General features: G+C 70.8%; 40 protein-coding genes and 1 riboswitch (1 of these 41 running past the window's edge). Of the genes, 18 read left to right on the forward strand and 22 right to left on the reverse strand.

Annotated elements, in window-relative coordinates:
• Positions 1-54 precede the first annotated feature (54 nt).
• Both HV826_RS10850 and HV826_RS10855 read left to right on the forward strand, forming a co-directional pair.
• Positions 55-780 (forward strand): 1-acyl-sn-glycerol-3-phosphate acyltransferase, encoded by a 726-nt coding sequence (locus HV826_RS10850; protein WP_176416931.1) that lies wholly within the window; start codon positions 55-57, stop codon positions 778-780.
• 112 nt (positions 781-892) lie between these two features.
• Positions 893-3613, forward strand: coding sequence for a PQQ-dependent sugar dehydrogenase (locus HV826_RS10855; RefSeq protein ID WP_176417010.1), 2721 nt, complete (start codon positions 893-895; stop codon positions 3611-3613).
• A gap of 7 nt (positions 3614-3620) precedes the next feature.
• On the opposite strand, the gene HV826_RS10860 is transcribed toward HV826_RS10855, so the two are convergent.
• Together HV826_RS10860 and HV826_RS10865 are read right to left on the reverse strand one after the other, a co-directional pair.
• Complete coding sequence (locus HV826_RS10860) at positions 3621-4247, reverse strand: hypothetical protein (protein WP_176416932.1); 627 nt, start codon at positions 4245-4247, stop codon at positions 3621-3623.
• Positions 4244-4915, reverse strand: a complete 672-nt coding sequence (locus tag HV826_RS10865; protein WP_255207653.1) for a hypothetical protein — start codon at positions 4913-4915, stop codon at positions 4244-4246. Before HV826_RS10865 ends, HV826_RS10860 begins: the two co-directional genes overlap by 4 nt.
• Before the next feature lie 235 nt (positions 4916-5150).
• Here HV826_RS10865 and HV826_RS10870 point away from each other — a divergent pair, with 235 nt between their 5' ends.
• Both HV826_RS10870 and HV826_RS10875 read left to right on the forward strand, forming a co-directional pair.
• Positions 5151-6395: an exonuclease SbcCD subunit D C-terminal domain-containing protein gene (locus tag HV826_RS10870; protein ID WP_176416934.1), complete on the forward strand. Its 1245-nt coding sequence runs from the start codon at positions 5151-5153 to the stop codon at positions 6393-6395.
• The gene (locus HV826_RS10875) at positions 6392-10300 is read left to right on the forward strand and encodes an AAA family ATPase (RefSeq protein ID WP_176416935.1); all 3909 of its coding nucleotides are present in this window, start codon (positions 6392-6394) and stop codon (positions 10298-10300) included. The genes HV826_RS10870 and HV826_RS10875 overlap by 4 nt, the downstream gene beginning before the upstream one ends.
• Positions 10301-10315: 15 nt before the next feature.
• On the opposite strand, the gene HV826_RS10880 is transcribed toward HV826_RS10875, so the two are convergent.
• Both HV826_RS10880 and HV826_RS10885 read right to left on the reverse strand, forming a co-directional pair.
• Positions 10316-11242 (reverse strand): serine/threonine-protein kinase, encoded by a 927-nt coding sequence (locus HV826_RS10880; RefSeq protein ID WP_176416936.1) that lies wholly within the window; start codon positions 11240-11242, stop codon positions 10316-10318.
• A 2-nt stretch (positions 11243-11244) separates the two neighbouring features.
• On the reverse strand, positions 11245-12072 hold the full coding sequence (locus HV826_RS10885; RefSeq protein ID WP_176416937.1) for a TIGR02266 family protein: 828 nt from the start codon (positions 12070-12072) through the stop codon (positions 11245-11247).
• 217 nt (positions 12073-12289) lie between these two features.
• Between HV826_RS10885 and cglD the strand changes: the two genes are divergently transcribed.
• Positions 12290-15679, forward strand: coding sequence for an adventurous gliding motility lipoprotein CglD (gene cglD / locus HV826_RS10890; protein ID WP_176416938.1), 3390 nt, complete (start codon positions 12290-12292; stop codon positions 15677-15679).
• 116 nt (positions 15680-15795) lie between these two features.
• On the opposite strand, the gene HV826_RS10895 is transcribed toward cglD, so the two are convergent.
• The 5 genes from HV826_RS10895 to thrA all read right to left on the reverse strand — a co-directional run bounded on the left by HV826_RS10895 (position 15796) and on the right by thrA (position 23316).
• Complete coding sequence (locus tag HV826_RS10895) at positions 15796-17571, reverse strand: M14 family metallopeptidase (protein ID WP_176416939.1); 1776 nt, start codon at positions 17569-17571, stop codon at positions 15796-15798.
• A gap of 31 nt (positions 17572-17602) precedes the next feature.
• Entirely contained in the window at positions 17603-18538 is a 936-nt protein-coding gene (locus HV826_RS10900; protein ID WP_176416940.1) for an MBL fold metallo-hydrolase, read from the reverse strand.
• Positions 18539-18646: 108 nt separating this feature from the next.
• Complete coding sequence (locus HV826_RS10905; protein WP_176416941.1) at positions 18647-19777, reverse strand: PLP-dependent aspartate aminotransferase family protein; 1131 nt, start codon at positions 19775-19777, stop codon at positions 18647-18649.
• Positions 19716-20816: a PLP-dependent transferase gene (locus HV826_RS10910; RefSeq protein ID WP_176416942.1), complete on the reverse strand. Its 1101-nt coding sequence runs from the start codon at positions 20814-20816 to the stop codon at positions 19716-19718. Before HV826_RS10910 ends, HV826_RS10905 begins: the two co-directional genes overlap by 62 nt.
• 13 nt (positions 20817-20829) lie before the next feature.
• Positions 20830-23316 (reverse strand): bifunctional aspartate kinase/homoserine dehydrogenase I, encoded by a 2487-nt coding sequence (thrA, locus tag HV826_RS10915; RefSeq protein ID WP_176416943.1) that lies wholly within the window; start codon positions 23314-23316, stop codon positions 20830-20832.
• Positions 23317-23626: 310 nt separating this feature from the next.
• Positions 23627-23734: riboswitch (SAM-I-IV-variant riboswitch) on the reverse strand.
• Between the two features lie 181 nt (positions 23735-23915).
• On the opposite strand from thrA, the gene HV826_RS10920 reads away from it, so the two are divergent.
• From HV826_RS10920 to HV826_RS10935, 4 genes are all read left to right on the forward strand, one after another.
• Positions 23916-24512, forward strand: coding sequence for an RNA polymerase sigma factor (locus HV826_RS10920; RefSeq protein ID WP_368670890.1), 597 nt, complete (start codon positions 23916-23918; stop codon positions 24510-24512).
• A gap of 167 nt (positions 24513-24679) precedes the next feature.
• A complete protein-coding gene (locus HV826_RS10925; protein ID WP_176416945.1) occupies positions 24680-25603 on the forward strand; it encodes a GIY-YIG nuclease family protein in 924 nt (307 codons plus the stop codon).
• Between the two features lie 145 nt (positions 25604-25748).
• The gene (locus HV826_RS10930; RefSeq protein WP_255207654.1) at positions 25749-26579 is read left to right on the forward strand and encodes an MbnP family copper-binding protein; all 831 of its coding nucleotides are present in this window, start codon (positions 25749-25751) and stop codon (positions 26577-26579) included.
• 11 nt (positions 26580-26590) lie between these two features.
• The gene (locus HV826_RS10935; protein WP_176416947.1) at positions 26591-27730 is read left to right on the forward strand and encodes a methanobactin export MATE transporter MbnM; all 1140 of its coding nucleotides are present in this window, start codon (positions 26591-26593) and stop codon (positions 27728-27730) included.
• 12 nt (positions 27731-27742) lie between these two features.
• Here the strand turns inward: HV826_RS10935 and HV826_RS10940 are convergent, their stop codons facing one another.
• From HV826_RS10940 to HV826_RS10950, 3 genes are all read right to left on the reverse strand, one after another.
• Positions 27743-28819 (reverse strand): cytochrome-c peroxidase, encoded by a 1077-nt coding sequence (locus HV826_RS10940; RefSeq protein ID WP_176416948.1) that lies wholly within the window; start codon positions 28817-28819, stop codon positions 27743-27745.
• Positions 28816-29907 carry an MbnP family protein gene (locus HV826_RS10945; RefSeq protein WP_255207655.1) on the reverse strand — a complete coding sequence of 364 codons (1092 nt, stop codon included), beginning with the start codon at positions 29905-29907 and terminating at the stop codon, positions 28816-28818. Before HV826_RS10945 ends, HV826_RS10940 begins: the two co-directional genes overlap by 4 nt.
• Before the next feature lie 99 nt (positions 29908-30006).
• Complete coding sequence (locus HV826_RS10950; RefSeq protein ID WP_176416949.1) at positions 30007-31401, reverse strand: chloride channel protein; 1395 nt, start codon at positions 31399-31401, stop codon at positions 30007-30009.
• A 130-nt stretch (positions 31402-31531) separates the two neighbouring features.
• Here HV826_RS10950 and HV826_RS10955 point away from each other — a divergent pair, with 130 nt between their 5' ends.
• The 8 genes from HV826_RS10955 (at position 31532) to HV826_RS10990 (ending at position 41210) form a co-directional block, all read left to right on the forward strand.
• Positions 31532-33985 carry a heavy metal translocating P-type ATPase gene (locus HV826_RS10955; protein WP_255217147.1) on the forward strand — a complete coding sequence of 818 codons (2454 nt, stop codon included), beginning with the start codon at positions 31532-31534 and terminating at the stop codon, positions 33983-33985.
• Positions 33986-34105: 120 nt separating this feature from the next.
• The gene (locus HV826_RS10960; protein ID WP_176416951.1) at positions 34106-34519 is read left to right on the forward strand and encodes a four-helix bundle copper-binding protein; all 414 of its coding nucleotides are present in this window, start codon (positions 34106-34108) and stop codon (positions 34517-34519) included.
• Between the two features lie 88 nt (positions 34520-34607).
• The gene (locus tag HV826_RS10965) at positions 34608-35699 is read left to right on the forward strand and encodes an aromatic ring-hydroxylating dioxygenase subunit alpha (protein WP_176416952.1); all 1092 of its coding nucleotides are present in this window, start codon (positions 34608-34610) and stop codon (positions 35697-35699) included.
• 152 nt (positions 35700-35851) lie between these two features.
• On the forward strand, positions 35852-36733 hold the full coding sequence (locus HV826_RS10970; protein WP_176416953.1) for a hypothetical protein: 882 nt from the start codon (positions 35852-35854) through the stop codon (positions 36731-36733).
• 358 nt (positions 36734-37091) lie between these two features.
• Entirely contained in the window at positions 37092-37625 is a 534-nt protein-coding gene (locus HV826_RS10975; RefSeq protein WP_176416954.1) for a hypothetical protein, read from the forward strand.
• A 9-nt stretch (positions 37626-37634) separates the two neighbouring features.
• Complete coding sequence (locus HV826_RS10980; protein WP_176416955.1) at positions 37635-38651, forward strand: hypothetical protein; 1017 nt, start codon at positions 37635-37637, stop codon at positions 38649-38651.
• Between the two features lies 1 nt (position 38652).
• A complete protein-coding gene (locus tag HV826_RS10985; protein WP_176416956.1) occupies positions 38653-39966 on the forward strand; it encodes a Dyp-type peroxidase in 1314 nt (437 codons plus the stop codon).
• Entirely contained in the window at positions 39963-41210 is a 1248-nt protein-coding gene (locus tag HV826_RS10990; RefSeq protein ID WP_176416957.1) for an NAD(P)/FAD-dependent oxidoreductase, read from the forward strand. The genes HV826_RS10985 and HV826_RS10990 overlap by 4 nt, the downstream gene beginning before the upstream one ends.
• 34 nt (positions 41211-41244) lie before the next feature.
• On the opposite strand, the gene HV826_RS10995 is transcribed toward HV826_RS10990, so the two are convergent.
• From HV826_RS10995 to HV826_RS11040, 10 genes are all read right to left on the reverse strand, one after another.
• Positions 41245-44394 carry an efflux RND transporter permease subunit gene (locus HV826_RS10995; protein WP_255207657.1) on the reverse strand — a complete coding sequence of 1050 codons (3150 nt, stop codon included), beginning with the start codon at positions 44392-44394 and terminating at the stop codon, positions 41245-41247.
• Entirely contained in the window at positions 44384-45583 is a 1200-nt protein-coding gene (locus tag HV826_RS11000; protein WP_176416958.1) for an efflux RND transporter periplasmic adaptor subunit, read from the reverse strand. The genes HV826_RS10995 and HV826_RS11000 overlap by 11 nt, the downstream gene beginning before the upstream one ends.
• Positions 45580-46842: a TolC family protein gene (locus HV826_RS11005; RefSeq protein WP_176416959.1), complete on the reverse strand. Its 1263-nt coding sequence runs from the start codon at positions 46840-46842 to the stop codon at positions 45580-45582. The genes HV826_RS11000 and HV826_RS11005 overlap by 4 nt, the downstream gene beginning before the upstream one ends.
• 109 nt (positions 46843-46951) lie before the next feature.
• Entirely contained in the window at positions 46952-47266 is a 315-nt protein-coding gene (locus HV826_RS11010) for a hypothetical protein (protein WP_176416960.1), read from the reverse strand.
• 89 nt (positions 47267-47355) lie between these two features.
• Positions 47356-48195, reverse strand: coding sequence for an N-acetylmuramoyl-L-alanine amidase (locus HV826_RS11015; protein WP_176416961.1), 840 nt, complete (start codon positions 48193-48195; stop codon positions 47356-47358).
• Between the two features lie 119 nt (positions 48196-48314).
• On the reverse strand, positions 48315-51515 hold the full coding sequence (locus HV826_RS11020; RefSeq protein ID WP_176416962.1) for an efflux RND transporter permease subunit: 3201 nt from the start codon (positions 51513-51515) through the stop codon (positions 48315-48317).
• The gene (locus HV826_RS11025; protein WP_176416963.1) at positions 51502-53235 is read right to left on the reverse strand and encodes an efflux RND transporter periplasmic adaptor subunit; all 1734 of its coding nucleotides are present in this window, start codon (positions 53233-53235) and stop codon (positions 51502-51504) included. Before HV826_RS11025 ends, HV826_RS11020 begins: the two co-directional genes overlap by 14 nt.
• Positions 53232-54602 carry a TolC family protein gene (locus HV826_RS11030; protein ID WP_176416964.1) on the reverse strand — a complete coding sequence of 457 codons (1371 nt, stop codon included), beginning with the start codon at positions 54600-54602 and terminating at the stop codon, positions 53232-53234. The genes HV826_RS11025 and HV826_RS11030 overlap by 4 nt, the downstream gene beginning before the upstream one ends.
• 127 nt (positions 54603-54729) lie before the next feature.
• Complete coding sequence (locus HV826_RS11035; protein ID WP_176416965.1) at positions 54730-55137, reverse strand: hypothetical protein; 408 nt, start codon at positions 55135-55137, stop codon at positions 54730-54732.
• Positions 55138-55215: 78 nt separating this feature from the next.
• On the reverse strand, positions 55216-56181 hold the full coding sequence (locus tag HV826_RS11040) for a PLP-dependent cysteine synthase family protein (RefSeq protein ID WP_176416966.1): 966 nt from the start codon (positions 56179-56181) through the stop codon (positions 55216-55218).
• A 175-nt stretch (positions 56182-56356) separates the two neighbouring features.
• Here HV826_RS11040 and HV826_RS11045 point away from each other — a divergent pair, with 175 nt between their 5' ends.
• On the forward strand, positions 56357-57671 hold the 5' portion of the coding sequence (locus tag HV826_RS11045) for an ATP-binding protein (RefSeq protein WP_176416967.1). It continues 146 nt past the right edge of the window; only the first 1315 of its 1461 coding nucleotides appear in the window; the start codon lies at positions 56357-56359; its stop codon lies off the right edge, out of view.

Below are 57671 nucleotides of genomic sequence, written 5' to 3' on the forward strand. Positions count from 1 at the left end.
TGTCAGGAGAGGGGCGTGGGATGGGCCCGAAGGTGGTATGCCTGGGGCCTCGCCATGAAGTACGCCGTCACGCTCTGGTTCTGGGTCGTCTTCCTGCTCACCGCTCCGGTGCTGTTCACCCTGGGCGCGTTGCTGCTCGTCGTCACGTACCCGTTCGACCGGGACCGGCGGCTCTTGCACGCATTGGTCTGCCGTTGGTGCTACGGCCTGTGGCTGCACGCATCCCCGGGCTGGCGTACGCGAATCGAAGGCCGTGAGCTCATTCCGCCCGGGCCCTGTGTGATGGTGGTCAACCACCAGTCCGCGGCGGACATCCTCGCCGTCATGGGCCTGTTCCATCCCTACAAGTTCGTGGCGAAGGCGTCGCTGTTCTCGCTGCCGCTGGTGGGGTGGATGATGACGCTGCTGGCCTATGTGCCCATCGTCCGCGGCTCGTCCACCGCCATGCACCAGCTCCTGGACCCGTGCCGGCGCTGGCTCCGTCGTGGCATGCCGGTGCTCATCTTCCCGGAGGGGACGTACTCCAAGGGCGGACAGCTGCTGCCCTTCAAGCGGGGCGCCTTCCAGCTCGCGCTGGAGGAGCACGTTCCAGTGGTGCCCGTGGTGGTGGAGGGCACGCCGGGGCTGCTGGACGGAGACGGCCCCTGGATGAGCCCCACCGCCTCCATCCGCGTGCGCGTGCTCCCTGCGCTGCCGCCGGAGTCCTTCGGTCCGGACTCGCAGGAGCTGGCCACGCAGGTGCGCACGTTGTTCGAGCAGACGTTGGCCAAGACGGGCTGAGCGTCTCCGCGCACGCGCTTGTCCACGCTCAAGCCCGCCCCGGCGTAGCGCAACGCGGGCGAGGGAGGGTGTCGCAAGTGCGTTATCCTCAACGGATATGCGCTCTATCTTGATGTTACTCGGGTTGTTGGGGGTGTCTTCGCCCGCCTGGGCCGCGGTGCCCGCCGGCTTCGTGGAGACGCCCTTCACCTCCAGCGCCCTCACGCAGGCCACGGGGATGGCATGGGCGCCGGATGGCTCGGGCCGCCTGTTCATCATCCGCAAGACGGGCGAAGTCCGGGTGGTGTCGCTGAAGGATGGCCAGCCCGAAACACAGCCAGGAAGCAGCACGCTGGTGACGCAGGTGTTCGCGATGGAGCCCTCCGTCCACACCAACAGCGAGTGTGGCCTCATCGGCATCGCGTTCGACCCGAACTACGTGGTCAACCGCTACGTCTATTTCTTCGTCACCGTCTCCGCATCCGAGCAGCAGGTTGTCCGTTACACGGACGCGAACGGGACGGGCACGGCGCGCACCGTCGTCGTCAGCCGGCTGCCCACCGCGGGCGCGAACCATGACGGCGGCGCCATTGGCTTCGGGCCGGACGGGAAGCTGTACTGGGCCATTGGTGACCTTGGCAACGGCACGGGCGTGAACGCGGACCTGACGTCGATGGCGTCCAAGGTGAGCCGCGCGAACCTGGATGGGACGCCCGCCAACGACAACCCCTTCAACGACGGCGTGGGGCCCAACAACGAGTACATCTGGGCGCGCGGCTTGCGCAATCCCTTCACCTTCACCTTCCAGCCCACCACGGGCCAGTTGTGGGTGAACAGCGTGGGCACCAGCTACGAGCAGGTCTTTGTCGTCCCCCGCAGAGGCCATGCCGGCTACAGCGACTACGAGAACAATCAGCCCAGCGGAAACGACTTCATCACCCCCGCCGTCAAGTACCGCACCAACGGCACCGATACCCGCAACCTCACCGCGGGCGGCGCCGTGCGCAGCGGCGGGGTGGCCACCTTCACCACCACGGGGAACCATGGCTTCCGCAAGGGGGAGCGGCTCACGCTCAGCGGGGTGGGGGACGCGAGCTTCAACGGTTTGATGTACGTGGCCAGCGTCACCGATTCCACGACCTTCACCGTGGCGCAGCCGTCGCAGCCGGACGCCGCGAGCGGTGGAGGCACGGCCACGACGCAGCAACTCGGCGGCTCCATCACCGGCGGCGTCTTCTACGACGCGACGCTCTTCGCGGAGGAGTACCAGGACGACTTCTTCTTCGGTGACTACAACTCTGGCCAGGTGACGCGCGTCACCTTGGAAGTGGACAACTCGGTGGCCACCGTGGATGCGTGGGCCACCGGCTTCTCCTCGCAGGTGGACCTGGCGGTGGGCCCGGACGGCGCGCTCTACGCCATTGGCGTGACGGGCGGCACCCTGCGGCGCATCACGCCCGAGACGCCGGGGCAGAAGTTGGTGGTGTCCGGGCTCCAGCCGCGCGTCGAGGAGGGTGGACGCGCGGCCTTCACCGTGCGCCTGGCCGACGCGCCGGCCTCCGAGGTCGCCGTGCAGGTGGCCCGCGCGCTGGGCGGCTCCGAGGACCTGAGCATCGTCAGCGGCGCGGCGCTCACGTTCACCGCGTCCAACTGGAGCGTGCCCCAGGTGGTGACGCTCACCGCGGCGGTGGACGAAGACTCGACGCCGGATGTCGCCACCTTCATGGTCATGGCGGACAGGCTTCCGGAGGTGGCGGTGGTGGCCACCACCATCGACAACAACTCGCCGCGCCTGGAGTTGACCGCGGCGCAGGTGACGATTGTCGAGGACGGCACGGCGACCTTCGGCGTGTCGCTGTCGCAGCGGCCGTCGCGCAACGTCACGGTGAACGTGACGCGCACCCGCGGGGACGAGGACCTCACCGTCCAGTCCGGGGCGACGCTGACCTTCAACACGTCCGACTGGAGCACGCCCAAGGAGGTCACCCTGGCCGCCGCGCAGGACGCGGACAACGAGGACGGCACGGCCCTCATCACCGTGGCCGCGCCTGGACTGGACGCGCGCGAGGTCGAGGCCCGCGAGCAGGACACGGACCCCCTGCCTCCCGTCATCCTCTCCGAGCCGGTGACCACCGCCGTGGTGGGCAATCCGTACCGGTACGAGGTGCGGGTGACGGCGCGGCCCACGCACGCCTATGCGCTGGTGAACCCCGTGGCGGGCATGAGCATTGATGCGCTCACGGGCGTCATCACCTGGGAGCCCACCGAGGTGGGCGCGGTGGAGGTCACCGTGCTCGTGAGCAATGGCGTGGCGCCAGATGCGACGCAGACCTTCACCATCACCGTCAGCCCGGACTCGCCGCCCACCGCCATCCTCACACGCCCCGAGGACGGTGAGCGCGTGTCGGGCGCCACGGCGGAGTTCTATGGAGACTGCGTGGATGACGTGGGCTGCACGCACGCGGAGTTCTACGTGGACGACGTGCTCCGCTACACCGACGTGCAGACCGGAAACCACTTCCACTTCGGCGGCGAGCACAACCGCTGGGACACCACGGACCTGATGCCGGGCTGGCACCGCGTCCGCTTCGTCGTGGTGGACTCGACGGGGCAGCAGGGCTCCGCCGAGGCGACGGTGTGCGTGGGGGAGGCCCCCTGTGAGCCGCAGCCGTCGGATGCGGGCACGGACGCCGGAACCGATGCCGGGACGGACGCGGGCACGGACGGAGGCACCCAGCCTCCGCCTCCCAACGAGCCGGGCGGCTGCGGCTGCAACGCGATGCCGCTGGCGCCGTTGGCCTGGGGCTCGCTCGCCTGGCTCGCGCTCCAGCGGCGGCGGTCGCGCCGCTCCTGAGCGCGGCTCAGCCGCGCTTGCGCGCCCGGCCCTGCTCGGCCGCCTCGTGCAGGGCCTCACTCAGCAGAAGCGCTGGAGACACCAGGGCCTCCAGCGCTTCCTCGCTGTCGGGCATGCCGAGCCGCTCTGCCTTGAGTTGCGCGTCCTCGATGGTGAAGCTCGGGAACTGGCGGCGCAGCCTCTGGAATTGATGTCGCACGCGCGGGGCTCGCAGGATGTCGCGGGCTTCGTCGGAGAGGTTCTTCAAGTTGAGCATGGCGTCCACCTCCGCGTCGCCGACCTCCTCGTCCCGTCTGCCAACCGCCTTGAGGAGCTTGTCGCCGAGGCCTTCGGGGCGGATGAGGAGGTCCGGGGGCAGCACCTGGCCGAGCTCCAGCGTCACCACCGTGCAGAGGCGCGTCTTGTCCCCGCTCCGGCGGTACTCCGAGCGGATGCGGAGTTGCCGCCCCAGGTGGAGACCTCCAATCTCCCAGGTCCCGAGGGAGTGGGTGTAGCCCCAGTCGCGAAGGGCCGCGAACTGTCTCCAGGACTGGTCGCGGCGCTGGAGGCTCTTCCAGAAGGCGAGGCCACCCCTCATCACCGCCGCCGCGACGAGGAGATACAGGAGGAACGAGAACCAGGACCCGAGGCTCATGGGGTGGCGCCTTCCTGGCCTTCTCGCTTCGCCCGCTCGACGGTATGGCCGCTCGCGCCCCGGATGGCTTCGGCCAGCTCTCGCACGGGCGTCAGCAGGCCGTACAGCTCAATGGTGGTGCGTGGGACGTGCGGCACCTCCGCCGTCAGGACGCCGTCCTCGATGGTGAAGGTCTCGAAGGTGCGGGCCACGTTCAGCAGGGGCCGCCGCAGGTCCGCGCCGAGGAGGACGGCGCGGGCTTGAGGGGTGACGTTCTTCAAGTCCAACACGGCGTCGAGGCTGGCATCGCCCAGTTCCTCGTCCTTCACGCCGAACAGCTTGAGGACCTTGTCGCCCGCCGTCTCCGGCCGGATGGTCACCTCGCGCGGAAAGCCGTCACCCAGCGCGTGCCGGACAATGGTGACGAAGTGGAACGCCTGGCCTCGGCCCCGGTCCTCGGTCTCCACGCTGAACGGCCGCCCGGCGTGGCTGCCCTTCAGCTCCATGGTCCCCGTGGCGTACATGAACCCCGGCGTCGCCATGAAGTACCAGCCGCGCGAGGCCGCGAAGCCCTGCCAGACGAGGAGCTGCCGCTGCCAGCGCCGCCAGCGGACGTAGCCGACGATGCTCGCCGCCCCCAGGCCGACCCCAATGAAGCTGGCGAAGATGCCGATTTGTAGCCCGGTCATTCCCGCGAGCATCCCCGCTCCGGGCGTATCGGCCAACCCTCTCCGTGCGTGAGGGCCTCCGGACGGGACGTGGCGGGGCGTCCTCTTCCAAACGGCCTGGAGTTACAGGAACTTGCGCGCATGTCAGACGGAGGGAGTAAGGGAGCAGGCGCCCGCCGCTTGGAGCGAGCAGCCCCTCTGTTGGAGGCTGCCCGCCGGCCAGAGCGCCACGGGAAAGAGGGAAGGTGAACGCCTGATGCGCCTGCTGCATACGTCGGACTGGCACCTGGGACACACGCTGTACGACGTCTCGCGGGACGCGGAGCACGCCGCCTTCCTGGACTGGCTGCTGGAGACCCTGGAGGCGCGGGCGGTGGATGCGCTGCTGGTGGCCGGGGACATCTTCGACACGGCGAACCCCAGCGCGGAGGCGCAGGCGGCCTGGTACCAGTTCGTCGCGAAGGCGCGGCGGCGCATGCCTCGGCTGGACGTGGTGGTGATTGGCGGCAACCACGACTCGGCGGCGCGGCTGGACGCGCCGGACCCGCTGTTCGCGGCGCTGGGCGTCCACGTGGTGGGCGGACTGCCGCGAGCCCGGGGCGCCATGGACCAGGAGCGGCTGCTGGTGCCGCTGCACGACGCGAAGGGGCGGGTGGGCGCGTGGGTGGCGGCGGTGCCGTACCTGCGGCCCGCGGACCTGCCGCCCGTTCCTGGGGACCTGGGAGACCGGCTGGTGGAGGGCGTGCGCGCGGTGTACGCGGAGGCGCTGGCCGCGGCGCGGCGCAGGCGTCAGGCGGGACAGGCGCTGGTGGCCATGGGGCACTGCTACATGACGGGCACGGAGCTGTCCGCGTTGAGCGAGCGGAAGATTCTGGGCGGCAACCAGCACGCGCTGCCCGGGGACCTGTTCCCGGAGGACGTGGCCTACGCGGCGCTGGGGCATCTGCACAAGGCCCAGCGAGTGGGCGGGCGCGAAGGGGTGCGCTACAGCGGCTCGCCGTTGCCCCTGTCGCTGTCGGAGGCGGGCTACCGGCATCAGGTGCTGCTGGTGGAGCTGGAAGGCGACGCGCTGGGCCAGGTGGAAGCCCTGCCCGTGCCCCGGACCACGGACATGGTGCGCGTGCCTTCGCGGGACGCGGCGCCTCTGGACGCAGTGCTGACGCAACTGGAGGGCTTGCCGGCGCACGACGCGGACGCGCTGGAGTGGCGGCGGCCCTACCTGGAGGTGTGTGTGTCGTTGCCCCGGCCGGAGCCCGCGCTGCGGCAGAAGGTGGAGAAGGTGCTGGAGGGGAAGGCGGCGCGGCTGGTGAAGCTGACGCCCGCCTATACCGGGACGGGCGGCGCGCTGGCGGAGGTGCAGCCGGGCCTCTCCCTGAAGGAGCGCACGCCCGAGGACGTCTTCCGCGCGCGTTACGCCCGTGACTTCGAGGAGCCACCCGCGCCGGCGCTGCTGGAGGCCTTCCATACGTTGTTGACCGACGTGCAGGAGGAGTCGCCGTGAAGGTGCTCGCGATTCGCGGCGCCAACCTGACGAGCTTCGCGGGGGACTTCGCGCTGGAGCTGGACCAGCCGCCGTTGGACCGGCTGGGCCTGTTCGCGATTACCGGCGCCACGGGCGCGGGCAAGAGCACGCTGCTGGATGCCCTGTGCCTGGCGCTGTTCGACCGCACGCCCCGGCTGGGGGGACGCGGCGGCGCGCCGGTGGGGCGCGCGGACGAGGACGAGGACGCGCGGCTGTCCGCCTACGACGTGCGCGGCATGCTGCGCCGGGGCGCGGGCGAGGGCTACGCGGAGGTGGACTTCCTGGGCAAGGACGGGCGGCGCTACCGGGCGCGCTGGTCCGTGTGGCGCGCGCGCAACCGCGCCGAGGGGCGCTTCCGACCCCAGGAGATGCAGTTGATGGACGTCGTCTCCGGGCAGCTCACGGGCCGCACCAAGGGCGAGGTGCTGGCCGCCATCCAGGAGCGGCTGGGGCTGTCGTTCGACCAGTTCCGCCGCTCGGCGCTGTTGGCGCAGGGCGAGTTCGCGGCCTTCCTCAAGGCGGATGCCAGCGAGCGCGCGGAGCTGCTGGAGCGGATGACGGGCACGGAGGTGTACAGCCGGCTGTCCATGGCCGCGCATGAGAAGAACAAGGCGGAGCAGGAGTCGCTGGCGAAGCGGGCGCAGGGCCTGGCGGCGATTGCCCTGATGCCGGAGGTGGAGCGCGCGGCGGCGGCGGCGGCGCTCGCTGAGGAGTCCCGGGCGCGTCAGTCGGTGGAGGCGCTGCTCGAGGCCGCGCAAGCCGCGGCGGCGTGGCATGTCGCGCGGGCGGGGCTGCGGGAGGCGGAGCACGCGGCGGAGGCGAAGGCGCAGGCGGCCAGGGCGGCCCTGGAGGAGGCGGCGCCGCGCGCGGCCCGGCTGGAGGAGGTCCGCCAGGCGGAGTCCTTCCGGGGGCCTGTGGCGGCGGTCGAGGCCGCGGAGCGCCGGTGGGCGGAGGCGGAGGCGGCGCAGGTGGAGCGGGCGTCGGAGGTGGAGCGGGCGCTGGCGGAGGCCTCGGCGCGGCGGGTGGGGCAACTGGAGGCGGAGACCGCGCGCGCCACGGCGCAGGAGCGGGAGGTGGCGACGCGCCCCGCGCTGGAGGAGGCGGCGCGCCTGGATGCGCGGCTGGAAGGTGTCTCCCATGAGGCGGGTGAGGCGCGGGCGCGAGCGGAGACGTCCCAGGCGGCGCTGGTGGAGGCGAAGGCGGCGCTGGACGCCGTGCTCGCGCGCGAGGCCGAGGCTCGGGACAAGGGAGAGGCCGCGAGGCACTGGCTGACGGAGAAGGCGCACTGGGTCGCGCTCACCAGCGAGTGGCCGCGCTGGCAGCGCGAGCTGGAGCGTTACGAGGTCGCGCAGGGCGAGCAGCGCAAGGCCCGTGAGGAATCCGGACGGCTGCTCGGTGAGGTGGAGGGGCTGCGCGAGACGGTAGGGCTTCGGCGGGGTGAGCGGGATGCCGCGGCCCGCGCGGAGGAGATGGCCCTGGCCGCGGCGACGCACGCCGAGGCGGCCGTGGGGACGGAGACGGGCGCGCGGCGGCGAGCGCAGCGTGAGCGCCTGTTGGCGCGGCAGGAGGCCGTGCGGGGCCTGAAGACCGCTCACGAGGGGCTCGCCGCGGACGAGGCCGAGGCTCGCGAAGCGGGCACGGAGGTGGGAGCGGCGAAGGCGGAGGTCGAGGCCGCGGCGGCGGAAGCGCGCGCGGCGGAGACTCGGCGGATGCAGGGGGAGGCCGCGCTCAAGGAGGCACAGCGCTCGCTGTCGCTGGCGCAGGCGACGCAGGGTTATGCGTCCCACCGCGCATTGCTGAAGGACGGTGAGGCGTGCCCGTTGTGCGGCGCGGAGGAGCACCCCTACGCGCGCGAGGTGTCCGCACTGGATGGGCTGGTCGCGGAAGCGGCTTCGCGTGTGGAGGCGCTGGAGGCGGCGCGGACCGCGGCCACCCAGGCGGAGGTGGTGGCGAGCGCGCGGCGCGCGGCGGCGGAGGCGCGCGCTGGACAGGCGGAGGCGCGCAGGCAGTCCGCGGTGGTCCGCGCCGAGGCGCACGGCGAGGCCTGGCGGAAGGGGTGTGCCTCGTGGCTGGAGTCCACGCGGGAAGAGGGCGCGGAAGTGTCCTCGCGTGCCACCTCTGTGACGGAGACTGAAGGCAGCGCTCGAAGGTCCAGCGCGGCAGGGGTGTCCGGGACTGTGCCACCGTCGGTGCAAGCCGGAGAGGCTGACGCGTCGCCACCGGCCGCGGGTGGCTCGCCCGAGGCGGGAGCGTGGCTCGACGCGGCGCGCGCCGAGCTCACGGAGCGGCTGGCGGCGCTGAAGGCCGACGAGCAGGCCGCCGAGTCACTGGCCCGCACGGCGCGCGAGGCCCGCGCGGCGCTGGAGACGCAGCGCACGCGGCGCGAGGTGGCGGCGGAGTCGCTGCGCGGGGCGGAGGAGGCCCTGTCGCGCGCGGAGTCGGTGCTCAAGGACGTCCATGCCCGGCTCGAGGCCGCCGAGCAGACGCTGCGGCAGGTGCTCGCGGAGGTGTCACCCGTCTTCACCGCGGACGCGGGCTGGGAGCGGAAGCTGGAGGAGGACCCGGCCACCTTCCGCCGCAAGTGTGGAGAGCGGGTGGTGATGTGGAAGGGGAAGGAGGAGGCCCGCCTGAAGGCGGAGGAGCGCGAGGCCGAGGAGCAGCGTCATCGCGCCCGGGCGCAGGGCCTGGTGGAGGTGAGCACCCGCCACGCCGAGGAGCATCAAGCCTTCGCCGCGCGCAAGGAGCAGGAGCGCGGCGAGCTGACCCGCGCACGCGCCGCGCTGCTGCACGGCCGGCCCACCGCGGAGGTCCGCGCCGAGCTGCAGGCACGGCTGGAGGCCACGGAGTCGGCCTTCGAGCACGCCCGTGAGCGCGCCGAGGCCGCGCATCAGGCGGCGCGGGTCGCCACCGCGCGTGCCGAGGATGCCGTGCGCGTCAGGACGGAGGCGCTGGCCCTGCGCGAGTCGGAAGGCGCCGCGCTGACGACGCTGCTCGCCACGCGAGGGACGACGCTGGAGGCCGTGCGGACGCTGCTGGCCTTCGACGCGGCCTGGCGCGAGGCGGAGGCCCGCGCGCTGTCGGCCCTGCGCGAGGCGCTCGCCCAGGCCACCGCGGTGCTGGCGGAGCGGAGCGAGCGTCGCGCGCGGCACGAGGACTCCGGCCCTCCGGCGCTCTCCGAGCAGGACGCGGGCGCCGAAGGTGAGCGGCTGCGCGCGGAGGCCGAGGCCCGTCGTCATGCCGAGGCCACGCTGCACGCGCGCCTGGAGGCCGACGACACGGCGCGGGCGCGGCACGGCGCCGAGGCCGCGGCCCTGGAGGAGGACCGCCGCGCGGCGGAGGTGTGGAAGGTGCTGGGCGACCTCATCGGCTCGCACGACGGCAAGCGCTTCAAGGTCTTCGCGCAGAGCCTCACGCTGGACGCCTTGCTGCTGCACGCCAACGCGCACCTGCGGGAGCTCGCGCGGCGCTACCGGCTGATGCGCGTGCCCGGCCACGACCTGGACCTCCAAATCGTGGACGGGGACATGGGTGACGAGGTCCGCAGCGTGGCCAGCCTGTCCGGCGGTGAGAGCTTCCTGGTGTCGCTGGCGCTCGCGTTGGGGCTGGCGTCCCTGTCGTCGGAGACGACGCAGGTGGAGACGCTCTTCATCGACGAGGGCTTCGGCACGCTGGACCCGGAGACGCTGGAGGTGGCCCTGGCCACGCTGGACGCGCTCCAGGCCACGGGCCGCCAGGTGGGCATCATCTCGCACGTCAGCGGCATGGCGGAGCGCATCGGCGTGCAGGTGCGCGTGGTGAAGCAGGGCGGCGGGCGCAGCCGGCTGGTTGTGGAGGGCGACCCGGGAATGGTGCCTCCTTCCATGGGACAGCAGGAGGTGGCGTAGCGGACCCTCGCGGGCTCAGGTCTCCATCAGCCCGCGCACCACCGCGGCCACGGCCAGGGGCGTGGCCACGCGGTCATCACTCAGCGGCGCCAGGGCCCGGGCGAACTGCTCCGCGGAGCTGAAGCGCTGCGAAGGGACGGGCGCCAGCGCGCGGTCCAGCACCAGCGCCAGCGCGTCGGGGACGCCGGGCACCCGCATGCGCACGGGCGTCACCCGGCCACCGCGGATGGAGGACTCCACCTGCTCCTCCGGGCCGGAAGGGAAGGGCGACTCCAGCGCCAGCAGCTCGTAGAGCAGCACCGCCGTCGCCCACAGGTCCACCGCCACGGACACGTCGCCCGCGAGCAGCTCCGGCGAGCGGTAGTGCTGCTTGCCCAGCCGCCGGACGTCCTGCACCGCGCCCGCGCGGGAGCGCGCCACGCCGAAGTCCGCCAGCTTCACCTCACCCGTGCGGGACAGCAGCACGTTGTGCGGGGACACGTCGCAGTGCACCACGCCCAGGGGGCGCCCCGTGGTGCTGACGGCGTGGTGCGCGTGTGACAGGGCCTCCAGCACCTGCCGGACGATGAGCACGGAGATGTCGATGGGCAGCTCGATGCGGCGGCGGCGGCACCGCGCCAGCACGCGGCCCAGGTCCGGGCCCTCCACCAGCTCCAGCGCCAGGTAGCCACCGTCCGGCAGCTCGCCGTACTCCACGAAGCCGACGATGTACGGGTGGCGCAGGCAGCGGGCGAGTTCGGCTTCATGCAGGAGCTGCTCGTGGGCCTCCGCGTCCCGCACGCGCTCGGGACGCACGCGCTTGAGGGCCACCTGCGCTCCGGCGTGCGGGCCCAGCTGCATCCGCGCGAGAAACACCTCCGCCATGCCGCCGCGTCCCAGCCGGGACAGCAGCCGGAAGCGGCCATGGTCGCGAGGCCAGATTTCCCGCACGTTCTCCATCATGTTCAGCCCACGCCACCCGCGAGGCTCGCCAGGTAGTCGTCCAGCGTCTGGGAGAAGGTGGCGTCGTCGTTGAGGAACGCCAGGCCCACGCCGCCCGTGTACGGGTCGTCCACCACGTGGACCACCACCGCGTCACCCTGCAGGCGCTCGCCGTTGGGCAGCTTCACGTCCACGGTGACGACGCTGTCGGGCAGGGGCCGGTGCGCGGTGCGCACGAAGAGGCCGCCGTTGGAGATGTTGAGGGCGTGCTCACGCACGAAGTCCAACTCGGTTCGGAACTCCATTTCCAGCTTCACGGCGAAGCGGCGACCGCGACGCTGAGGCCCATCCGGCGGGCGGACGAGCACCTGGTGAGGCTGGCTGCTCGGGGAGGGAGCAGGCGCCTCCACGGGCTTCGGGCTCGCCTGAGGCACGGCGGCCGCGGCGCCACCCACCGGGGGGGCCGCGGGCCGCGCGTTGCTGACGGGCAGCGTGGCCAGGTGCTGTTGAAGCACCCGCGCCGCGGCGGAGCGCTCGTCTCCCCGGTAGGTGGTGCCGCCCTCGAAGGCCGCCGCGCGAAAGGCATCTCGCTCCGCCTTGGGCAGACGCCACAGCTCCACGAACGTGCCGCCGCTGCGCTTCGCGTCCTCCGCGAGCCGCTCCACGGCGGAGCGTGGATAGCCTGGAGCCTCCACCTTCAATTCAATACCCGCTTCCTCCGGGCGCAGGGCCACCACCAGCTGGAGTGACTGCGCGGAGGTGAGCACCTCGCCAATCCCTTCCACCCAGGCCGCCACGCGCTCCGGGGGAGCCGAGCCATTCCACAATGCCGCAAGACCGAAGACGGGCACGGGCGCGACGATAGCCGAGCCCTTCCCACCCGCGAACCTTGTTTGCCGACAGCCTGGGCGCAATCCAGCCACGTCACTGGACTGGGAGCATCCAGACCCCGACTCAGAGTTGCCCCAGGGGGAACAGGTACTCGGAAACTCCGTCGTAGTTCTCTACAATGGAAGTCTGCTTCGACTCACCCCCCACCTGGAGTCGGAGCCATTGGAGTCAAAGACGATGCGCACTCCCCTGATGAAGTTCTTCACCTGCGCGTTGCTGGCAGCGTCGTTGCTGACTGCCTGCGGCGGTGGGAACGACCCTGACCCCAATCCACAACCGAACACCGATGCGGGCCCCGGCGGCAACGAGGACGGCGGTACGGATGGTGGCCCGCTTGAAGAAGACGCGGGCGTGATTCCGGATCCGGACCCCGACCCGGGCGAGGTGCCCACGGACATCGATGACCCGGACAATGCGACGAAGGACTCCGACTGTGATGGCCTGACGGACGCGGAGGAGTTCGCCACCGTCTACCCGGGTGGACTGAAGACGAACCCCGGCCTGCGCGACACGGACGGCGACGGCATCCGCGACGGCGTGGAGGTGGGCCGCACGACGAGCCCCGATTCCAGCTGCAACTTCCCCGGTGACCAGGACACGGCCACGCGCACCTCGCCGGTGCTGGCGGACACGGACGGCGACGGCATCCCGGACGGCCTGGAGGACCTCAACCGCAACGGCCGCAGGGACCCGGGTGAGACGGACCCGAACGCCATCGACTCGGATGGTGACAGCCTGGCGGACGGCGAAGAGGACGCCAACCGCAACGGCGTGGTGAGCCCCGGAGAGACGGACCCGCGCAAGCGCGACACGGACGGTGATGGCCTGGATGACGGCCTGGAGTCGCGCACTGGCACCAACCCGCTCAACCCGGATTCGGACGGCGACACCTGCAGCGACGGTGACGAGGACGTCAACCGCAACGGCATCGTGGACGGCAGCGAGACGGACCCGCGCGTGGCGGACTGCGCCGCGTCGATTCCGGACGCCGACTTCGACGGCATCCCGGACTCGGTGGAGATTGCGACGGGCACGGACCCGAACAACGCGGACACGGATGGCGACGGTCTCCCCGACGGTGTCGAGGACCCGAACCGCAACGGCCGCGTGGACGCCGGTGAGACGGACCCCCGTCACGCGGACACCGACTGCGACGGTCTGCAGGACGGCCCGGGCCGCGATGGCTTCCGCGGCGAGGACACCAACGGCAACGGCCGCGTGGACGCCGGTGAGACGGACCCGACCAACCCCGACACGGATGGCGACGGCCTGCTGGACGGTCTGGAGCTGGGTGTGACGACGGCGCAGGCGCCGCGTCAGGACTGCGGCTACGTGGGCGACGCGGACCCGACCACCACCTCGTCCCCGACGAACCCCGACAGCGACGGTGACGGCATCCAGGACGGCGCGGAGGACGCCAACCAGAATGGCCGCGTGGACGAGGGCGAGCTGAACCCGAACGACCCCGCCGACGGCGCTGCCAACACGCCCGCGGGCCAGGCCTGCCGCACGTCCAACCTGCGCACCGTCACCTTCAAGGAGGAGAACGGCGCGGACCTGCGGCTGGCGCTGCCCTCCACCTTCACGGACGCCAACCTGCGCACCATCCGCGATGGCAACAACGCGGTGGGCATCATCGGCTGGGACGCCACCAAGCAGGTGACGCTGATTGCGTACAAGCGCGGCCGCGTGGGCTCGTCGTCCAGTCCCACGAACGACGAGGCGGGCATCCGCTCCGGGTCGTTCAACTCCGCCACGCGCGACTTCCAGCAGACCTTCAACACCTGGGATGGCTACGCCGCGCTGTCGGCGCGTTACGCCCTGTCGGGCGGCGCGGACCTGAAGGCGTTCACCAACACCTTGACCCGCTCACTGGTGCCGGGGAGCACGGGGGAGCTGACGGGCACGGCCGGAATCACGGGGCCGTTCACCATGCAGGCGCAGTACGTGCACCGCTCCGACGACAGCGTGGTGGTGGTGATGGCCATCACCCCGACGTCCCGTTACAACGAGGCGGGCAGCCTCTTCACGACGGCGGACACGGCGGGCGGCTCGGCGCTGGCGCAGTTCGGCGACACGGACGCGGTGCAGTGCGAGAAGTTCACCGTGCGGCAGGCGGTGGTGGACTTCCTCTTCGTGGTGGATGACAGCGGCTCCATGGCCTCGTCGCAGCAGTCGCTGGCCAACGCGGCCTCGGCCGTGGCGGCCAAGCTGGCCAACGCGACGCTGGACTATCGGCTGGCGATGGTGAGCACCACCTATACCTATGGCAGCGGTTCGAACTCGGGGGTGCTGCGTGGCTTCACGCAGAACATCAACCAGTTCCGGGCGTGGCTGACGCAGAACAGCACCTGCAGCAGCGGCCAGTGCACCACCGTCACCATCCCCAATGGGACCCAGCCCACCACCTGTTCGTCCAACTCGCAGTGCTGGGTGGGGCAGAGCGGCAACGGCACCGAGCGCCCGCTGGAGGCCGCGCGTGCCGTCATCAACCTGCTGGCCTCGTCCGGTGGCTCGACGGAGACGCGCTTCCGCGCGGGCGCCAAGGTCGTGGTCGTCATCCTGACGGACACGCGGGACCAGTCCTCCGGCTCCGTCGACACGTACGCCCAGTACTTCCTGGGCACGGGCAATGACCCGGGGACGAACCGCAACCCGCTGAACCAGCCCATCGACGTGCACGGCATCCTCTGCCCGCACGAGAACGCCACCAGTGACACCAGCACCTGGTGCCAGAACCAGGAAGACCCCCGGAACCCGCGGCACCTGGACATCATCCAGGCCACCGGCGGCGTGTACGGCAGCATCCGGGACTCGAACGCCATCACCACCACCATCAACGCCATCATCGACAGCGTCATCGCCTCGGTGGGCTATCGGACGCAGAAGCCGCCCATCGGCGCCTCGCTGAAGGTGGCCATGGAAGGGGTGGCGAACGCGTCGCAGTGCCCCACGCCGGGAGACCTGCCGCGCAGCCGCACCCACGGCTTCGACGTGGACGGCATCAGCCGCGCGGTGTCCTTCTACGGCGGGTGCCGCCCGCAGACGCCGGGCACCACCCAGGCGGCGCTGTCCTACCGCTACTGGACGGACCGCACGTCCAACCCGAACGGCATCCCCGCGCCCTGCGCGGCGGACCCGTACCACGACCCGAACGACCCGGACTTCTGTGAAGGCAAGCTGACGTGCAACCGCACCACGGACCAGTGCGAGTGCCCGTCGGACTGCGGCGGCGGCGGTGACCCGGGCCAGGTGTGCAACACGGACCCCGCGGTGTGCGCCTTCACCTGCGCGCCGGACTGCGGCGGCACGTGCGGCACCTACGAGACATGCAACACGGACACCTGCTCGTGCTCGTGCGCCCAGTCGGCCACCTGCGCGCCGGGCTTCATGTTCGACTCGAACGTGTGCGGCTGCGTGTGTGACACCGGGGCGCTGAACTGTGGTGACCGGTACCAGGCGGACCCCAACACGTGCGCCTGTGCCTGCAAGTCGGACTGCGGCGGCTGCGGCCCGAACGCGACCTGCAACCAGAGCTACTGCGCCTGCGAAGGCATCATCGGCTGATGATGCGCGAGCGCTCCGGCCTTCGTTGAAGCAGGAGGCCGGAGTCTGCAGGGCTGAAAGAAAGACGCCCCGGGGCCTGCTGGCTCCGGGGCGTCTTCATTTCACGGCCAGGCCGCCTACGGCGTGGCGGGCCTCGCCACCGCCAGCCCCTGGGGCGCGGCCTGGATGCGCAGCACCGGGTAGACGCGGAGCTGGACGTCGCGGGCCGGGTGGCGCTCATAGAAGAAGCGCAGGCGGGCGCGTGCGTCCTTGGCGAAGGCCGGGTCCTTCAGCTTCGCCTCCCACTCCGCCTTCACCGCGGCGTCCTTCGCGAGCAGCTCCCGCGCGAAGGGCTCCAGCACGTAGTCCTCCACGTACTCCTTCTGCTCGAAGTGGGCGTTGAAGAAGCCCCAGGACACCAGCGAGTCCGGCGCCATGGGCTCCAGCAGGTGCGCCACCAGCTCCACGCCCTCCTGCGCCACTGGCACGTACAGCGTGCCCGCGGGCAGGGCCTGCGTCTGGGGCTCCCACGCCCCCTTCACGTTGAGCGTCTGCCGGTTCTCCACGGATTGGGTGCTCCACTTCGTCTCGGTGGCGCGGAAGCGCTCCACCGCCGCGCTGGCCACGGGCTTGGAGAGGCGCTTCGAGCGCAGGCCGTGCGCGGCCAGCTTCGCCTCCACCCAGGCGGCGTGCGCGGGCGGGACCAGGTAGCCGCCGGCGGGCAGCGAGGCGGTGAGCGCGGGCTGAATCGCCTCGAAGTAGGGCACCTTCCAGACCTGGGGCTTCGTGTCGTCATAGCGAATCCACGTCTGGCCGGACACGTCGGAGGCGCCTCGTTCGTAGGCATAGCCCCGGAAGTCGATGGTCCGCTGCTGCTCGGTGTTCTTCCACGCGAGCACCACCTCGCGCGTCTTGCCGGCCGCGTCCGCCGCGTCCGCCGCCTTCACCGCCGCGCGCAGGGTGGCGCCGTCGCGGGCCACCAGCCGCAGCAGGCTCGCCACGACATTCCGCGTGGCCTTCACGCGCTGCGCATAGGGCTTCCACGAGTGCGTCTCCACCAACACGCCGAAGCGGCGATTCGAGGCCCAGTAGGCGTGGCTGAAGCGCGGCGGCGGCACGCCGTAGGCGAAGCCGGAGCGGGGGTCATCGTCCTCGATGAAGGACGGGTAGAAGGGCACGGGCAGGTGCTGCTGGGACTCCAGTTCGGTGAAGAGCGCCTCGCGCAGCTTCACGCCCAGCGCGCGCAGCGGGGCCGGCCCGGACTTCTGCGGTTCGATGCCCACGGACACGTCATGCTCGAACTTGGCGCCGTTGGTCGCGTGCAGGTCGGCGTAGACGAGCGGGTCCCACGCGTGGAGGTACTTCAGCAGGGCCACCATCTCCGGGGCCTCCGCCTTGGCGTAGTCGCGGTTGAGGTTGAGGTTCTGCGCGGTGGCGCGCCAGCCCATCTCCTCGGGGCCATTTTGATTGGGCCGGTGGTTGGGGCCGAAGCGCTCGTGGCCGTCCACGTTGAGGACGGGGACGAAGACGGCGGTGACGCGCTTGAGGACGCCGGGCTGCTCCTTCCCGGCGAGCAAGTCACGCAGCAGCCAGAAGCCGGCGTCCTTGCCGTCAATCTCACCGGAGTGGATGCCGCCCTGGAAGAAGACGACGGGGCGCTGCTTGCGCGCCGCGGCGGCGGGCGTGAGGGTGCCATCCGCGCTGGCGACGAGCGCGAGCAGCGGCCGGCCCTCCGGCGTGGTGCCGAGCGTGTTGCAGCGGACCTTGCCGGGGAACGCCTTGGGGAAGGCGCGGCAGAGGGACTCCACTTCCGGGTAGCGGCCCGTGCGCTTCCAGCCGCTCTGTTCGGAGACGGTGGTGAGGGACGACGGCGCCTGATGCAGCGTCAGGGCGAGGAGGGTGGGCAGGAGCATGCCCTTCCCACAACATAGCCCCTGGTGGGTTTCAACCGTGGCGCACGGTGAGTGTTCCACCTACCGGCAGCACTTCGACGCGCTCACGCGCCAGGCCCCGCCGGGTCCACTCCGCGTCCAGGCGTCGGGGCGGCTCGTCGAGCGGCTCGTCGGTGAGCTTGAACGTCCCCCAGTGCATGGCCAGGAAGCGCGCGGCGCCCAAATCCTCGAAGGCCTGCACGGCTTCCTCGGGGTTCATGTGCTGGCGGCGCATGAACCAGGCCGGGTCATACGCGCCAATGGGCAGCATGGCCGCGTCGATGCCCGGGTAGCGCTGGCCAATCTCCTTGAAGCCCTCGAAGTAGGCGGTGTCGCCGGAGTGGAAGACGCGGGCGCTGGAGCCTTCGATGACGAAGCCGCCCCAGAGCATCTCGTTGACGTCGTTGAGGCCGCGGCGGCTCCAGTGCTGCGAGGGCACGAAGTGCACCGTGACGGCGCCCACCTGCGTGGAGCGCCACCAGTCCAGCTCCGTGACGTTCAGGCCCGAGCCCCGGAACACCGGCGCATGGCCCAGGCCGGTGACGATGGGCGCCCCCACCTGCTCCAGCGTGGGCAGGTCCAGGTGGTCATAGTGGTTGTGGGAGACGAGGCTGGCGGTGATGGGCGGCAGCTTCTCCACCGGGACGCCTGGCGGGACGTTGCGCCGGATGACGCCGTTGATGGCGTCGCGCAGCACCGGGTCGATGAGCAGGGACAGCCCGTCCAACTGCACGAGCCAGCTCGCATGTCCCAGCCACGTCAGCCGGGCGCCCTCTCCCGGCGCGGGCGGCGTGGCGAGCAGCGCGAGGTCGGGCGCCACGCGGGGGACCTCGGCGCGGGCGGGGGACTTGCGGCGGCGGCCGGCGAGCTTGTCGGCCACGGCCCACTTGAAGACGCTGCTGAACGGCTGCGGCCCGCTGCCATCGAGGTTCTTGAACCGCAAGGCCATGTGCGCACTCCCTCGGCTGGCGGGGCAGGGAGGGCCCCGCGCGCGTGCCCCTGTCATGCTCGGACCGGGCACGGCGCGCAAGGAGCACGTCAGGAATCGCCGGGTGGCCTACGCCGCAGCGCGGCCTGCCTGCGTGAAGGCCCGCCCGAAGTCCTCTTGCAGGTCCTCCAGGTCCTCCAGTCCCACGGAGAAGCGGATGAGCCCGTCGGTGATGCCCCGGCGCTCCCGCTCGGCGGCGGGGACGGCGGCGTGGGAGTGCCGCGCCGGGACGGTGACGATGCTCTCCACCGCGCCCAGCGAAACGCCCAGCAGGGGGAGCTGGAGCGACTCCACGAAGGGCGCCGCCAGCGTGTCCTGGGCCAGCCGGAACGACACCACCGCGCCCGTGCCCGGATAGAAGACCTGCCGCACCTCCGGCCGCGCGGTGAGCCACCTCGCCAGGGCCCCCGCCGTGCGCACCTGCCGCTCCAGGCGGACCTGCAGCGTCTTGATGCCTCGCTGGAGGAGGAAGCAGTCCTGGGGGCCCAGCACCGCGCCCACCGCGTTCTGGAGGAAGCCGAGCTCCCGCGCGAGCGCGGGCGTCTTCACCACCGCGGCCCCGGCGACGACGTCACTGTGGCCGCCCAGGTACTTGGTGGCGGAGTGGATGACGATGTCCGCGCCCTCGGTCAGCGGGCGCGAGAGGGCCGGGGACAGGAACGTGTTGTCCACGATGAGCAGCGCCCCGTGCGCCTGGGCCACCTGTGCCATCGCGGGGATGTCGGTGCGCTTGAGGAAGGGATTGCTCACGCTCTCCACCAGCAGCGCCCGCGTGTTGGGGCGGAGGGCGCCGCGCACGGCGTCCGGGTCGCTGGTGTCCACGAAGGTGGCTTGCAGACCGAAGCGGCTGAAGACGCGGGTGAGCACCCGGTAGGTGCCGCCGTAACAGTCGTCCGTCACCACGACGTGGTCGCCCGCGTTGAAGAGCATCAGCACGCTGGACACGGCGGCCATGCCGGAGCCGAAGGCGAACGCCGCGTGACCTTCATCCAGCGCCGCGAGCACGCCTTCCAGGGCCTTGCGCGTGGGGTTGCCGGAGCGCGCGTAGTCGAACTCGCCGGGCGTCTCCAGGCCCGGCTGGTCGAACATGGACACCTGGTAGATGGGGACGGCGGCGGCGCCCGTGGCGGGGTCCTGCTCATGCCCCGTGTGCAGCAGCCGGGTCGCGAAGCGCGTGGGCCAGGTCGGCGACGATGTCATGGGAGTCCTCGATTCCTACGGAGAGCCGGAGCAGCCGGTCGGAGATGCCCAGCGCCTCCCGGCGCTCGGCGGGGATGTCAGCGTGGGTCTGCGTGGTGGGGTAGGTGATGAGCGTCTCCACGCCGCCGAGCGACTCGGCGAAGAGACACAGCCGCACGGACGCGAGCACCTGGGGCACCAGGGCCGCGTGGGCGACGGTGAAGGACAGCATCCCGCCCACGCCGGGATAGAAGACGCGCTCCACGCCCGGGTGGGCACGCAGCCAAGCGGCCACCTCCCGCGCGTTGGCCTGGTGCCGCTCCATGCGCAGGGCCAGCGTCTTCAGGCCGCGAATCACCAGGTACGCGTCCTGCGGACCCAGAATCGCGCCGATGCCGTTCTGGAGGTACGCGAGCCGCTCGCCCAGCGCCGCGTCCTTGACCACCAGCGCGCCCGCGACGACGTCGTTGTGCCCGGCCAGATACTTCGTCGCGCTGTGCACGACGAGGTCCGCGCCCAGCTCCAGCGGGCGCTGGAGCCACGGCGTGAGGAAGGTGTTGTCGACGATGAGCAGCGCCCCGGCCTTGTGGGCGATGGCCGCCAGCTCTGCGAGGTCGGCGGTGCGCATCATCGGGTTGGTGGGCGTCTCCACGACGATGGCGCGGGTGTTGGGGCGCAGCGCGTCCCGCACGGCGCCAGGCCGCGAGGTGTCCACGAAGGTGCGGGGGACGTGGAGGATGCGGTCCACCAGCCGGTAGGTGCCGCCGTAGAGGTCCTCGGTGAGGAGGACGTGGTCCTCCGGCCCGAAGAGCTGGAGGGCGCAGTGCAGCGCCGCCATGCCGGAGCTGAAGGCCAGGCCCCGGCTGCCGCCCTCCAGTTGCGCCAGCGCGTCCTCCAGCGCGGAGCGGGTGGGGTTGCGCGTGCGCGAGTAGTCGTAGCCGGTGGACTGCCCGAGCGCGGGGTGCTGGAAGGTGGCGGATTGGTAGATGGGGACGGCGACCGCGCCGGTGGTGGGGTCGCGGCGCACGCCGGCGTGGACGAGGGCAGTGGCGAGTTTCATGGCAGGAGCCCTTTCATCGTCCGCGCAGCGTCTGGGAGATTTTGAGGATGTCCGCCAGCACGCCGGACGCGGTGACGGCGCCGCCCGCGCCCGCGCCTCGGACGGTGAGCGGGAAGTCGCTGTGGCGGGTGGTGGTGAAGGAGACGAAGGACTCGGAGCCGCGGAGGTCCGCCGCGGGGTGGCCTGCTTCGACGCCCACGGGGCCCACGCGGATGACAGGGCTGCCCGTGCCCGCCTTTGACGGGTCGATGCGCGCCAGGTAGCGCAGGACGGTGCCGGCGTGACGGCAGCGGGCCACGCGCTCCGCGTAGGCCGCGTCCTTCGTGGCGAGCACCTGGAAGAGCGATTCCACGCTGGCGCACGCATCCGTGGCGACGAAGGGCTCCAGCGCCACGTCCGACAGGGAGAGCGGCAGGCCCAGCTCCCGGGCGAGGATGAGCGCCTTGCGCGCGACGTCCGTGCCGCCCAGGTCCTCGCGAGGGTCCGGCTCCGTGAAGCCGCGCTCCCGGGCGGTGCGGACGGCCCGGGACAGGGGCACGCCGGCCGTCAGCTCGTTGCAGATGAAGCCCAGGCTGCCGGACAGGGACGCGGTGATGAGGCGCACGGTGTCACCGGTGCGCACCAGGTTCGCCAGCGTGTCGATGACGGGCAGGCTGGACGCCACCGTCGTCTCGTAGTGGTACGCGACGTGGTTGCGGCGCGCCGTGTCCACCAGCGCTTCGCGGGCCTCCCACGGCAGCGCCAGGGGCTTCTTGTTGGCCGCCACCACGTGGATGCCGCGCTGGAAGGCCTCCGTGTAGAGCGCCTCCAGTCCGCCCGCGGCGGTGCAGTCGACCAGGATGGGGACGGGCAGGCGCCGGAGCGCGTCCAGCAAGGGGACCCGGGTGGGCGCCTGGGGCGCCTCGCCTTCCAGCCGCGTCTCCACGCCGTCGAGCGCGAGCCCCGCCGCGTCGAAGAGCGCGCGCCGGCTGTCCGCGAGCCCCACGACGCGCAGCGCGATGCCGTGCTTGTCCCGGAGCAGCGCCTGCTGTGCGCGCAGCTGGGCCAGCAGTTGTCCGCCCACCGTGCCCCGGCCGAGGACGAAGAGGCTGACCTGCTGATGGGCCAGGTTGAAGGCCGCGTGGGTGGTGCGCGCGGCGATGGCGGTGTCCGCCGCGTCGACGACGCACGAGAGGGAGCGGGAGCTGGCACCCTGGGCGCTGGCGCGCACGTTGACGCCCACCGCGCCCAGGGCGCTGAAGAAGCGCCCGGCCACGTTGACGCCGTGGCCCATGGTCTCCGCCACCAGCGTCAGCAGCGTCACCGGCTGGCGGACCTCCAGCGGCTCCACCTCGCGGCGTGACAGCTCCTGCGCCAGCTCGGCGGCGAGCACGGACCGCGCGTGCTCCGCGTCTGGACGGGGAACGACGACGGCCAGCGACTGGCCATTGGCGGACTGCGCGGTCATCCACACCGTGACGCGCGCCTCGCGCAGCGCGGCCAGCACGCGCTCGCCCAGTTGGAACTGGTCGGACAGCTTGCGCACCTCGATGCCCAGCAGCGCCAGGTCCTCGCGCGTCGCGATGCAGGCGGGGCGCTGGCCGTCGCGCGAGCCGATGGCGTCGATGAGCGTGCCCGGGTGCTCTGGCTCCATGGTGTTGCGGATGCGCAGCGAGATTCCGGACTCGATGAGCGGAATCATCGTGCGCGGATGCAGCATGCGAGCGCCCACCGCGGCCAGCTCCAGGCCCTCGCCGTGGGTGAGGTGCGCCACGGGGTACGCATCCGTGACCAGGTCCGGGTCGGCGGTGTGCAGGCCGAGCACGTCCGTCCACACCGTGACTTCCGACGCGCCCAGGCCCTGGGCCACCAGCGCGGCGGTGTAGTCGGAGCCGTTGCGGCCCAGCGTGGTGGTGCGTCCATCCGGCGTGGCGGCGATGAAGCCAGGGAGGACGGACACCTCGGGGCCCCACGTCTCCCGCGCGGCCTGGAGCCGCTCCCGCGTCCGGACGAGGTCCACGCGCGCCGCGCCGAAGCGGTCATCCGTCACCAGGAGCTGGCGCGCGTCGCGGAAGGTGGCGGGCGTGCGGTGGGCCGTGAGCAGCTCCGCCAGCAGCGTGGCGGACACCACCTCACCGAACGACAGCACCCGGTCTCTCGTGGGGGCGGAGCACTCTCGCGTGAGGCAGACGCCCTGGAGCAGCTGCCGCAGCGGCGCGAGGAGCCCGTCGACACGCTCCGCCAGCGCGGTGGCCTGTCCGGGCGCCAGCGCCGCGGCGTTGGCCTTCGCCAGGTCGGCGATGCGCGTGGCCACCGCGAGCGCGCCTTCCAGGTCACCCTCGCTGGCGAGGCGGGCCGCGTCCAGCAGCCAGTCGGTGGTGTCCCCCATCGCGGAGACGACCACCGCCAGCGGGCCTTGCCGCGCGTGCTTGCCAATCAGCTCCACCACCTGGTGGAGCCGCGCGGGCGAGCCCACGGACGTGCCACCGAACTTCATCACCTGCAGGGACGTGCTGCTCATTGAAGAACCTCGAAGGGGCCGGCGGGCCTTGATGCGAAAGGGAAGGGCAGACGCGGCGCCCTGTGCCGGACACACGCCGGCCAGACGCGGCGCGCGAGCGCCCACGGAGGGAAGGAAGACGGGGAGGGGAGTCGGAGCCCTGGCGGACTAGCGCGCGCCGCCGGGCCAGCGCATTCGATGCGTGGCGACGACGCGGCAGAACACGGGGCGCGCGGTGGTCAACGGTGCGGGGGCGGAGCAGGTGGATGGAACCACGGAGGTCCTCTCTCACCGAAGCGGGAGGGAGCCCTCCGGCCTCGGACGCTTGGATTGCTCGGGGAGCCCTTGCTCCTCGAACCGCATCGTTTGGACACCTTGGAGGTCCGTCTCCAGGTTGTCGGGCCACCGCGCGAGGCGGAGGCCGCTCTTGATGCTGCGGACGAAATAAGCGTGGACCCCGGTGTCTGTCAATGCCTCGCGTGGTTTCACCTCCGTCACGGCAGCTTCCGCTCACGTCAGGATTTAGTGGGAATGCCCGGTGCCCGGGGCGGAGGCCGGCGTCAACGCGTTGAAAACACGGAGCCGGAATGTGCAGATGATGGGTGGGAAAGGAGCGCGGCGTGACGGAGACCGGAGCACTGAGTGACGAGGTGGCGCGTGCGCTGGTGGACAACCACCGCCAGTTCCTCGCCTTCCTGGAGCGGCGCGTGGGCAGCCGCGCCACCGCGGAGGAGCTCCTCCAGGCGGCCTTCGTGAGGACACTAGAGAAGGGCGGCGCGCTGAAGGAGGGCGAGGGCGCGGTGGCGTGGTTCTACCGGCTGCTGCGCAACGCGCTGGTGGACCACTACCGGCGCCAGGCGGCGGAGGGGCGCGCGCTGGAGCGGGAGGCCCAGGAGGCGGCGGAGGCCACGGTGGACACGGCGCTGAAGCAGGCCATCTGCGCGTGCGTGGGTGAGCTGGTGCCCACGCTCAAGCCGGAGTACGCCGACATCCTGCGGCAGGTGGACCTGGAGGAGCGCGGTGTCCCGGACGTGGCGCGCGCGGCGGGCATCACCGCGAACAACGCGGGCGTGCGGCTCCACCGGGCCCGCCAGGCGCTGAAGAAGCAACTGGAGCGAAGCTGCGGCAGCTGCGCCGCGCACGGGTGTCTGGACTGCTCGTGCAAGCCGTCCCACCGGGCAGGCGGGGCCTCGGTGCCCGGCTCGGCGGACGTCTGAAAGCGCTTGCGCGGGGACGGTTCGCTTCGTTAACTCCCGCCCAGGTGCCGAGGGGCGCCTGCCCGAAAAGACGACGTCACCCTCGCTTCGCTCCGCCGCTCGACAGTTCCAGATGAGTTCCTTCCACGGCCCACGAACGGGTGAGGGCCGACGCCAAGGGACTTTTCATGCGAACCGTCGTCTCCCTCCACGAATGCAAGGTCCGCGCGTCACTCCTGCTCAAGGAGCTGGCCTCGACGGAGGCGTCGCGCGCGGCCCAGGCAGCGGAGCGACTGCGCGTCCTGCCCGGCTTCGCGGGGCTGACCCTGGGCGAGGTGCTCGCGCGGAAGGCATCGGTTCAGCGCAAGCATGCGCTGGCTGTCATCGCGCGTGAGCAGGGGTACGCCACCTGGGTCGAGCTGAAGCAGGTGCGCGAGGTCGACTTCGAGCCCCTGCTCGCCCTCGTGGGCGGCGCCCACCTCAACCGCTGGTTCTCTTCCTATGCGGAGGCCGCCGACTCCCTGCGGATGCAGGGCGGCTTCCTGTTTCCGTTCCGCGAGCAGTTCTTCGTCTGCGAGGCCAGCCTCGTCCAGGCGCTGGGTGCCGACCCCTCGGATGCGGACTGGGCGCGCACGGGCCGCGATTGGATGGCGCCAAGGGACGGGGCCGCGCAGGCCCGGCTCGCCCAGCGGTTCACCCGGCATTCGCCCTCCCACGCTTCAACTTTTCCAGACACGAGGTCTCCCATGTCCGCTGACTCCCGCCGCTCCGAGCTGAAGCGTTCCTATAAGGAAGCACCGCCGCCCATGGGCGTGTACGCCGTGCGCTGCCTCGCCAACGGCAAGGTGCTGGTGGGCGCGAGCGCCAACGTCCAGGGCATGCTCAACCGCATCCGCTTCGAGCTGTCCACGGGCATGGACCGCCTGCCCACACTGCTGGAGGACTGGAGGCGCTACGGGGCGGAGCAGTTCGCCTTCGAGGTGCTCGACGTGCTGAAGCCCTCTGACGAGCCCAGGGTGGCGCCGCAGGAGGAGCTGAAGGTGCTGGAGGCGCTCTGGCTGGACCGGCTCAAGCCCTACGGCGACGCGGGCTACAACGTGCAAGGCGACTGAGGCTGGCCGCCTGCTGCCCTCCATGGGGCAAGTACTTTGGCCTGTGGCAACTTGCCACGTTCTCCACCCGGCGGGATTGCGTTACGCCGAAGACTCCATTCCAAGGGAGTCCGCCATGGTGTCCGCTCATCGTCGTGCCGTCCGTATGCTTCCCTTCGCGCTGCTGGGCGCCGTGGGCTGTGGTGGTGGCGAAGCGGAGTTCGCCATCCCCTTCGAGGCCCGGGTGGGCAGCGAGCCCTTCGCATGTGGCCGCACCTACACCGGGGTGGGGACAACGGGGACGACGTACGAGCCCATGGACCTGCGCGTGTACCTGCACGACGTCCGGCTCGTCACGGACGAGGGGACCGAGGTGCCGCTGGCGCTCGATGAGGACCGGCGGTGGCAGACCCAGGGCACGGCGCTGCTCGACTTCGCGGACAAGTCGGGGCAGTGCACCCAGGGGACGGAGGCGATGAACCTTCGAATCACCGGCACCGCGCCCGAGGGCAACTACACGGGCCTGCGCTTCAAGCTGGGCGTGCCGGAGACGCAGAACCACCTCGACGTGTCCACGGCGCCTTCGCCGCTGAACGACACGAGCCTCTACTGGAGCTGGCGCTCGGGCTACCTCTTCACGCGCATCGAAGGCCGGACGACGGGGCTGCCCGAGGGGCACGTCATGCACCTGGGGAGCACGGACTGTGCACCGCCGCCGGAGGGGCAGACGCACGGCACCGCGGGTTGTACGTTCGGCAACCGTCCGGAGGTGGCGCTGGACTCGTTCAACCTGGCGTCTGGCAAGGTGGTGCTGGACGTGGGGGCGCTCTTCGCTGGCTCGAACCTGGATGAGAACGCGGCGGTGCCCAACACCTCCGTGGGGTGCATGTCGCAGCAGACGGACCCGGACTGCGCGCCCGTGTTCAGCCGGATGGGGCTGACGCACCGGAGCCAGGAGGGGGCACCGGGGCCTCAGGCGTTCATCAAGGCGGAGTAGGAGAGGACGTCATGGCGTGGCGCGTGGGAAGACGAGCAGGGGGGCTGGCGGTGGTGGCCTGGCTGGCGGCGGGCTGTGGCGACAAGGCTGGCGAGGTGGAGACCTACGAGTGGAAGCTGCCCGCGGGATTTCCCACGCCGCGAGTGCCCGCGGACAACCCGATGACGGAGGAGAAGGTGCAGTTGGGGCGGAGGCTCTTCTTCGACGTGCGCCTGTCACGGAACGAGACGCAGTCCTGCGCGTCCTGCCATGACCCGGCGCGCGCCTTCACCGAGCCCCTGGTGACATCGCAGGGCAGCACGGGTGAGACGCACCGCCGCAACTCCCAGGGGCTGGCCAACGTGGCCTATGCCACGAGCCTCACCTGGGCGAACCCCTCGCTCACGACGCTGGAGGCGCAGGCGTTGGTGCCCTTGTTCGGCAAGGAGCCGGTGGAGCTGGGCTTCGGGGACAGGGAAGAGGAGCTGCTCGGCCGGCTGCGCGCGGTCCCGGAGTTGGAGGCGGAGTTCCAGCGCGCGTTTCCGGAGGCCGTGCAGCCCGTGTCCGTGGCCACGCTGACGCGGGCGCTGGCGTCGTTCCAGCGCAGCCTCATCTCCGGCAACTCCGCGTATGACCGCTATGTGTATGGCGATGAAGTGGAGGCCATGACGCGGCAGCAGAAGCGGGGCATGGAGTTGTTCTTCTCGGAGCGGCTGGAGTGTGACCACTGCCACTCCGGCTTCAACTTCCAGGACGCCACGGTGCACGAGGCGACGTTCGAGCCCATCCTGCCCTTTCACAACACGGGCCTCTACAACGAGGACGGTCAGGGAACGTATCCGGCCGAGGACCCGGGCCTCATCGAGCTGACGGGCCGTCCGGAGGACATGGGGCGCTTCCGCGCGCCGTCGCTGCGCAACGTGGCCGTCACCGCGCCGTACATGCATGACGGTAGCCTGGCCACGCTGTCGGACGTGCTGGACCACTACGCCGCGGGCGGGCACGCGCGGCTGGTGAGCGGCGGCGAGGCCAGTCCGCTGCAGAGTGGCTTCGTGCGTGGCTTCACCTTGACGGCGCAGGAGAAGGAAGACGTGCTGGCGTTCCTCGAGTCGCTCACCGACACGGAGTTCCTGACGGACCCGCGGTTCTCGGACCCGGCGACCGTGCCGTGAGTGCCGAGGTGCTCACGGTGGGGGTGCCAGGTCCCTCGTGGTGAGGAACGGTTCGTCTGTCAGGGCGTGGAGGAAGGCGAGGATGGCGTCTTTCTCCGCGTCATCCAGCGACAGCCCAGGAGACGGGCCTTCGCGCTGGAACGCGGCGTCGAGCGTGGTGGAGGCCACCATGCCGCCGCGGTAGTGCTCCAGGACGTCCTCCAGGGTCGCGAGCCGTCCGTCATGCATGTAGGGCGCGGTGACGGCCACGTTGCGAAGGGTGGGCGTCTTGAAGCGCCCCGCGTCCTCGGGGCGCTGCGTGACGCGTCCCCTGCCTCGCGACTCCGCCTCGCCTTCACCAAAGGCAGCATCCGGGTCCAACCCGTTGTTGTGGTAGGCGTTGTCGGTGAAGAGCTCCGTGGCGTGGCACGTCGCGCAGTGCCGTTGGACGAGCGCCAGCCCGTGCTGCTCCTGGGGCCTCAGGTCCGCTCCCGGTTCGCCCCGGCGCCACCTGTCATAGCGGGAGTCCGCGGAGACGAGCGTCCGTTGGAATTGCGCCAGGGCGCGCAGCAGGTTGCTCAGGGTGAGGCTGTCTGGGCCGAAGGCGCGCTCGAAGCGCTCGACAACCTCCGGCTCCGCGGCCAGCCGCGCCATCATGGACGGGAGCTGGTCGTTGCCCATCTCATCTGGGTGCGTGAGCGGCGCCAGCGACAGGGACTCCAGGTTCTTCGCGCCACCATCCCAGAAGAGTCCCTCCATCCACGCCAGGTTGATGAGCGCGGGGGCGTGTCGCACCAAGGGACGCCCGCTGACGCCGCGCCGGGTGAGCGCCGCGTCGTCCGCGAAGGCCCTCACCTGGGCATGGCAGGTGGCGCAGGACACCTGGCCATTGGAGGACAGCCGCGGCGAGTGGAACAACCAACGGCCCAGGGCGATGCCCTCGGGCATGAGCGGGTTGTCCGGGGGAGAGGGGATGACGGTCATCCCCACGGGGAGGTGCCGCGGGAAGGGGCCCTCCTCGACTGGTGGTGGGACCCCCTCTCCACACGCGCCCAGGAGGAGCAGGGCCAGCAACGGCGCGGCCAGGCCCCAAGGCGCGGCGGGGTTCATCGGTCGGAGTTCTCCACCGACACCAGGGAGAACATGCCGGCGAAGTTGTCGGACAGCGTGGCGCTCTCGGCGCTCTGCGTGGCGCCAATGCTGGGCGTGGTGCGCGGGCTGAGCGCCGTGAACAGGGTCTCCACGTTGGCTTGCACGTTCACCGCCAGGTGCTTCTGGGCGTTGACGGTGACGGGCGTGGGGAACGGGAGCTCCACCGTGCGGTAGTTGGCGTTGGTGCCGGTGTCCCAGGTGAAGACGCCCTGCGTGCCCTGGGCCGTCAGGTAGGTGCCGTGCGTCTTGGTGAAGATGTAGCTGGTGAACCACATCCAGCTCACGGAGGCCATGTTCTGGAGGACATGCAGCTCGCCCGAATGACGGCTCAGGTCATCGTTGAAGGAAGGGTCCACGCCGATGCTGAACCGGATTCCGGTGTAGGTGCCCGCGGGGACCGCGCGGGCCTGGACGCGCTCGCGGCGGTTGGCGGGAAGCGTCACGGGGTTCGAGGTGCCTTCCAGCTCCTGCGCGTTGATGACCTCCATGAGGTGGTAGCTGTCGGCCAGCGCCGCCGTGGTGCCGCCCTGCTTGAGCAGCGTCACGTTGGAGAGCCAGTAGCGCACCTGGGAGAAGGTGACGGTGTCTCCGCCCGCGGTGGAGTACGCCTGGTCCAGGGCGAATGGCGTGGTGCCGAAGACGAAGGCCGCGTTCAGCTCCAGGCTGCCTTCCATGGCGGCCAACTGGGCCCGGAGGTCTGCAAGCTCCGCGCGCACCTGGGTGAGCTGTTGATAGACGCCCTCCCAGTCCTGGGATGCCAGCAGCGCCCGGGCCTCGTCGAGCTGCTGGGAGATGTCAGCCAGCTCCGCCTGTGTTTCTTCCGCGTCCTGCTGCTGCTGTGCGAGCTGGGCTTCGAGCCGGGTGACCTCCGCTTCGAGCTCCGTGACTTGCTGCGCGAGTTGTCGGCGTTGGTCCTCCGCGGCCTGGAGTTGCTCAGTGGTGGCGCCGTCATCACCGCAGGCGGGCAGCGCCAGGAGTGCCACGGTGGTCAGGGCCAGCATCCGGCCCAGGCTGGGAAGCGAAGCAATGGAGGCGTGCTTTTTCATGGCACGGCACTGTGCCTGGAGCACGACCGGGCGGAGCTGTGGCGTTTTGTCGCGCGGCATCATGTCGCCGGGGGGCGTGCGCCCCTGGCGTACACCCACTCAAGTCTCCGCGACAGGCTCCGCCACCGCCTCTACGCGGCGCTGCTCGTTGTAGACGGACAGCCGCAGCGTCAGCACATACGTGACGCAGCAGGCGAGGACGGCGGGCGGTCCATACGCGGAGCCGAACACCTCCAGCACCAGCGCGATGGCCGCCAGCGGCACGCCCACCACGGCGACCAGCGCGGAGGCGATGCCCACCACCACGAACACCGTCACGTCCGCGGGCCCCGTGCCCGTCACCGACGCGAGGAGCTGCGCGGTGGCCGCGCCCGACACGCCGCCCAGCACCATGGACGGGATGAGCATGCCCGCCGAGCCACCCGACTGCACCGTGAAGCTGGTCGTGAGCAGCTTTCCACCCACGACGAGCAGCAGGTACCACCACAGCGACAGGGGCCCTGGCGTGCCCGCGAACAGCTGGGCGATGGTGTACTCGCCCATGCCCAGCACGTGCCGGAAGTCCATGCCCACGCCGTAGTAGAGCCCTCCGGACACCAGGACGGTGCACAGCGCGCCCATGGCGCCGCGCAGCACGGGGCTGGCGCGCTCCACCACCTGGCGCGTGTGCTTCATCGACAGGCCGAACAGCAGCGCGATGGGCGCGGACACCGCCACGGCCACCAGCGCGGTGAGTCCGTACTCCGCCAGCGTGTACGTGTGCGCGTGCGGCGGCGCCACGAAGATGGGCTTGAAGCCGAGGAAGCGGTTGTTGAGCGCGTACGCGATGATTCCCGCCAGCAGGCAGTACGCCAGCTTCCGGTAGACGATGCGGTTGCCGTAGACGACCTCCAGCGCGAAGAGCGCGGCGGCGAACGGCGCGTTGAGCAGCGTCCCCACCGCCGCGGTGATGCCCGCGAGCTGACAGGTGCGCAGCGTGTGCTCGGAGCGGGCGCGGGTGAGGCGGGCCACGCCCGCGCCCAGCGACTCGCCCACCAGCACCACCGGACCCTCCAGCCCGCCCGACGCGCCGGTGCCCAACGTCAGCAGTGTGGCCACCGCCTTGCGCAGGGCCAGCCGGATGGCGGGCAGCGAGTAGCGCGGGCGCGGGTCGTCCGCCGGGTCCTCGTAGGTGATGTGGTAGTTGTGGAGCGCGACGTTCACCCCGTCCGAGGCCACGTCGCTCCAGCCGGGCCGCCGGTTGAGCAGGCCGCGCAGCAGCCCGCCCAGCAGCAGCACACCCGCGAGCACCAGCGGCGCCCACCAGAGGCTCCGCCCCGACGCGAAGGCCAGCAGCCTGTCACTGGTGGCGTGGACGCCATACCGCAGCGCCGAGCACACGCCCCAGATGAGCACCGTGCTCAGCACCACCCGGCCCACCGTGCGGAGCACCGTGTCCCAGGAGTCGTGAAGGGCTCGCTGTTCCTCATCCAGGGGTTCGCGACGACCTGCCATGGGCGGGAGGCTACGTTGTTTGAGAGCAAAGTAAATGTCCGTGGCCAGAGGAGCGCTTACCTCTGGAGGGACGCCCTGTAAGAGCCGGCCGGGTGCTTCGTTGGCCTGGGCGAAAGGAGCTTCAAAGCCCATGTCCCAACCCCACACGCCTCCTCCCTCTCCGGCCGGGGAGCCGCCCGCCATCGACCCCGTCTGCGGCATGAAGGTCGACCCGAGCGCCCCGAAGGGCGGCCACCTGGAGCACGCCGGGCTGACCTACGCCTTCTGCAATCCCCGGTGCCGGGAGCGGTTTCGCGCGGACCCGGAGCGCTACCTCTCATCCGCGGAGACCGCGCCGGAACCGCCCCCCTCGCCGGGTGCCATGTACGTCTGCCCCATGGACCCGGAGGTCCGTCAGTCGCATCCCGGCGCCTGCCCCAAGTGCGGCATGGCGCTGGAGCCCGAGTCGCTCCCCGTCCAGGCGTCCCGCGTGGAGTACGTGTGCCCCATGCACCCGGAGGTGGTGAAGGACGGCCCGGGGAGCTGCCCCAAGTGCGGCATGGCGCTGGAGCCGCGCACGGTGCTGGCGGAGGAGCCGCCGGACCCCGAGCTGCAATCCATGCGGCTGCGCTTCCGCGTGGGGCTGGTGCTCACGGTGCCGCTGCTCGTGCTGGCCATGTCGGACATGCTTCCCGGGCAGCCCGTGCAACACGCGGTGTCCGCGGGCGTGCTGGCCTGGGCGCAGCTCGTGCTGGCCACGCCCGTGGTGCTCTGGGTGGGCTGGCCCTTCTTCCAGCGCGGCTGGGCGTCGGTGCGCAACCGGCACCTCAACATGTTCACCCTCATCGCCCTGGGGACGGGCGCGGCGTATCTGTTCAGCGTCTTCGCCACGCTGTTGCCGCGGGCCCTGCCACAGGGGCTGCGCACGGGGCACGGCGGCTCCGCGCCCCTCTACTTCGAGGCCGCCGCCGTCATCGTCACCCTGGTCGCGCTGGGGCAGGTGCTGGAGCTGCGCGCCCGGCACGCGACCTCCGGGGCGCTGCGGGCGCTGCTGAGCCTGGCGCCGCCGGTGGCGCGGCGAATCGAAGCGGGCGGGCACGAGGAGGACGTGCCGCTCGCGAGCGTCCAGCCAGGGGACTCGCTGCGCGTGCGCCCCGGTGAGAAGGTGCCCGTGGACGGCGTGGTGCTCCAGGGCACCAGCGCGGTGGACGAGTCCATGGTGACGGGCGAGTCGCTGCCCGTGGAGAAGGGCCCGGGCGCGCAGGTGACGGGCGGCACGGTGAATGGCACGGGCTCCCTGGTGATGCGCGCCGAGCGCGTGGGCCAGGACACGCTGCTCTCCCGCATCGTCCAGCGGGTGAGCGAGGCGCAGCGCACCCGCGCGCCGATTCAGCGGCTCGCCGACAAGGTGGCGGCCGTCTTCGTGCCAGTGGTCATCGCGGTGGCGGTGGTGACGGCGGGCGTGTGGGCCCTCTGGGGCCCCGAGCCCCGGTTGGCGCACGCGGTGGTCAACGCGGTGGCGGTGCTCATCATCGCCTGCCCCTGCGCGCTGGGGCTGGCCACGCCCATGTCCGTCATGGTGGGCACCGGGCGCGGCGCCCAGGCGGGCGTCCTCATCCGCGACGCGGCGGCGCTGGAGCGGCTGGAGGCGGTGGACACGCTGGTGGTGGACAAGACGGGCACGCTCACCGAGGGCAAGCCGCGCCTCGTGACGGTGGTGCCCGCGCCGGGCTTCGAGGAGGCGCGGCTGCTGCGGCTGGCCGCGAGCCTGGAGCGTGGCAGTGAGCACCCGCTGGCCGCGGCCATCGTCGCGGGCGCGAGGGAGCGCGGCGTGACGCTGGCGCCCGTGGAGGACTTCCGCTCGCTCACGGGCAAGGGCGTCGTGGGCAGGGTGGAGGGCGCCGAGGTGGCCCTGGGCAACGCGGCCCTGACGGACGCGCTCCAGGTGCATGGGGGGGACCTGACCGCCCGCGCAGAGGCGCTGCGGGCCGACGGCCAGACGGTGCTGGTGGCGGTGGAGGGGAAGGCCGCGGGGCTGCTCGGTGTGGAGGACCCGGTGAAGTCCTCCACGCCGGAGGCCCTGGCGTTGCTGCGCGAGGAAGGGCTGCGCGTGGTGATGCTCACGGGCGACAGCCAGACGACGGCGGACGCGGTGGCGCGGCGGCTGGGCATCACCGAGGTCATCGCCGGGGTGCTGCCGGAGGCGAAGGGCGACGCCGTCCGGAAGCTCCAGCAGGAGGGGCGGGTGGTGGCCATGGCGGGGGACGGCGTCAACGACGCGCCCGCGCTGGCGCAGGCGGACGTGGGCATCGCCATGGGCACCGGGACGGACATCGCGATGGAGAGCGCGGCCGTGACGTTGGTGAAGGGGGACCTGCGGGCCATCGCCCGGGCACGCCGCTTGAGCCAGGGCACGCTGCGCAACATCCGGCAGAACCTCTTCTTCGCCTTCGTCTACAACGCCGTGGGTGTGCCGGTGGCGGCGGGCGTGCTGTACCCCGTCTTCGGGCTGCTCCTCAGCCCCATCTTCGCCAGCGCCGCGATGAGCCTCTCGTCGGTGTCCGTCATCGGCAACGCGCTCCGGCTGCGGAAGCTGAAGCTGTAGGCCCCGCTGCGTGGGCGGCCGCCTGTGGGCCGGGCGGCGGCCCGCCAGGGCCCACCGGCGCGGCGCGGGGGTGTCCACCCTTGAACTCGAACGTACCGGACCCTGGGAGAGGTGGACACCATGGCCTCAGCCGAAGTGATGAACGCCGACAGCGACCTGCGCCAGTGCATCGAGGATTGCCTGGCCTGTCACCGCGTCTGCATGGAGACGCTGACGTATTGTCTGGGAAAGGGCGGCAAGCATGCGGAGGCCAGCCACCTGCGCTTGCTGATGGACTGCGCGGAAATCTGCCAGACGAGCGCGAACTTCATGCTGCGGGGCTCGGAGCTGCACAGCCGCACCTGTTTCGCCTGTTCGGAGGTCTGTGGGCGCTGCGAGGAGTCCTGCGCGCGCATGGGCGAGGACGTGGTGATGAAGGCCTGCGCGGATATGTGCAACCAGTGCTCGGAGTCGTGCTGGAGGATGGGCGGCGGTGTCATGCCGCAGACGCCCAACCCGGAGGCCGCCCAGCGCGCCGCCGACCTCCCCGCGTGAGGTGTTCGCCCAGAAGAGTCCAGGCAAGCCGGAACGGCCCTGTCGCGGAGTCCTTCACTCGCCGTCGAGGCCGACTAGAGTGCGCTCCATGAGCTCTCGCGAGGAGGGGCGCACCTCCGGTACGCCCGCTGGACATATCTCCGTCGTCCACCTGCCCAACGCCTGGTTCATCCTCTGCGCTTCGCGTGAGCTGGGAGACAAGCCCCTGGCGCGCACGCTCCAGGGCTCACCCCTGGTGCTCTTCCGGGGCGAGGGCGGCAAGCCCGCGGCCCTGGTGGACCGCTGCCCGCACCGCAACGTGCCGCTGTCGCTGGGCCGGGTGAAGGAAGGCCAGCTCCAGTGCGGCTATCACGGCTGGCGCTTCGACGGCGCGGGGCAGTGCCGCGCCATCCCTGGCTTCCTGGGCGAGCCCGGCGCGCGCGCCCGCTGCGCCACGGCGCACGCCACGCGCGAGCAGGATGGCTTCGTCTGGGTCTACTCCACGCCAGGCGTCGAGCCCACCACGGAGCCCTACCGCTTCCCCCTGCTGGAGGCGCGTGAATACTCCACCGTGCGCCGCGCGCTGCGGGCCCCTGGCTCGCTGCACTCCACGCTGGAGAACACGCTGGACGTGCCCCACACCGCGTACCTCCATGGCGGGCTGTTCCGCACCGAGGAGAAGCGGAACGAAATCGACGTGGTGGTGCGCCGGAGCGCGGACAAGGTGGAGGCGGAATACATCGGCGAGCCGCGTCCCAGCGGGCTCGTGGGCCGGCTGCTCGCGCCGGGGGGCGGGACGGTGCAGCACTTCGACCGCTTCCTGATGCCCTCCATCGCCCAGGTGGAGTACCGCATCGGTGACACCAGCCACATCATGGTGACCTCCGCGATGACGCCCGTGTCGGACTGGGACACGCTGGTGTACGCGGTGGTGACGTTCCGTCTGCCGTTGCCCCGCTGGTTGGTGCGCGCGGCGCTCCCGCTCATCATGCCCGTGGCGCTCCACATCTTCGGGCAGGACGCGCGCATCCTCCGACAGCAGACGGAGACCATCCGCCGCTTCGGAACGGAGGCCTATGCCTCCACCGAAATCGACGTGCTCGGGCCCGGCATCCTCCGCCTGCTGCGCGCCGCCGAGCGTGAGAAGCCCGGCGCCGTGGGGGACGCGGTGCATGAAACACGGCTGAAGATGCGGACCTGAGAGGCATTGCGACGCGGCGTGTCGTGAGACGCGGTGGAGACACCGGGTCTCACGACACCTGGGTCAGCTCCATGTGTTTGAAGGGAGCCATGGGCTGAAACACGCGCACGCTGTTAGCGTGGCGTCCCCTCGCAATCCCCCCGGAGTCCCCCATGCGGTTTCCCGTTCGCGCGGCGCTGGCAGGCGCTGCGCTGCTGTTCGCGCCTCAGGCGCTGGCCACCAACTACTCCCTGTGGATTCACGGGAAGAACTCCGGAGGCACGAAGCCGGGCAACTACGCCGACTTCTCCGCCTGGGGCCCCGCGTCCACGGCGGCCGGGGTGAACAAGAAGGCCGTCAACTGGGATGGGCGGCAGCGGATTGGCGGGCAGAACGCGCGCATCCGGGATGCGCTCGACTGCTACTGCACCGGAAACAACTGGTGCTACATCGCCGTGCACAGCGCGGGGAACCTCCAGATTGGCTACGCGCTGGCGCTGTATGGCGGCTCGGCGCGCTACAAGAAGAACGCGACGCCCAACTCCAGCGGTGTGTGTGGAAACACCGACGGGAAGACGCAGACGGGCTGGAACATCAAGTGGGTGAACGTGGCGTCGGGCGCCGGCGGTGGGAGCGAGCTGGCGGACATGGGGGAGTGGGCGGTGAAGGACCCCATCGTCGGCGACCTCGTGACGACCACCGCGCGCGCCATGTACAACCACAACACCACGCGCGGCATCCGCTTCAACATGTTCGCGGGCGCCAAGGGCAAGGTGTACTCGGGGCTCCTCCCGGGCCAGGACGACGACGCGGTGTCCTACCACTCCACGGGTGGCGTGTCGGGCAGCGCGGGTGGGGCCTACTGCAACACGTCCGACTGGTTCTGCAATGACTTGACGCTGGGCTCCAACGCCTGTGAGGGCGGCCGGGCCAAGTGGACCAACCACTTCGTGAAGTTCCGCGACGACGGCGAGTCCCACGGCCACGGCGCCAACGGGAAGTGGGAGGGCATCGTCGGCAAGGTGCGCGCCGACATGGTCACCAACGCGAAGTAGGCGCAAGCCCGCAGGCCGCCCTGTGTCTGGACAGGGCGGCGGCTCTCCTCCATGCGGATCGCTTCAGAGCTCCGCTGGCGTCTGCGTCCGTGCCGCCTTCCGAGCGGCCGGCGGCTGTGCCCCTACGCGCGAAGGCAGCGAGCGCCAGCCGGGAGAAGTGGGGACGAGCCCTCCCATCATTACACGGTGGCCAGAAGGCTCATGACGCCGGACCAGACATGTCTTCGCGGCCCTGCGTTCCGAGATGACGGGAGAGCGTGTGCTCGTTTGCTGGTGTCTACGTGCTTGCAGGTCCTGCTCCCCACCACAAGCTTGAGGGAGACGAACAGAGGAAGCCTCGCGATGGAGAGCAAGCCCGATGGAGATCAAGCCCCAGGCCATGAGCATTCCCCGGTCGACTGATCACCTCGAAAGGGGGAAGTACGGCCCGATTTTCCCGAAGACCCCCGCATGTTATGGCTTCACGATCATCGCCAACGTCAAGCCGGGACGTGCCGATGTCATTCGCGGCTACGGCCAGCGAATTGCCGAAGCGCTCAAGGCCAACCCCGACCTTCTCGCACCGCTCAAGCTCCACTACCTCCGTTGGGTGCTCTTCGATGACGACACCCGGTTCATGTACCAGGGCATCTTCGATACCGATTTCGACAAATACACCGAGGACGCGGTCGTGCTCTTCACTCAGTCCGGAATCAACACCGCCTTCGAAAACCTCGAGGGTTTTCCCATGGACTGGAAGACCAACACGCCTGCGTTCGTCAGGTTCATCCGCGACCACCAATGCAACAGCTTCCTCGAGTACGGCGAGTACCCGTACTTCACGGGCGATGAGATCAAGAAGGCTTTGAGGGTCAAGGCCGCGCTCGCCGAGATGCTCGAGCAGATGCAGTAGAGGCCTGTCATGAGCGAAACGTCGGGGCGGACGTACAATCAGGACCACGCGCCGAGAAAATACATGAGGGGGCATCGGCGAGTCAGCGTCTACACGTCTTGGAGCTATCCCGGAGAAGCCAATCGAAGCCCTGCCGAAATGGACAATCGGTTCTCGACAATGACCGAGGTTCGCCGAGTCTTCTGGCCCGACTACGAGTCCCGGCAATGGGCAGACCCGCTGAGGTTCCAGCAAGGAGTCGCTGGCTCACTGGAGCTTTTCTTCTGGGCGTGGGTGAAGTTCCAACGGGTCATCGAGGAGGTCACCGGGCACGGGGTCCCCATGTTTCAGCGGGTCGACCAGGCGGGCTTCTCCCTGCCACTCGACGAGAGGGTCCTCTCCGATGCGGACACGCTGCTCGTCTTCGGTCTGGACCACAACGTCACCGGGCAGGAGGCCGCTCCGGAGGAGATAGAAGCGGTCCGCACATTCCTCGAGCGCGAAGGCACCTGTTTGGTGATTGCCCCACACCACGACATCGGGCACTCACCGGACCTGGAGGAGCGCGCCCTGGAATACGCCCATCATGGCGATGCGCTGGTGCCTCGTCAGCAACGCTTCGGCGGTTATACGCGCTCGTTGATGAAGGGGTTGGGAATCCCCGTCGAGAATCGTTGGGGTCTCCGCCCTGCCGTCGTCGAAGGAACGAACCGAAGCGTGCCATTGACGGTGATGGACGACCTGGATACGCGCGGCTGGCTCTCCGGGGTCCAGAACTTCAACTTCCACATGCACCTGCCGCACTATGCGGTCACGACGGAGGACTCCCGTTCGGTTCGCGTCCTGGCGAAACAGCCGATAGACCTGACCAGGCCACATCCATTCACGAACGCTGGAAACTCCGAGTTCAATGCGCTGGTGTGGGCGCCGCCGGGTGACGGCAGGGCCGGCGATGTGCTGGTGGCCGACTCCACCATCTTCAGCACCTTGTTCGGGGTGGACGAGAGCCTCATGCGCTTCTGGAAGAACCTCGCCACGGCCCATTGAGATGCTCGAACTGGACGACATCCAGAGCGGCGTGCTGCGGCCCCGTCCTTCTCCGTACGTCGCGACCTACATCATCCTTCGCATCGACGACCGAAGCGCAGGACGGGAGTTGATGGGGCGGCTCTGCTCGGTGGTGGCCACGGCCGCCCATCCGAGCAGCCCGGCCGCCGATTGCTGGCTCAGCGTCGCGCTCACGTATCACGGGCTCGAGGCGCTGGGCGTACCACAGGACTCTCTGGACAGCTTCGCGTGGGAGTTCCGGCAGGGGCTGGCCGCCCGGGCGAAGGCGTTGGGAGACGACGGCGAGAGCAGCCCTGAACACTGGGAGCCGCCGCTGGGAACGCGCGATGTCCACGTCGTGCTGACGGCTCTTGCGCCGGACCCGGTTCAACTCGAAGCCGCGTTGGAGCGCGCGCGCGAGGCCCTGCGGGAGCTTGGCGGCATCGAGGCGATCTGGCGTCAGGACTGCCACGCACTGAGCACCGGCAAGGAGCCGTTCGGGTTCAGGGACGGCATCAGTCATCCGGCCGTCGAGGGTAGTGGCATCCCAGGAAGCAATCCCCACGAGGCGCCGCTCAAGGCAGGCGAATTCGTCCTCGGCTACCCCGACGAGACGGGCAGTCTATCCCCGATGCCCTGGCCTGACGTCCTGGGGCGCAATGGGACGTACGTCGCCTTCCGCAAGCTTCATCAGCGGGTGGCCGCGTTCAGACAGCATCTGAAGACCACCGCGAGCAGTCAGCAGGACGAGGAGCTCGTGGCTGCGAAGATGATGGGGCGGTGGCGGAGCGGCGCGCCGCTGGCGTTGTGCCCTCACCACGACGCTCCCGACCTGGGCGCCGATTCGTCGCGCAACAACGCCTTCCTCTATTCAGATGACCCGACCGGATACAAGACGCCCCCCGGGTCGCACGTCCGGCGAGCGAACCCCCGCGACGCGTCCGTCGCCGGCGTGGTCAGGCTCCATCGGATGATTCGGCGCGGAACCGCCTACGGGTCCGAACTGCCCGAGGGCATCCTCGAGGACGATGGCGCCGAGCGAGGGTTGATGTTTGCCTTCATCGGTGCGCACCTCGGACGGCAGTTCGAGTTCGTGCAATCGGAGTGGGTCAACGGTGGTGACTTTCTCGGGCTGGGCGATGCGAAGGACCCCCTTGCCGGCGCGAATGATGGCACGGGCGTGTTCTCAATCCCGAAGCGTCCCATCCCCAGGCGTTTGCAAGGCCTTCCGCGATTCGTGGTCACGCGTGGCGGCGAGTACTGCTTCATGCCCGGGCTGCGAGCCCTGCGGTGGCTGGCGGACCTCCGGACATGAGCGGCTCGGAGCGCAGGGACGTCGTGGTCATCGGTGCCGGCCCCGCGGGACTGCTCGCAGCGCTCCGCGCCGGCGACCTGGGCGTCCGAACCGCCCTCGTCACACGTGACGCGTTCGGCGGCATGGCGGCCCACGACGGACCGGTTCCGGTGAGGACGCTGGCGCAGGCGGCACGGTTGCTCCGCGACGCTCGGGAGCTGGGGCGCTATGGCATCGGGGTGTCGGAGCCTGTGCTGGAGTACGCGAAGCTGCTGACGCGCGTGCGCGAGGTGACCGACGACGTTCGTGCGCGAGCTGCCCTGCGCGAACAAATCACCGCGGTGGGGGTCACCGTGCACGAGCACGCCGGCGCGGCGCGCTTCGTGGACCCGCACACCGTCGAGACCCAGCGCGGGCTGTTGCTTCGAGCGGAGAAGTTCATCCTCTGCTCTGGCGGCGTGAGCCGGCGCCTCCCGGTCCCGGGATTCGAGCTCACGGCGACCCACAGCGATGCGTGGAGCCTGACCTCCGTTCCGCCGACGATGGTGGTCGTCGGCGGTGGCGCCACAGGCGTGCAGGTCGCGTCGATCTTCACTGCGTTCGGCACGCGGGTGCAGCTCATCCAGGAGGCAGCGCGCATCCTGCCGAGCTGGACGGCCGACACCTCCGCGCTCAACCTGGCGTCCGCGGGTGTAGAGACCGACTCGCGAGGCTTCGTGCGCGTCGGCGCTCATCTGCGAACCTCCGCGCCGCACATCTTCGCCGCCGGAGACGTGACTGGGCGCTGGATGCTGGTTCCCCACGCGTTACAGGACGGGTTTGTCGCAGGCTCCAACGCAGCGAGAACTCCAATGACGACAGTCTCGGACGAGGTGTGTCCGATCGGCAGCTTCACCAATCCCGAGTACGCGCAGGCGGGCCTCACCGAAGCGAAGGCGCGTCAAACGCACGACGTTGTCGTGGCACTGGTGCGCTTCGACACGACGACGCGGACCATCATCGATGGAAGAACGACCGGGTTCTGCAAACTCGTCGTCGACCGTGCTTCGCGGAAAATCCTCGGTTGCCACGTCGTGGGTGAGCGAGCGGTCGACCTGGTCCAGACCGCGGCGATCGCCATCGCGGCGGGGATGCGAGTGGATGAGTTGGCTCGCGTCCCGCTCTCGTTTCCCACCTATACCGGCGTATTGGGGCGTGTGGCAGCCATCGCTGCCCGCGAGTGCCAGGTCGACGTGGACCGAGTTCGCCTCGCAGAGCTTCTCTGACGTATTTGAAACAGCGCCCCCCCTTCGCGTCGCCTCAGGGCCCCGCTGGCGCCTGCGTCCGAGCCGCCTTCCGCGCCGCCAGCCGCTGCGTCACGCGCGCCTGCCACCCGTGCACGAAGGCATAGAAGGTGGGCAGCACCAGCAGGGTGAACAGCGTGGAGGTGACGAGCCCGCCCACCATGACGACGGCCAAAGGGCGTTCCACCTCCGTGCCGTGCAGTGGCAGCACCAGCAGCGGCAGCAGGCCCAGGATGGCGGTGCCCGCCGTCATCAGCTTGGGGCGGACGCGGCCGATGCTCGCCTCCCGAATGGCCTCCTCGAAGGGCTTGCCGTGCTGCATGAACAGCTTCGTCTGCGCCACCAGCACCAGGCCATTCTGGACGGCAATGCCAAACAGTCCGATGAGGCCCACCAGGCTGGACACGTTCCACGTCTCCCCGGCGATGAGCAGCGCGAGGATGCCTCCGACGAAGGCGTCCGGCAGCGTGGCGATGATGACCAGTGACTCCGCCAGCGAGCCCAGCGCCAGGTACAGTAGGATGAACACCGCGAGCAGGGCCACCGCGATGGCGACCGTCATCGCCTGCGCGGCGCGCTGCTGGCTCTCCACCCGGCCGCCCACGTCCAGGAAGTAGCCGGTGGGCAGCTTCAGTTCCGCCGCCAGCCGCTCGCGCACCTCGGCCGCCGTGCTGCCCAAATCCCGACCCGCGACGCTGGCCTCCACGGCGATGCGCCGGCTGCCCGCCTCGCGGCGGATGCTGCCCGCGCCGAACGTCTCCTCGATGGTGGCCAACTGGCTCAACGGGATGCGCGTGCCGTCATGTCCGTCCACCAGCAGGCCCCGGATGGCGGTGGCGTCTCCCCGGCGGTGGTCCGCCAGCCGCAGCAGCAAGTCATAGCGGCGCTGGCCCTTCCACACCTGGGCGAACTCCTTGCCCACCAATCCCACCTGCACGGCGTGGATGACGTCTCCGGGTGTCAGGCCCACGCGGGCCACCGCGGCGCGATTCACGGTGACGCGGAGCTGGGGCAGGCCGGTCAGCTTCTCCGCCCGCAGGTCCTCCACGCCCTCCACCTTCGCCATGATGGCGTGCGCCCGCTCCGCCAGCCCGGCCAGCGTCTCCAGCTCCGGCCCGAAGATGCGCACGGAGAGGTCCGCCGGGCTGCCGCCGAGCCCTTCATCGATGCGCATGCCCAGCGGCGTGGTGAACAGCGTCGACACTCCTGGGACCTGTCCCACCGCCTCGCGCATCGCGGCCTCCAGGTCCTCCATCGAGCGCCCTCGCTCCGGCTTGAGGACGACGAGCACGTCCGACAGTGTGTGCGGCATCGGGTCCTCGGTGCGCTCGGCGCGGCCCGTGCGGCGCACCACGTCCTCCACCTCCGGGAACTTCAGCAGCGCGTCCTCCACCAGGTGGTTGAGCCGGTCCACCTCCTCCAGCGAGGCCTCCGGCGGCAGCACCGTCTGGAGCAGCAGCGCGCCTTCATCCAGCTTCGGCATGAAGTCGCTGCCCACCACGAAGGCCAGCGACAGCGCGGGCACGGTGATGGCCAGGGCCACCAGCCGCACCAGCCCCGCGTGGCGCATGCACGCCTCCAGCAGGGGCGCGTAGACGTGCTTCACCTTGCGGATGAGCCACACGTCCTCGGGCTGTCCTTCGCGGGGCGCGCGCAGGAAGAGCCCGGACGCCACCGGCACCAGCGTGAGGGCCAGCCCCAGCGACGCCGTCAGGCAGGCCACCACGGCCGCGGCGAGCGGCTGGTACATGCGCCCCTCGATGCCCGTCATGGCGAACAAGGGGATGAACACGGACACGACGATGAGCGTGGCGAAGGCGATGGGCCGGGCCATCTCCATGGACGCCGCCAGCGCCACGTCACGACGGGAGCGCTGGCCCTTCGCTTCCCGCAGGCCGTGGACGATGTTCTCCGTGACGATGATGGCCGCGTCCACCAGCAGGCCCACGGCGATGGCCAGTCCGCCCAGCGTCATCGTGTTGATGCCGATGTTCGCGACCTTCAGCAGCACGCCCGCCAGCGCCAGGGACAGGGGCAGGGTGAGCGTGACGATGAGCGCCGCGCGCCAGTCCCCCAGGAGGAGGAAGAGGACGAGCACCACCAGCACCGCGCCCAGCAGGATGGCTCGGCTGACGCCGCCCAGCGCGGAGTCCACCAGCACTGACTGGTCATACACGATGCGGAGCTGCACTCCGGGCGGCAGGCCCTGTCGCAGCTCCTGGATGGCGACGCGGATGCCCGCTGTCACCCGCTGCGTGTCCGCGCCGAACTGCTTGATGACCCGGCAGCTCACGACCTCGCCCTTCAGCCGGTGGGCGATGCCCCGGCGCACGGCGGGCGCCTCGCGGATGTCGGCCACGTCGCCCAGCAGCACGGGCGTGCTGTCGCGCACGGCGACCACGGTGTCGCGCAGGTCCTCCACCGACTCCGCGCGCCCCACCGCGCGCACCGTCCACTCCATGGGGCCCTGCACCACGAAGCCGCCCGAGGCGTTGAGGTTGGCGCCCTCCAGCGCGTGCTCCACCTGGTTCAGGGTGATGCCACGCGCCACCATCTGGTCCGGGTCGAGCTGCACCTGGAACTGGCGCAGGTAACCGCCCAGTCGCTCCACGCCGGCGACGCCGGGCACGGCGAGCAGCCGGTTCTTCACCTCGAACTCGGCCAAATCCCGCAACGTCATCAGCTCCGCCGCGCCGGGCTCCGCTTCCAGGGTGAACTCGAACACCTCGTTGAGCCGCCCGGTGAGGCTGGAGATCAGCGGCGCGTCCGTGCCAGGTGGAAGCTCGCTCTGCGCCTGGGCCACGCGCTCGACGACGTACTGCCGGCTGCGGAAGTAGTCGGCGTCTGGTTCGAACTCCACCGTGAGCTGGGTGACGCCCAGCTGCGAGGTGGAGCGGATGCGGCGCACCTCGGGCAGGCCCGCGAGCGCCACCTCCATGGGGATGGCCACGGCCGTCTCCAGCTCCTGCGCGCCCATCGCCGGGTTCTGGACGATGACGTTGAAGATGGGCGCGGACAGGTCCGGGAACACGTCCCGCGTCAGCCCCTGGAGCGCCACCGCGCCGAAGGCGGAGAGCGCCAGGGCCAGCAACACGGTGAGGCCGGGCCGCGCGAAGGAGGCCCGCAGGACGCGGTTCATCAGGGAGTCGGGGGCCTCAGTGCGCATGGCCGTCACTCCCTCCGCCGCTCAGCTTCTCCGCCTCCGCCTTGAGCAGGAACGCGCCCTCCACCACCACCTGCTCTCCGGGCTTCAGTCCGGTGAGGACCTCCACGTCGCCGCCCAGCGTGCGGCCCCGGCCCACCTCGCGGCGCTCGAAGACGCCGCGCGCCTCCGTGGGCAGGAAGGCCACCCAGCCGCCCTCCAGCCGCTGGAGCGCCGCGGCGGGCACGGCGGTGATGGGCGCGCCCGGGTCTCCCAGGGGGATGTAGGCCGACGCGGACATGCCGGGCCGCAGGTGCCCGTCGGCGTTGTCCAGCTCCAGCCGCACGGGGATGGTGCGTGACGTCGCGTCCACGCGCTGCCCCACGTGGCCCACCTTCGCCATGAACTCCTGGCCCGGGAAGGCCGCGAAGGTGATGCGGGCCTGCGTGCCACGCTGGATGCGCACGGCGTCCCGCTCGAAGGCGTGCACCACCAGCCACAGCGAGGACACATCCCCAATGCAGAAGAGCGGCCGGTTGGGGTCCGCCATCTGCCCCAGCCGCGCGGTGCGCTCGACGACGGTGCCGGACAGGGGCGCGCGCAGGACGAAGCCCGGGGGGACGTTTCCACCCCGCGGCTCCGCTTCACTCACGCCCAGCGCCACCAGCTCCGCGCGCGCGGCGGCGACCGAGGCCTCGGCGGCGGCGGCCTCCGCTTCGGCGGCCTGTACGTCCTTGCGCGCGATGATGCGCTCGTCGGCGAGCGTGCGCTTGCGCTCGGCGGCCTGCCTCGCGGCGGTGGCCTGGGCCTGGGCCGCTTGCAGCGACGCGCGCGCCTTGCCCAGCTCGGGGCTGCGCAGGTCCGCGAGCTTCTCGCCCTGCTTCACCTCCTGGCCGGTGGTGACGAAGACGGCGCTCACGCGGGCGGCGATGGGGGAGGCCACCTCCGCGTAGGCGTCCTCGCTGAAGGTGAGCTCTCCCAGGACGGTGACACTCTCGCCGCCCGGCCGCACACCCACGGGCGCGGTGGTGATGCGCAAGTCCCTCAACATCTCCGACGCGATGCGGACGTGGGGCTCGCCATGGTCGTCATGCTGGTCACCTTCCTGGGCGGCGTGCTCGTCCTGTCCGTGCGCGTGCTCGTCATGCGGCGTCTCGCGCTTGCAGGCGGTGAGCAGGAGGAGGGCGGCCACCGCGGCGTGGAGGGGCTTCATGGAAGGGCTCCGGTCTCCACGGCCAGCTGGACGCGGGCGAGGGCTGCCTGGAGGAGACTGTCGAGATAGGCGGCACGCGCTTCCAGCGTGTCGCGGCGAACGAGGAGGAATTCGACAAGGCCCATCTCTCCGGCTTCGTAGGACCGGCGAGCGAGACCTTCGTTGTCGTTGAGCAGCGGCAGGGCGTCGGCTTCCAGCAGCGTCACGGCCTCCAGCCGCTTGCGGTGCTGCACGCGCGCGGCCTCCACCTGGACTTCCACTTCCGACCGGGCCGCGGCCAGCAGGGACTGGAGCCGGCGCACGCGGGCCTCGCCCGTCACCCGGGCGCTGTCGCCTCGGGCGAAGAGCGGCAGCGGCACGCTCAACGTGCCGAGGTAGGAGACCTCATCAATCTCCCGCTGGTACAGGAACCCCGCGGTGACGTCCGGCCAGGCGCCGGCCCGGCCCATGCGGCGGTCGGCGTCCGCCTGCGCCAGCTCCGCCTCCAGCGCGACGATGTCGGGCCGCGCGGCGACAGTGTCTGTCCTGGCCTCCGTGACAGGCTGGAGCGCGAGCAATCGCAGCTCACCGCGGAGGGCCAGCGGGTGCGTGAGCGGAAGGCCCAACATCGCGCGCAGTTGGTGGAGCTGGACGGCCGCGTCCCCCTCCGCGGTGGCCACCTCCGCGCGCATGCGGGCCAGGGACACGCGCGCCACGTTGACGTCCACCACGGGCACATCACCGGCCTCGAAGCGCCGCTGGGCGGAGCTCGCGGTCTCCCGGGCGGCGGCCTCGGCTTCTCGCGCGAGGCCCAGCCGCTCCCGCGCATGCAGCGCCTGGAGGAAGCGCGCGGCGACGTCGCCCAGCACCCGGCGCTCGGCGTCGCGCTGGTGGGCCGTCTCCAGCTCCAGCCCGGCGCGCGCTGACTCCCGGCGGGCGCCGCGCTTTCCGCCCAGCTCGAAGGACTGGCTGATGCCCACGCTCAAGTCCACCCCTCGTACCGCGGGGTGTCCAGGCGAGCCTGGGTCGGCGCGCGGTCCCGCCTGAAGCTGGAAGGTGGGGTTGTCGTTCAGCAGCGACGCGGCGGCCGTCACGGGGCCCTGGGCCTCGGCGGCGCGGCCCGCGGCATCCAGCAGCGCGGGCGCGCGCTGGCGGGCCAGGGCCAGGGTTTCTTCAAGAGACAGCGCGGCGTCGGCGGAGCCCGGCTGGGCCGCGGCGACACGCGGGAGGAGGAGTGCGGCGGCGAGCCCGAAGGCTGCCACCGCGAGTGGAAGGGGCACGGCGATGACCTCGCGAAAGGGAGGCGTGCGTCAGGTGGAGCGTGCCCCGCGATGACACACGGGCACACCTGTCCTGGCGGACGCGAGCGAACGAGACGGCGGACGCGACCTACGCGAGGGGCGCTATGGGGACGTGGAGGATGTCGCCCACGTCGGCGGACAGCGGTTCGGACTTCTCGTAGGCGACGCGCAAGGGCCGTGACACGAGCAGCACGAAGGGAGGCTGCGGGGCATGCGCGGCCACGGAGCGCACGTGGCCACAGCAGGTGCAGTCGATGCAGTCCGGGGCGCACTGCCCCTGGTCATCATCGTCCGGGCAGCGCTGCGTGCAGACCTCGCCCACCGCGCCAGTGAGGGTGGGCATCAAGCCCCCCAGGCCCGGGGCGAACAGGAACAGGCAGACGAGGAGCCAGATTCGGAGCACGCTGGCGGCCTTCTACCACGTTTCCAAACGCAATGCGTGTGAGGGACTCACACGGAGTGAGTCTCCTCGCCCGCTGGGGAAGGCAACTGTCAGGAGATGCCCTGGCGCAGCCGGTTCCAGTCGAAGTTGGGCGCCGGGTCGTTCTTGCGGCCCTTGGGCACCGCCACGTCGGCGTGACCCACGATGTTCTTCATCGGGATGTTGTGCTGCTGCTTCAGGTAGCCGGTGAGTTGGGTGAGCGACTTGTACTGCGCCTCGGTGAAGGGCGTCTTGCCGCTGCCGTCGTTGACGAGCTCGATGCCAATGGAGCGACTGTTGATGTCCGAGGGCACGCCGTGCAGCTCTCCCTTGCCCGCGTGCCAGGCGCGCTTGTCGTCGCCGACGAGCTGATAAATCTTTCCGTCGCGGTCCACCATGTAGTGCGCGGACACCTTGCTCTGTGGATTGCGCATCCACGCCAGGTCCCCCGCGCCGTTGTTGGTCGCGGTGTGGTGCATGACGATGGTGTCAATCTTCGTCCCGCCGCGCGAGTTCTGGTTCGGCGAGGGCGCGTTGATGACCGCGGGCTTGGTGAACTTGCCGCCTGGCGTGGTGGGCGTGGTGGGGCCGCTGGTGCCCAGCGCCTTCTTCAGCGCCGCGTGCGTGAGGTCGCCGTAGAAGCCGGTGGTGGGCAGCTTGTGGTCCGCCTGGAACTTCTTCACCGCCGCTTCCGTCTGCGGGCCGAAGGTGCCGGGACCGGTGGTCACCTGGGCCTTCGTCATGTAGCCCACCTTCACGAGCGCATCCTGCAGCTGCTTCACCTTGGGCCCGGAGTCGCCCTTGCGCAGGCCCGCGGGCGGCGCGGAGACCGTGGCGGCGGCGGCGGTGCGGGGGGCCTGCGCCTGAGTGGCGCGAAACACAGAGGAGAGCGGGGGCAGGCGAAGGCTCATGAGGGCTTCCGGGGGGAGGGCTGCGTGAATCTGCCCCGATTATCGGCGCCCAATCCCCGGGAGTTGCGTAACTCCCGGGGTGGAACCTGACTGGCTGGATTCAGCCAGATTGCAATTCTTCAGGCTGCTTGGGGGTCGGCGGGCAGGGGTGGCGCACCCGTGCCTTCCTCGGGCTTCTCTTGGGGCAGGTGGCGCCGCTTCCAGAGGGCGAAGAGGGCTGGATACACGGTCAGCTCGAGCAGAAAGGACGTCACGAGTCCGCCCACGAGCGGCGCGGCGATGCGCTTCATCACGTCCGCGCCCGTGCCGGTGCTCCACAGCACGGGGAGCAGGCCAATCATGTCCGTCATCACCGTCATCAGCTTGGGACGGATGCGCCGCGCCGCGCCATCGACGATGGTCTCCGTCAGGTCCGCCATGGAGCGCAGCCGGCCCGCCTGGTCCGCCTTTTTATGGGCCAGGGTGAGGTAGAGCAGCATCACCACGCCCGTCTCCGCGTCGAGCCCGGCCAGGGCGATGAGCCCCACCCACACGGCGATGCTCATGTTGTAGTCGAGCAGGTACAGCAGCCACACCGCGCCAATCAGGCTGAAGGGCACCGCCAGCAGGACGATGCCCGTCTCCACCACGGACTTCGTGCTGAAGTACAAGAGCAGGCACACCAGCAGCAGGGTGACGGGAATCACCACCTTGAGCTTCTCGGTGGCGCGCTCGAAGTACTTGAACTGGCCGCTCCACTCCACGCGCACGCCGGTGGGGGTCTTCACCTCGCGCGCCACCGCGGCCTTCGCGTCCTTCACGTAGTCCGCGATGGGCCGCCCCGTGTCCACGAAGACATAGGTGACGAGCTTGCCGCCCTCGCTGCGAATCATGGGCGGGCCCTGCACGAAGCGCACGTCCGCCACCTGGGCCAGCGGGACCTGCGCGCCGCCCGGCGTGGGGACCAGCACCTCCTTCAGCAGCTCGGGGCTGTCGCGGTACTCACGCGCGTAGCGCACGTTGATGGGGTAGCGCTCGCGGCCCTCCACCGTCTGGGAGACGTTCTCCCCGCCGATGGCGCCCAGCACCACCTCGTTGATGTCCTTCACGCCCAGGCCCAGGCGCGCGGCCGCTTCCCGCTTCACCTCGATGTCCACGTAGAAGCCGCCCGTGGCGCGGTCCGCGAACGCGCTGCGCGTGCCGGGCACCTGGGCCACCGCCTTCTCAATCGCCACCGCCGTCTGCTCCAGCGTGCCCAGGTCATCCCCGAACACCTGGATGCCCAGCGGACTGCGGATGCCGGTGGCCAGCATCTCCGTGCGCGTCTGGATGGGCATCCAGAAGATGTTGGGCATGCCGGGGTACTGGAGCGTCTCGTCCATCTCCGCCAGCAGGGCCTCCCAGGTGAGGCCCTTGCGCCACTCGGACTTCGGCTTGAGCACCACCGTCGTCTCGAACATGGACAACGGCGCCGGGTCCGTGGCTGTCTCCGCGCGGCCCGCCTTGCCGAAGACGCTGACCACCTCTGGAAGGCGCTTCAGCTGCGCGTCCATGGACTGGAGGATGCGCGTGGCCTCGGTGATGGACATGCCCGGCGGCGAGGTGGGCATGTAGAGGATGGCGCCCTCGTTGAGCGGCGGCATGAACTCATGGCCCAGCCGCATGAAGGCCGGCACCGTCAGCGCCATGGCCACCACGGACAGCGCCACCACGGCCTTCGCGTGCCGCACCACGAAGCGCACCACCGGCGTGTAGAGGGCCACCAGCCAGCGGTTGAGGGGATTCTCCTCCTCCCGGCGGATGCGCCCGCGGATGAGGAGCACCGCCAGCGCGGGCGTCAGCGTCACCGCCAGCACTGCGGCGAAGCCCATGGAGTACGTCTTCGTGTACGCCAGCGGCTTGAAGAGCCGACCCTCGGTGGCCTCCAGCGTGAAGACGGGGAGGAAGGCGACGGTGAGCACCAGCAGCGTGCCGAAGATGGAGGGGCCCACCTCCTGCATCGCGGAGATGATGACCTCACGCCGCTCGCCGGGGCGGCCTTCCGCCTCCCACGTCTCCAGCTTCTTGTGGATGTTCTCCACGATGATGATGGAGGCATCCACCATGGCGCCAATGGCGACGATGATGCCGCCCAGGCTCATGATGTTGGCGGTGAGCCCCTGGTAGTACATGGGGATGAAGGCGAGCAGCACCGCCACCGGCAGCGTGAGGAGGGTGACCAGCGCGCTGCGCGCATGCATCAGGAAGAGGAAGATGATGAGGCTGACCACCAGCATCTCCTCCACCAGCGCCCGGCTGAGCGTGGCGATGGACTCTTCGATGAGCCCCGAGCGGTCATAGGTGACGACCAGCTCCACGCCCTCCGGCAGGCCCGCGCGCACCTCTTCCAGGCGCTCCTTCACCGCCTCGATGACGGTGAGCGCGTTCTCCCCGTAGCGCATGACGACGATGCCGCCGGCCACCTCGCCCTTTCCGTCCAGCTCCGCCACGCCCCGGCGGATGTCCGGCCCCAGGCTCACCGTGGCCACGTTGCGCACCAGCACCGGCGTGCCGTCCTCGCTCACCTTCAGCGGGATGGTCTCGATGTCCTGCGTGGAGCGGATGTAGCCGCGCCCGCGGATGATGTGCTCGTGACCGGCGATCTCCATCACCCGGCCGCCCACGTCTTCGTTGGACTCGCGGACGGCGCGCGTCACCTCGCCCAGCGTCACGCCGTAGGCGCGCAGCTGGTTGGGGTCCACCTGCACCTGGTACTGCTTCACGATGCCGCCCACGCTGGCGACCTCCGCCACGCCCGGCACGCTGGACAGCGCGTAGCGCACGTTCCAGTCCTGGAGGCTGCGCAGGTCGGCCAGGGAGTGCTTGCCGCGCTCGTCCACGAGCGCGTACTCGAACACCCAGCCCACGCCGGTGGCATCCGGTCCCAGCGTGGGCGTCACGCCCGCGGGCAGGCGTCCGCGCGCCGTCTCCATGTATTCGAGCACGCGGCTGCGCGCCCAGTACATGTCCGTGCCGTCCTCGAAGATGACGTAGACGAAGGACATGCCGAACATGGACTGGCCACGCACGGCCTTCACCTTCGGCGCGGACAGCAGGGATGAGGAGATGGGGTAGGTGATCTGGTCCTCGACCAGGTCGGGGCCGCGCCCCATCCATTCCGTGAAGACGATGACCTGCGTGTCGGACAGGTCGGGGATGGCGTCCAGCCGGGTGCCGCGAACCGCGTGGACGGCCCACGCCGCCAGGGCGCCCACCAGAAGCAGGGTGAGGAACGGGTTGCGGGCGCACGCGCCGATGAGTCGGCCGATGAAGCCCTGTTCGCCGTGCTCAGTGGGCTGCATGGCTTCCTCCGAATGAGTCCGTGGCGGAGCGGATGCGGCTCTCCGCCGCGATGAGGAAGTTGCCGCTGGTGACGACGACGTCGCCGGGCGACAGGCCCTCCAGCACCTCGTAGGTGCCCTGTCCCTTGATGCCGAGCTTCACCTCCTGGGGCCGCAGCCGTCCCTCGCCCAGGTCCACGAACACCAGCCGGCGCGGGCCGGTGTAGATGACGGCCGAGTCGGGAATCTGGAGGCGCGCGCCGCCCTGCAGGACGAAGCGGACGTCCGCGTACATGTCCGGCTTCAGCTCCAGCTCCGGGTTGGGCAGCTCGATGCGGATGCGCCCCGTGCGCGTGGCGCCTCGCAGGGACGGGTACACGTAGCCGACGCGGCCCGCGTACTTCTTCCCAGGCAGGTAGGGCAGGGTGACCTCCACCGGCTGGCCCGGCTTCACGCGCGCCAGGTCCTGCTCGTACACGTCCGCCTCCACCCACACCTTCGCCAGCGGGGCGATGCGGAACAGGCGCTCGCCGGCCTTCACCGCCGCGCCCTCCACCACGTTCTTCTCCAGCACGTAGCCGCTGGCGGGCGCCAGGAAGGGCATGTTCTCCACCGGCTTGCCTCGCTGGGCCACGCGCTCGATTTGCGCCGCGGACAGGCCCCACAGCGCCAGCCGCTTGCGCGCCGCGCCCACGAGGGACGCGTTGGCCGCGCTCTGGCTCTGACGCGCCAGCAGGTACTCCTGCTGCGCGGCGTAGAGCTCCGGGCTGTAGAGCGTGAAGAGGACGTCGCCCTTCTTCACCGGCTCGCCCGTGGCGTTGACGCGCAGCTCGTGGATGTAGCCGTCCAGCTTGAGGGTGACGTCCACCAGCGCCTTCTCGTCGAAGGTGACGCGGCCCAGCGCGCGCAGGGACAGGTCCATGGGGGCCTCCGCCACCGGCGCCGTCTTCACGCCGATGCGCTGCCGCCGCAGGTCGTCCACCTGGATGATGCCGCTCTCCAAATCGGCGCGGCTGACGGGCGTCAGGTCCATGCCGCAGATGGGGCACGCGCCCGGCCCGTGCTGCTTCACGGACGGGTGCATGGGGCAGGTGTAGTGCGCGATGTCACCTTCGCCGTGCGCACCAGTGGGCGCGGACGCGCGCCACTCGCTGGTGGTGCCACACGCCAGCATGCGCCGGCCCATGTACGGGTTCTCCAGCTGGGGCTCGCGCTGGAGCCACTGGTTCACCCCGTCCACCATGGGGCATTCGAAGACGTGCCAGCCTTCCTGGAGCCGCGGGTCGGCGGACGCCAGGGCGATGAGCGCCTCACTCACGCGCGCGAAGTGCTGGCGCGCCGCCTCGGCGTCCTCCGCCGCGCCCAGATGAGAGGCGGCCTCCGCGCCCTGCTGGAACCAGGCTGTCAGTGGCGTGCCGTCACCCTGCGCGGCCTCGGCGGCCTGCTGGAGCGCTGTCTGTAGCTCCCCGGCCCTGGCCGCGAGCCCCTCCATGGCGTCTTGCGCGAGCAGGGCCCGTGCGGCTTCGTAGGACTCGAAGGCCGCGCGTGTGTACTCCAAGGCGGCGTCGGGCAGGGGCGTGCCCGCGCCACCGTGAGCCTCATGCGTGGCGGGCGCGGTGCCGGTGTGGGACGTGGCGCCGGAGAACCAGCCCACGAGGGGCCTCCAGGCCACGATGACGAGCGCTGCGAGCGCCAACATTCCCAGCCAGGGGGCGATGCGGCGGCGGTTCGGGGGGCTCATCGCGTCTCTCCGTTCCGGGGCAATCCCGGGGTGTGGCCCATGGCCCTGTCCAACTCCGCCCGGCGGCGCTGCACGTCCGCCAGGGCCATCTGTTCACGCAGCTCCACGCGGCGCAGGCCGCGCTCCGCCTCGATGAGGACCTGGAAGCTGTTCTTGCCGCTCTCGAAGCCCGCGCGGGCGGCGGCCACCTGGTCCTTCGCCGCGGGGACGAGCCGCTCCTGGAAGAGCGCCACCACGCGCCGCGTCTCCTCGGCACGCGAGCGCGCCTGCTCCACCTCGACGCGGATGTCGGAGATGAGCTGCTCCTCCTCCCGGCGCAGGCGCTTCAGGCCGGACTCGGCCTCCCGCACCGCGGCCTTCCGCTTGCCGAAGTCGAGCGGGATGTTGATGGTGACGCCCGCCATGAACTGGTGGGGTGTGTCCATCCACATGGAGTTGTACTCACCCATCACCATGACATCCGGGTAGTAGTCGCGCTTCGCGAGCCGGACGGCGGCCTCGCCTCCACCGAGCCGGGCCCGGAGGCCCTCCAGCTCCGGCCGCAGGCGCAGCGCTTCGTCTTGCAGCCGTTCGGCGGGCATGGACTCCGCGGCCTGCGCGGGCAGGGCCTCTGGCAGCGGCGGCAGCGGCGCCTGGGGCGCGCGGTGGAGCAGGCCGTTGAGCTGAGCGCGCAGCCGCTCGCGCTCGGCTTCGAACATCACCTGTTCGCGCAGCACCTCGCTCAGCTCCACCTCCGCCTGGAGCGGGTCCTGCTGCGAGGCGCGGCCGGTGACGTACTGGGCCTCCGCGCTCTTCTTGAGCTGCCCGAGCAGCCGCAGGTGCTCCTCGGTGACGGCGAGCGAGCGCTCCACGACGAACAAGTCATCGAAGAGCGTGGACGCCATGAGGGCCAGGCGCAGGCGCAGGGCCTCGCGGTCCTCGCGCATCGCCTGCGCTTGCGCCAGGGCCATCTCTCCCCGCAGGCCGCGCTTGCCGGGGAAGGGGAGCTGTTGGCTCAGCTCCACGGACTGCCCGAAGCGCGCGCTGCCGGTGATGCTCAGCGGCGCGACGCCGTAGGACAGCATCGGGTCTTCGAGCGCCGTCTCACGCGGGTAGCGTTCGAGGCTGGCGCGCCAGGCCTCACGCGCCGCCTCCAGCGAGGGGTTGCGCGCGAGCACCTGCCGCACCAGCTCCGCGCGCTCCAGCACGCTCACGCGCGTGAAGGGCGCTGGTGCCTGGGCCTCGGGTGCCTGCCGGGCAACGGCTTCGAGTTGGGATTGATACCGCTGCTCATTGGCTCCGGCCGCGCCGGGGCCCAGCCACACGGCGGCGCCGGTGGCGAGCACGGCCCGCGTGGCGGACCGCCTCCAGGTTCCATGGGACGACATGACTTCCTGCTCCAGATGACGGGATACGAGCCTGTCGCCGGGAGAAGGACGTCACCGGCGGCGGGCGGAATCCGGCCGGTGGACACACGTCCACCCGCCAGGCCTCAGCGCATGCGGGCCGGACGTCTCAAATGAGGTAGGAGCAGTGCCGCAGGTACAGCGGTGGCGCGGTGGCGCGGTGCACGCCCCGGATGCGCACCCACGAGGTGGGCAGGGACTCGGGCGCCGGTGGCACCACCGCGACGGCCTGGGGAAGCACCGCCAGCGGCGTCAGCGTCCACGAAGGTCCGGAGCTCGAGGTGACGGGCTCCGGCGACGGGAGCCGCACGGAGAGCTCGCCGCAGCAGTCGTGGTGGTCGGCGTGGACGCCCGCTTCAGGGGCGGCCGGCGCGGCCTTCCCCCGCTTCGCCTGGTGGCAGGCGCACGTCAGGTCCAGCTTCACCGCGCCCTGGCAGAGATGGAACAGTCCCTCGGCCGCCCCCGCGATGGGAGGCAGCCCCAGGACCACCAGCAATGTCAGGACTCGGAGGAGCATGACCGTGGGCTTGTCAGCCAGATAGCGCGGCGGGACGGAGCGTGCAACTCCGCGCGCGTCACGCCATTCCCTTTCAGCTCATGCCGCGCCGCGTGCTGGCGCGGGCTTGGGCTGGATGAGCTCGGTGGAGAAGTAGCGCTCCATGCGGTCAGGGAACACCGTCACCACCTGCGCGCCCGGACCCAGTCGCGTCGCGGCCTCCACCGCGGCCACGTAGTTGAGGCCGGACGACGGCCCCACCGGGAAGCCGCGGCGGATGAGCGCCCTGGCGGTGCTCATGGCCACATCGTCCGACACGTCGATTTCCACGCGGCCCGGCATGTCCGCCTCGCGGTACAGCCGGGACATGCCATCCACCACGCCCGGCACGCGGGGGCTGAAGCTGCAACATTCGATGTCGCAGCCCAGCCCGGCGATGGGGCGCGCCACGAAGGCCGTCACCGGACAGCCTGCCTCCGCGAAGGCCTGGTACAGGCCCACCACGGTGCCGCCCGTGCCCACGCCGCTGACCACGCCGTGCACCAGCCCGCCGGGGATTTGCGACAGAATCTCCTGGCCCGTCCACACCCGGTGGGCCTCGGCGTTGTCCGGGTTCTCGAACTGGCGGGGCGCGAAGGCCTTGCGCTCACGCGCCAGCTCGTCCGCCTTCACGATGGCGCCATGCACGCCGGCGTCGCGCGGCACCAGCACCACGTCACCGCCGTAGGCGCGGATGGTGAGGATGCGCTCCCCGGTGACGCCCTCCGGCATCACCGCGGTGAAGCGCAGGCCCATCTGGGCGCAGGCCAGCGCCAGGGCGATGCTCGTGGAGCCGCTGGACGCCTCGATGACCTCGCCGCCGGGGGCCAGCTCTCCCTGGCGCCAGGCCTTCTCCAACATGTAGCGCGCGATGCGGTCCTTGGTGGAGCCGCTGGGGTTGAGGAACTCCAGCTTGCACCAGATGGTGGGGCCCTCCTCGTGGAGACGCACGGGGACGAGCGGAGTGGGACCCACGGCCTGGAGGAAGCGGCCGTCCGCGGGAAGAGGGCGACAGGGAGGGCGCATGGGGCCTTCCCTATCGCGAAACGGCTCGTTCGGCACCGGCCATGAACTTTTTGCTGGGGTCCTGGACAATCAGTCGCTCGTCTGCCCGCACTGCCAGCGCCCCTGTGGGCGTCCGTAACATCTGGCGTTCAGGCGGAGGCGCGGCTACGAAAGAGCCTGGCTCGCACCCCCCCGTATGCCTCCCACTTCCGCGCTCATCCTCAACGTCAACGACGACGCGGCCAGCCGCTATGTCACCTCTCGCGTGCTGGGGCTCGCGGGCTTCCGCGTCGTGGACGCCGCTTCCGGGATGGAGGCGCTCGCGCTGGCGAACGAGGAGACGGACCTCGTCATCCTGGACGTGCGGCTGCCGGACATCAGCGGCCTGGAGGTGTGCCGGAAGCTGAAGGAGAAGCCTCGCACACAGGGCGTCCTGGTGCTCCACCTGTCCGCACAGGCCGTGGGGCCGGGGGACCGGGCGCAGGGCTTGGAGCGCGGCGCGGACGGCTATCTGGTGGCGCCGGTGGATCCGGAGGAGCTGGTGGCCCAGGTCCACGCGCTGCTCCGGCTGCGCCAGGCCGAGCGCGAGGTGAAGGTGCTGTCCCGCGAGGTGGCGCACCAGCGCCAGCTCCTGGAGTTGGCCATCTCCTGTGCGGCGGACCCCATCGCGCTCTATGACGAGACTGGGCGCGTCCTGTCGGCCAACCAGTCCCTGTACGCAGCGCGGGGCAGCCACGCCGTGCATGCACCGGGGAGGTCGCTGGATGAGATGCAGGCCGCGGACTCGGCGCTGACGCCGTACCTCGAACAGGTGCGGATGGCCTTGCGCACGGGGCAGGTGCAGCGGGGCACCATCGCCTTGGAGTCGGACCGGGGCCCGCGGCATTTCGACTATGTGCTGTCGCCCGCGCTGGGGGCCAGCGGCGAGGTGCTGGCGGTGATGTCCTCCCTACGGGACGTCACGGAGTCGCGCAGCGCGGAAGAGTTCCGCGAGCAGTTCATCGGCATGCTGGGGCATGACCTGCGCAACCCGCTCAACGCGTTGTCCATGTCCGCGCAGCAGCTGCGGCGCAAGGGCGCGTTGGACGAGCGCCAGGGCATGCTCACCGAGCGCATCCTCACCAGCGCCGAGCGCATGGACCGGATGATTCGCCAGCTGCTGGACTTCGCGCGCTCGCGGCTGGGCGGCGGCATTCCGGTGGTGCGCTCGTCATGCGACGTGTTCGAGGTGGTGCGCCGCACCGTGGACGAGCTGCGCGCCAGCCATCCCGGCCGGGTGGTGCGGCTCGAGTCCAAGGGTGATGGCCTGGGGAAGTGGGACTCCGACCGCCTGGAGCAGGCCGTGGGCAACCTGGTGGCCAACGCGCTGAAGTACAGCCCCGCGGAGAGCGCCGTGTGGGTGGGCGCCGAGGGCTCCGAGCGCGAAGTGGTGCTGCGCATCCACAACCGCGGCACGCCCATCCCCACCGAGGACCTGCCCCACGTCTTCGGTGCCTGGCGCCGGGGCCGGC

Source organism: Myxococcus sp. AM010 (genome assembly GCF_013372585.1).
GTDB classification, from domain to species: Bacteria; Myxococcota; Myxococcia; order Myxococcales; family Myxococcaceae; genus Myxococcus; species Myxococcus vastator.

Excerpts from the sequence above, each read along its gene's own strand:
- HV826_RS10850 (WP_176416931.1), top strand. The coding sequence starts at position 55 with ATGAAGTACGCCGTCACGCTCTGGTTCTGGGTCGTCTTCCTGCTCACC.
- HV826_RS10955 (WP_255217147.1), top strand. The coding sequence starts at position 31,532 with ATGTCCCAACCCCACACGCCTCCTCCCTCTCCGGCCGGGGAGCCGCCC.
- HV826_RS10990 (WP_176416957.1), top strand. The coding sequence starts at position 39,963 with ATGAGCGGCTCGGAGCGCAGGGACGTCGTGGTCATCGGTGCCGGCCCC.
- HV826_RS10910 (WP_176416942.1), bottom strand. The coding sequence starts at position 20,816 with ATGAAACTCGCCACTGCCCTCGTCCACGCCGGCGTGCGCCGCGACCCC.
- HV826_RS10865 (WP_255207653.1), bottom strand. The coding sequence starts at position 4,915 with ATGACCGGGCTACAAATCGGCATCTTCGCCAGCTTCATTGGGGTCGGC.
- HV826_RS10995 (WP_255207657.1), bottom strand. The coding sequence starts at position 44,394 with ATGCGCACTGAGGCCCCCGACTCCCTGATGAACCGCGTCCTGCGGGCC.
- HV826_RS10965 (WP_176416952.1), top strand. The coding sequence starts at position 34,608 with ATGAGCTCTCGCGAGGAGGGGCGCACCTCCGGTACGCCCGCTGGACAT.
- HV826_RS10945 (WP_255207655.1), bottom strand. The coding sequence starts at position 29,907 with ATGAAAAAGCACGCCTCCATTGCTTCGCTTCCCAGCCTGGGCCGGATG.
- HV826_RS11025 (WP_176416963.1), bottom strand. The coding sequence starts at position 53,235 with ATGAGCCCCCCGAACCGCCGCCGCATCGCCCCCTGGCTGGGAATGTTG.
- HV826_RS11015 (WP_176416961.1), bottom strand. The coding sequence starts at position 48,195 with ATGAGCCTTCGCCTGCCCCCGCTCTCCTCTGTGTTTCGCGCCACTCAG.
- HV826_RS10950 (WP_176416949.1), bottom strand. The coding sequence starts at position 31,401 with ATGGCAGGTCGTCGCGAACCCCTGGATGAGGAACAGCGAGCCCTTCAC.
- HV826_RS10935 (WP_176416947.1), top strand. The coding sequence starts at position 26,591 with ATGGCGTGGCGCGTGGGAAGACGAGCAGGGGGGCTGGCGGTGGTGGCC.
- HV826_RS11020 (WP_176416962.1), bottom strand. The coding sequence starts at position 51,515 with ATGCAGCCCACTGAGCACGGCGAACAGGGCTTCATCGGCCGACTCATC.
- HV826_RS10960 (WP_176416951.1), top strand. The coding sequence starts at position 34,106 with ATGGCCTCAGCCGAAGTGATGAACGCCGACAGCGACCTGCGCCAGTGC.
- cglD (WP_176416938.1), top strand. The coding sequence starts at position 12,290 with ATGCGCACTCCCCTGATGAAGTTCTTCACCTGCGCGTTGCTGGCAGCG.
- HV826_RS10870 (WP_176416934.1), top strand. The coding sequence starts at position 5,151 with ATGCGCCTGCTGCATACGTCGGACTGGCACCTGGGACACACGCTGTAC.
- HV826_RS10930 (WP_255207654.1), top strand. The coding sequence starts at position 25,749 with ATGCTTCCCTTCGCGCTGCTGGGCGCCGTGGGCTGTGGTGGTGGCGAA.
- HV826_RS11040 (WP_176416966.1), bottom strand. The coding sequence starts at position 56,181 with ATGCGCCCTCCCTGTCGCCCTCTTCCCGCGGACGGCCGCTTCCTCCAG.
- HV826_RS10925 (WP_176416945.1), top strand. The coding sequence starts at position 24,680 with ATGCGAACCGTCGTCTCCCTCCACGAATGCAAGGTCCGCGCGTCACTC.
- HV826_RS10860 (WP_176416932.1), bottom strand. The coding sequence starts at position 4,247 with ATGAGCCTCGGGTCCTGGTTCTCGTTCCTCCTGTATCTCCTCGTCGCG.
- HV826_RS10895 (WP_176416939.1), bottom strand. The coding sequence starts at position 17,571 with ATGCTCCTGCCCACCCTCCTCGCCCTGACGCTGCATCAGGCGCCGTCG.
- HV826_RS10880 (WP_176416936.1), bottom strand. The coding sequence starts at position 11,242 with ATGATGGAGAACGTGCGGGAAATCTGGCCTCGCGACCATGGCCGCTTC.
- HV826_RS10940 (WP_176416948.1), bottom strand. The coding sequence starts at position 28,819 with ATGAACCCCGCCGCGCCTTGGGGCCTGGCCGCGCCGTTGCTGGCCCTG.
- HV826_RS10905 (WP_176416941.1), bottom strand. The coding sequence starts at position 19,777 with ATGACATCGTCGCCGACCTGGCCCACGCGCTTCGCGACCCGGCTGCTG.
- HV826_RS11035 (WP_176416965.1), bottom strand. The coding sequence starts at position 55,137 with ATGCTCCTCCGAGTCCTGACATTGCTGGTGGTCCTGGGGCTGCCTCCC.
- thrA (WP_176416943.1), bottom strand. The coding sequence starts at position 23,316 with ATGAGCAGCACGTCCCTGCAGGTGATGAAGTTCGGTGGCACGTCCGTG.
- HV826_RS10855 (WP_176417010.1), top strand. The coding sequence starts at position 893 with ATGTTACTCGGGTTGTTGGGGGTGTCTTCGCCCGCCTGGGCCGCGGTG.
- HV826_RS11000 (WP_176416958.1), bottom strand. The coding sequence starts at position 45,583 with ATGAAGCCCCTCCACGCCGCGGTGGCCGCCCTCCTCCTGCTCACCGCC.
- HV826_RS10980 (WP_176416955.1), top strand. The coding sequence starts at position 37,635 with ATGAGCGAAACGTCGGGGCGGACGTACAATCAGGACCACGCGCCGAGA.
- HV826_RS11030 (WP_176416964.1), bottom strand. The coding sequence starts at position 54,602 with ATGTCGTCCCATGGAACCTGGAGGCGGTCCGCCACGCGGGCCGTGCTC.
- HV826_RS10975 (WP_176416954.1), top strand. The coding sequence starts at position 37,092 with ATGGAGATCAAGCCCCAGGCCATGAGCATTCCCCGGTCGACTGATCAC.
- HV826_RS10985 (WP_176416956.1), top strand. The coding sequence starts at position 38,653 with ATGCTCGAACTGGACGACATCCAGAGCGGCGTGCTGCGGCCCCGTCCT.
- HV826_RS10900 (WP_176416940.1), bottom strand. The coding sequence starts at position 18,538 with ATGGCCTTGCGGTTCAAGAACCTCGATGGCAGCGGGCCGCAGCCGTTC.
- HV826_RS10970 (WP_176416953.1), top strand. The coding sequence starts at position 35,852 with ATGCGGTTTCCCGTTCGCGCGGCGCTGGCAGGCGCTGCGCTGCTGTTC.